Source organism: Pseudomonas sp. VI4.1 (assembly GCF_002029345.1).
GTDB lineage: Bacteria > Pseudomonadota > Gammaproteobacteria > Pseudomonadales > Pseudomonadaceae > Aquipseudomonas.
The window spans coordinates 1-56,910 of record NZ_MULM01000151.1; the positions used below are offsets into that span (position 1 = coordinate 1).

At 61.3% G+C, this 56,910-nt stretch carries 47 protein-coding genes, 2 tRNA genes and 15 pseudogenes (1 of these 64 only partly in view); 27 read left to right on the forward strand and 37 right to left on the reverse strand.

Annotation, left to right across the window (positions count from 1 at the left end):
• Positions 1-108: 108 nt before the first annotated feature.
• Positions 109-465 carry a hypothetical protein gene (locus BZ163_RS14700; protein ID WP_128871514.1) on the reverse strand — a complete coding sequence of 119 codons (357 nt, stop codon included), beginning with the start codon at positions 463-465 and terminating at the stop codon, positions 109-111.
• 211 nt (positions 466-676) lie between these two features.
• On the opposite strand from BZ163_RS14700, the gene BZ163_RS14705 reads away from it, so the two are divergent.
• From BZ163_RS14705 to BZ163_RS14775, 15 genes and pseudogenes are all read left to right on the forward strand, one after another.
• Positions 677-979, forward strand: a complete 303-nt coding sequence (locus BZ163_RS14705; protein WP_008065357.1) for a DUF1883 domain-containing protein — start codon at positions 677-679, stop codon at positions 977-979.
• Positions 980-1,008: 29 nt separating this feature from the next.
• Positions 1,009-1,185 carry a hypothetical protein gene (locus tag BZ163_RS34845; protein ID WP_168187367.1) on the forward strand — a complete coding sequence of 59 codons (177 nt, stop codon included), beginning with the start codon at positions 1,009-1,011 and terminating at the stop codon, positions 1,183-1,185.
• 155 nt (positions 1,186-1,340) lie between these two features.
• Complete coding sequence (locus BZ163_RS14710) at positions 1,341-2,045, forward strand: 2OG-Fe(II) oxygenase (protein WP_128871515.1); 705 nt, start codon at positions 1,341-1,343, stop codon at positions 2,043-2,045.
• Positions 2,035-2,715 carry a DNA oxidative demethylase AlkB gene (gene alkB / locus BZ163_RS14715; RefSeq protein WP_128871516.1) on the forward strand — a complete coding sequence of 227 codons (681 nt, stop codon included), beginning with the start codon at positions 2,035-2,037 and terminating at the stop codon, positions 2,713-2,715. The genes BZ163_RS14710 and alkB overlap by 11 nt, the downstream gene beginning before the upstream one ends.
• An 86-nt stretch (positions 2,716-2,801) precedes the next feature.
• Positions 2,802-3,865 (forward strand): annotated as a pseudogene (gene ada, locus BZ163_RS14720) (bifunctional DNA-binding transcriptional regulator/O6-methylguanine-DNA methyltransferase Ada).
• 139 nt (positions 3,866-4,004) lie between these two features.
• On the forward strand, positions 4,005-5,090 hold the full coding sequence (locus BZ163_RS14725) for a nitronate monooxygenase family protein (RefSeq protein WP_128871517.1): 1,086 nt from the start codon (positions 4,005-4,007) through the stop codon (positions 5,088-5,090).
• A gap of 255 nt (positions 5,091-5,345) precedes the next feature.
• Complete coding sequence (gene modA / locus BZ163_RS14735) at positions 5,346-6,113, forward strand: molybdate ABC transporter substrate-binding protein (RefSeq protein WP_128871518.1); 768 nt, start codon at positions 5,346-5,348, stop codon at positions 6,111-6,113.
• Positions 6,114-6,794, forward strand: a complete 681-nt coding sequence (gene modB, locus BZ163_RS14740; protein ID WP_128871519.1) for a molybdate ABC transporter permease subunit — start codon at positions 6,114-6,116, stop codon at positions 6,792-6,794.
• Positions 6,795-6,797: 3 nt separating this feature from the next.
• Positions 6,798-7,877 (forward strand): molybdenum ABC transporter ATP-binding protein, encoded by a 1,080-nt coding sequence (modC, locus tag BZ163_RS14745; RefSeq protein WP_128871520.1) that lies wholly within the window; start codon positions 6,798-6,800, stop codon positions 7,875-7,877.
• Positions 7,878-7,979: 102 nt separating this feature from the next.
• Complete coding sequence (locus tag BZ163_RS14750; RefSeq protein WP_128871521.1) at positions 7,980-9,017, forward strand: DNA topoisomerase IB; 1,038 nt, start codon at positions 7,980-7,982, stop codon at positions 9,015-9,017.
• Between the two features lie 253 nt (positions 9,018-9,270).
• Positions 9,271-9,501 (forward strand): hypothetical protein, encoded by a 231-nt coding sequence (locus BZ163_RS14755; protein ID WP_007946177.1) that lies wholly within the window; start codon positions 9,271-9,273, stop codon positions 9,499-9,501.
• 310 nt (positions 9,502-9,811) lie between these two features.
• Positions 9,812-10,096 carry a hypothetical protein gene (locus tag BZ163_RS14760; RefSeq protein ID WP_128871522.1) on the forward strand — a complete coding sequence of 95 codons (285 nt, stop codon included), beginning with the start codon at positions 9,812-9,814 and terminating at the stop codon, positions 10,094-10,096.
• A 154-nt stretch (positions 10,097-10,250) separates the two neighbouring features.
• The gene (locus BZ163_RS14765) at positions 10,251-10,676 is read left to right on the forward strand and encodes a hypothetical protein (RefSeq protein ID WP_128871523.1); all 426 of its coding nucleotides are present in this window, start codon (positions 10,251-10,253) and stop codon (positions 10,674-10,676) included.
• Positions 10,677-10,908: 232 nt separating this feature from the next.
• Positions 10,909-11,118, forward strand: coding sequence for a hypothetical protein (locus BZ163_RS14770; protein WP_128871524.1), 210 nt, complete (start codon positions 10,909-10,911; stop codon positions 11,116-11,118).
• Positions 11,119-11,233: 115 nt separating this feature from the next.
• Positions 11,234-11,674 (forward strand): hypothetical protein, encoded by a 441-nt coding sequence (locus BZ163_RS14775; RefSeq protein ID WP_371916805.1) that lies wholly within the window; start codon positions 11,234-11,236, stop codon positions 11,672-11,674.
• Positions 11,675-11,941: 267 nt separating this feature from the next.
• Here the strand turns inward: BZ163_RS14775 and BZ163_RS14780 are convergent.
• The 3 genes from BZ163_RS14780 to BZ163_RS14790 form a co-directional block, all read right to left on the reverse strand.
• Positions 11,942-12,028 (reverse strand) — tRNA-Leu (locus BZ163_RS14780).
• 196 nt (positions 12,029-12,224) lie between these two features.
• Positions 12,225-12,298 (reverse strand) — tRNA-Cys (locus tag BZ163_RS14785).
• Positions 12,299-12,502: 204 nt separating this feature from the next.
• Positions 12,503-12,724 carry a DUF3079 domain-containing protein gene (locus BZ163_RS14790; RefSeq protein WP_128871525.1) on the reverse strand — a complete coding sequence of 74 codons (222 nt, stop codon included), beginning with the start codon at positions 12,722-12,724 and terminating at the stop codon, positions 12,503-12,505.
• 162 nt (positions 12,725-12,886) lie between these two features.
• On the opposite strand from BZ163_RS14790, the gene BZ163_RS14795 reads away from it, so the two are divergent.
• Positions 12,887-13,234 carry a hypothetical protein gene (locus tag BZ163_RS14795; protein WP_128871526.1) on the forward strand — a complete coding sequence of 116 codons (348 nt, stop codon included), beginning with the start codon at positions 12,887-12,889 and terminating at the stop codon, positions 13,232-13,234.
• 31 nt (positions 13,235-13,265) lie between these two features.
• On the opposite strand, the pseudogene BZ163_RS14800 reads toward BZ163_RS14795, so the two are convergent.
• The 11 genes and pseudogenes from BZ163_RS14800 to BZ163_RS14850 all read right to left on the reverse strand — a co-directional run bounded on the left by BZ163_RS14800 (position 13,266) and on the right by BZ163_RS14850 (position 28,178).
• Positions 13,266-13,960, reverse strand: a pseudogene (locus BZ163_RS14800) (anaerobic ribonucleoside-triphosphate reductase activating protein).
• Entirely contained in the window at positions 13,957-14,124 is a 168-nt protein-coding gene (gene nrdD, locus BZ163_RS14805; protein ID WP_128871527.1) for an anaerobic ribonucleoside-triphosphate reductase, read from the reverse strand. The pseudogene BZ163_RS14800 and the gene nrdD overlap by 4 nt, the downstream one beginning before the upstream one ends.
• Before the next feature lie 283 nt (positions 14,125-14,407).
• Positions 14,408-16,423: a ribonucleoside triphosphate reductase gene (locus tag BZ163_RS14810; protein ID WP_128871528.1), complete on the reverse strand. Its 2,016-nt coding sequence runs from the start codon at positions 16,421-16,423 to the stop codon at positions 14,408-14,410.
• A gap of 271 nt (positions 16,424-16,694) precedes the next feature.
• Positions 16,695-17,689: pseudogene (moaA, locus tag BZ163_RS14815) on the reverse strand (GTP 3',8-cyclase MoaA).
• Between the two features lie 23 nt (positions 17,690-17,712).
• A pseudogene (locus BZ163_RS14820) lies at positions 17,713-18,673 on the reverse strand (peptidylprolyl isomerase).
• Positions 18,674-18,683: 10 nt separating this feature from the next.
• Positions 18,684-19,364: a respiratory nitrate reductase subunit gamma gene (gene narI, locus BZ163_RS14825; RefSeq protein WP_128871529.1), complete on the reverse strand. Its 681-nt coding sequence runs from the start codon at positions 19,362-19,364 to the stop codon at positions 18,684-18,686.
• The gene (gene narJ, locus BZ163_RS14830) at positions 19,357-20,112 is read right to left on the reverse strand and encodes a nitrate reductase molybdenum cofactor assembly chaperone (protein WP_128871530.1); all 756 of its coding nucleotides are present in this window, start codon (positions 20,110-20,112) and stop codon (positions 19,357-19,359) included. The genes narI and narJ overlap by 8 nt, the downstream gene beginning before the upstream one ends.
• Before the next feature lie 2 nt (positions 20,113-20,114).
• Positions 20,115-21,653 carry a nitrate reductase subunit beta gene (narH, locus tag BZ163_RS14835; RefSeq protein ID WP_123366640.1) on the reverse strand — a complete coding sequence of 513 codons (1,539 nt, stop codon included), beginning with the start codon at positions 21,651-21,653 and terminating at the stop codon, positions 20,115-20,117.
• A gap of 1 nt (position 21,654) precedes the next feature.
• Positions 21,655-25,428 carry a nitrate reductase subunit alpha gene (locus BZ163_RS14840; RefSeq protein ID WP_128871531.1) on the reverse strand — a complete coding sequence of 1,258 codons (3,774 nt, stop codon included), beginning with the start codon at positions 25,426-25,428 and terminating at the stop codon, positions 21,655-21,657.
• A gap of 69 nt (positions 25,429-25,497) precedes the next feature.
• The gene (locus tag BZ163_RS14845; protein WP_128871532.1) at positions 25,498-26,895 is read right to left on the reverse strand and encodes a NarK family nitrate/nitrite MFS transporter; all 1,398 of its coding nucleotides are present in this window, start codon (positions 26,893-26,895) and stop codon (positions 25,498-25,500) included.
• A pseudogene (locus BZ163_RS14850) lies at positions 26,873-28,178 on the reverse strand (nitrate/nitrite transporter). Before BZ163_RS14850 ends, BZ163_RS14845 begins: the two are co-directional and overlap by 23 nt.
• A gap of 303 nt (positions 28,179-28,481) precedes the next feature.
• On the opposite strand from BZ163_RS14850, the gene BZ163_RS14855 reads away from it, so the two are divergent.
• The 4 genes from BZ163_RS14855 (at position 28,482) to BZ163_RS14870 (ending at position 32,162) form a co-directional block, all read left to right on the forward strand.
• The gene (locus BZ163_RS14855) at positions 28,482-30,284 is read left to right on the forward strand and encodes a HAMP domain-containing protein (RefSeq protein ID WP_128871533.1); all 1,803 of its coding nucleotides are present in this window, start codon (positions 28,482-28,484) and stop codon (positions 30,282-30,284) included.
• Positions 30,281-30,928 carry a two-component system response regulator NarL gene (gene narL, locus BZ163_RS14860; protein ID WP_128871534.1) on the forward strand — a complete coding sequence of 216 codons (648 nt, stop codon included), beginning with the start codon at positions 30,281-30,283 and terminating at the stop codon, positions 30,926-30,928. Before BZ163_RS14855 ends, narL begins: the two co-directional genes overlap by 4 nt.
• Before the next feature lie 86 nt (positions 30,929-31,014).
• Complete coding sequence (locus BZ163_RS14865) at positions 31,015-31,689, forward strand: Crp/Fnr family transcriptional regulator (protein WP_128871535.1); 675 nt, start codon at positions 31,015-31,017, stop codon at positions 31,687-31,689.
• Between the two features lie 74 nt (positions 31,690-31,763).
• Positions 31,764-32,162, forward strand: a complete 399-nt coding sequence (locus tag BZ163_RS14870) for a putative zinc-binding protein (RefSeq protein ID WP_128871536.1) — start codon at positions 31,764-31,766, stop codon at positions 32,160-32,162.
• Between the two features lie 255 nt (positions 32,163-32,417).
• Here the strand turns inward: BZ163_RS14870 and BZ163_RS14875 are convergent, their stop codons facing one another.
• The 7 genes and pseudogenes from BZ163_RS14875 to norR form a co-directional block, all read right to left on the reverse strand.
• Complete coding sequence (locus BZ163_RS14875) at positions 32,418-32,888, reverse strand: SCP2 domain-containing protein (protein ID WP_128871537.1); 471 nt, start codon at positions 32,886-32,888, stop codon at positions 32,418-32,420.
• A complete protein-coding gene (locus BZ163_RS14880) occupies positions 32,882-33,772 on the reverse strand; it encodes a U32 family peptidase (RefSeq protein ID WP_128871538.1) in 891 nt (296 codons plus the stop codon). The genes BZ163_RS14875 and BZ163_RS14880 overlap by 7 nt, the downstream gene beginning before the upstream one ends.
• Before the next feature lie 10 nt (positions 33,773-33,782).
• Positions 33,783-34,781: pseudogene (locus BZ163_RS14885) on the reverse strand (peptidase U32 family protein).
• 122 nt (positions 34,782-34,903) lie between these two features.
• Positions 34,904-36,139 (reverse strand): gephyrin-like molybdotransferase Glp, encoded by a 1,236-nt coding sequence (glp, locus tag BZ163_RS14890; RefSeq protein WP_128871539.1) that lies wholly within the window; start codon positions 36,137-36,139, stop codon positions 34,904-34,906.
• Entirely contained in the window at positions 36,136-36,690 is a 555-nt protein-coding gene (gene moaB / locus BZ163_RS14895) for a molybdenum cofactor biosynthesis protein B (protein WP_128871540.1), read from the reverse strand. Before moaB ends, glp begins: the two co-directional genes overlap by 4 nt.
• A gap of 184 nt (positions 36,691-36,874) precedes the next feature.
• Positions 36,875-37,522, reverse strand: a complete 648-nt coding sequence (gene pdxH / locus BZ163_RS14900; protein WP_128871541.1) for a pyridoxamine 5'-phosphate oxidase — start codon at positions 37,520-37,522, stop codon at positions 36,875-36,877.
• A gap of 78 nt (positions 37,523-37,600) precedes the next feature.
• Positions 37,601-39,131: pseudogene (gene norR / locus BZ163_RS14905) on the reverse strand (nitric oxide reductase transcriptional regulator NorR).
• 154 nt (positions 39,132-39,285) lie between these two features.
• On the opposite strand from norR, the gene ytfE reads away from it, so the two are divergent.
• Complete coding sequence (gene ytfE / locus BZ163_RS14910) at positions 39,286-39,960, forward strand: iron-sulfur cluster repair protein YtfE (protein ID WP_128871542.1); 675 nt, start codon at positions 39,286-39,288, stop codon at positions 39,958-39,960.
• Between the two features lie 172 nt (positions 39,961-40,132).
• Here ytfE and BZ163_RS14915 read toward each other — a convergent pair whose 3' ends face one another.
• Complete coding sequence (locus BZ163_RS14915; RefSeq protein WP_128871543.1) at positions 40,133-40,570, reverse strand: CopD family copper resistance protein; 438 nt, start codon at positions 40,568-40,570, stop codon at positions 40,133-40,135.
• Positions 40,571-40,598: 28 nt separating this feature from the next.
• The gene (locus tag BZ163_RS14920; protein ID WP_128871544.1) at positions 40,599-41,789 is read right to left on the reverse strand and encodes an NnrS family protein; all 1,191 of its coding nucleotides are present in this window, start codon (positions 41,787-41,789) and stop codon (positions 40,599-40,601) included.
• A gap of 469 nt (positions 41,790-42,258) precedes the next feature.
• On the opposite strand from BZ163_RS14920, the pseudogene BZ163_RS14925 reads away from it, so the two are divergent.
• Both BZ163_RS14925 and BZ163_RS14930 read left to right on the forward strand, forming a co-directional pair.
• Positions 42,259-42,943: pseudogene (locus BZ163_RS14925) on the forward strand (Crp/Fnr family transcriptional regulator).
• Positions 42,940-43,140: a protein DnrP gene (locus tag BZ163_RS14930; protein WP_128871545.1), complete on the forward strand. Its 201-nt coding sequence runs from the start codon at positions 42,940-42,942 to the stop codon at positions 43,138-43,140. The pseudogene BZ163_RS14925 and the gene BZ163_RS14930 overlap by 4 nt, the downstream one beginning before the upstream one ends.
• Positions 43,141-43,163: 23 nt before the next feature.
• On the opposite strand, the pseudogene BZ163_RS14935 reads toward BZ163_RS14930, so the two are convergent.
• The 6 genes and pseudogenes from BZ163_RS14935 to BZ163_RS14960 all read right to left on the reverse strand — a co-directional run bounded on the left by BZ163_RS14935 (position 43,164) and on the right by BZ163_RS14960 (position 48,766).
• Positions 43,164-45,004, reverse strand: a pseudogene (locus BZ163_RS14935) (nitric oxide reductase activation protein NorD).
• 77 nt (positions 45,005-45,081) lie between these two features.
• Positions 45,082-46,512, reverse strand: a complete 1,431-nt coding sequence (locus tag BZ163_RS14940; RefSeq protein WP_128871546.1) for a cbb3-type cytochrome c oxidase subunit I — start codon at positions 46,510-46,512, stop codon at positions 45,082-45,084.
• A 3-nt stretch (positions 46,513-46,515) separates the two neighbouring features.
• Positions 46,516-46,956 carry a cytochrome c gene (locus BZ163_RS14945; RefSeq protein ID WP_128871547.1) on the reverse strand — a complete coding sequence of 147 codons (441 nt, stop codon included), beginning with the start codon at positions 46,954-46,956 and terminating at the stop codon, positions 46,516-46,518.
• 168 nt (positions 46,957-47,124) lie between these two features.
• Positions 47,125-47,382, reverse strand: coding sequence for a cytochrome C oxidase subunit IV family protein (locus BZ163_RS14950; protein WP_128871548.1), 258 nt, complete (start codon positions 47,380-47,382; stop codon positions 47,125-47,127).
• 10 nt (positions 47,383-47,392) lie between these two features.
• The gene (locus BZ163_RS14955) at positions 47,393-47,980 is read right to left on the reverse strand and encodes a cytochrome c oxidase subunit 3 (protein WP_128871549.1); all 588 of its coding nucleotides are present in this window, start codon (positions 47,978-47,980) and stop codon (positions 47,393-47,395) included.
• A pseudogene (locus BZ163_RS14960) lies at positions 47,964-48,766 on the reverse strand (CbbQ/NirQ/NorQ/GpvN family protein). The gene BZ163_RS14955 and the pseudogene BZ163_RS14960 overlap by 17 nt, the downstream one beginning before the upstream one ends.
• 273 nt (positions 48,767-49,039) lie before the next feature.
• Here BZ163_RS14960 and BZ163_RS36430 point away from each other — a divergent pair.
• From BZ163_RS36430 to BZ163_RS14975, 4 genes and pseudogenes are all read left to right on the forward strand, one after another.
• Positions 49,040-49,120 (forward strand): annotated as a pseudogene (locus BZ163_RS36430) (hypothetical protein); the annotation flags it as partial.
• 24 nt (positions 49,121-49,144) lie between these two features.
• Positions 49,145-49,462, forward strand: coding sequence for a c-type cytochrome (locus BZ163_RS14965; protein WP_128871550.1), 318 nt, complete (start codon positions 49,145-49,147; stop codon positions 49,460-49,462).
• Between the two features lie 16 nt (positions 49,463-49,478).
• Positions 49,479-49,682 (forward strand): annotated as a pseudogene (locus tag BZ163_RS35160) (cytochrome c); the annotation flags it as partial.
• A gap of 89 nt (positions 49,683-49,771) precedes the next feature.
• Positions 49,772-50,086: pseudogene (locus tag BZ163_RS14975) on the forward strand (cytochrome D1 domain-containing protein); the annotation flags it as partial.
• A 243-nt stretch (positions 50,087-50,329) separates the two neighbouring features.
• Here the strand turns inward: BZ163_RS14975 and BZ163_RS14980 are convergent.
• The 7 genes and pseudogenes from BZ163_RS14980 to nosR all read right to left on the reverse strand — a co-directional run.
• A complete protein-coding gene (locus tag BZ163_RS14980; protein WP_128871551.1) occupies positions 50,330-51,073 on the reverse strand; it encodes an SDR family NAD(P)-dependent oxidoreductase in 744 nt (247 codons plus the stop codon).
• Positions 51,074-51,201: 128 nt separating this feature from the next.
• Positions 51,202-51,729: a nitrous oxide reductase accessory protein NosL gene (locus BZ163_RS14985; protein ID WP_128871552.1), complete on the reverse strand. Its 528-nt coding sequence runs from the start codon at positions 51,727-51,729 to the stop codon at positions 51,202-51,204.
• 31 nt (positions 51,730-51,760) lie between these two features.
• A pseudogene (locus tag BZ163_RS14990) lies at positions 51,761-52,590 on the reverse strand (ABC transporter permease).
• A pseudogene (locus BZ163_RS14995) lies at positions 52,587-53,509 on the reverse strand (ABC transporter ATP-binding protein). Before BZ163_RS14995 ends, BZ163_RS14990 begins: the two co-directional pseudogenes overlap by 4 nt.
• Entirely contained in the window at positions 53,506-54,798 is a 1,293-nt protein-coding gene (locus BZ163_RS15000) for a nitrous oxide reductase family maturation protein NosD (RefSeq protein WP_371916806.1), read from the reverse strand. Before BZ163_RS15000 ends, BZ163_RS14995 begins: the two are co-directional and overlap by 4 nt.
• Positions 54,799-54,825: 27 nt before the next feature.
• Entirely contained in the window at positions 54,826-56,745 is a 1,920-nt protein-coding gene (gene nosZ, locus BZ163_RS15005; protein ID WP_128871553.1) for a TAT-dependent nitrous-oxide reductase, read from the reverse strand.
• On the reverse strand, positions 56,742-56,910 hold the end of the coding sequence (nosR, locus tag BZ163_RS15010) for a transcriptional regulator NosR (protein WP_256579033.1). Its footprint extends 2,069 nt past the window's final position; the window shows 169 of its 2,238 coding nt (coding positions 2,070-2,238); the start codon falls outside the window, past its right edge — the gene reads right to left on this strand; it ends in the stop codon at positions 56,742-56,744. Before nosR ends, nosZ begins: the two co-directional genes overlap by 4 nt.

Consider the following 56,910-nt stretch of genomic DNA (forward strand, 5'->3'; position numbering starts at 1 on the left):
CTCGCGATGGTCGTTAACGATAACGCGTGTTTACTGGTTAAACGGCCGCGCTCGTGAGCCCATCGCGAGCAAGCTCGCTCCTACATAAACGTGGCGTTCTTGAGTCCATCAGCCGGAAATGCACGCGGTGGCGGCATCGCGTACATCCTGGGGGCGCAATGGCACATTGGAAATGCGTTCGTGCAACTTGATGCTACTGCCGCTGGAGCGCTCTTCGATGTCGAATACCGCCGCAGGGCCCGAGGATAGCTTCTGCGGCACGATCACCCGCACACCATCCTTCTGCGGTTCGACCTGCAGGGCGCCACGGCTGTCGGCCAGTTTTTCGCTCAGGCACTGCGCATACTCATGGGGTTTCTTGCCTGAAATCACACTCATGGTAGGCAGCGTCTGACTGATATCCGAGACACTCGCACAACCACTCATCGCCACTACCAACGGCAGGATCCATATACCCCATTTCATGTTAAATCTCCGATAAAGAGCCTCCGACCGCATAAACGCGGTTTTTCTCCGAGGCTCGTTGCGTTTATCGCGCATGGAATCGCGAATAACTGTTTTTAATTGCCAAAGCACGCCTCGACGACCGGATAATAACCTGTTCGGGCTGATAAACTGCGCCAATCGCCCATGCTATCGTTTTGATTTTGTAGAAAAAGCCCTTCTGGAGGCGCCCATGAAATTTATCCACCAGCGCGAGCACCTCAACGAAGACGACATCGTCGTCATTCAGTGCTCGCAAACCTGCAACATCCGCTTGATGAACGACGCCAATTTCCGCAGCTTCAAGAATGGCGGTCGTCACACTTACCACGGCGGTGCGTTCGACACCTTCCCGGCGCGTATCACTGCACCGAGCACCGGCTTCTGGAACATCACCATCGACACGGTCAACCGCCGGCCGATCAGCGTGACCCGCAAACCGACCCTGACCCATTCGATCAAGATCATCCGCCGCTCCAGCTCGAAACTGAGCTGAGTGACGCGACCACCCACAGACCAGCAGGTATGACCGTGGCTCAAACGACCAAGTACGTCATCAAATACAAACTCAACGGCGAGCGCCGCTTCGAATTTGCCCAGCTTGAAAACGGCACCGAAGCAGAAGCCAAAGTCGCGCTGGACGCCATTCATGGCCAGGGTGACGATGTCATCAGTGAAATCAGCGTCAGCAAAGCGCTGTAACTCAATCCGCAGCGAGGAATTCGACCGCAAGCGCCGGAGTGTTCGCGCCGGCAGCGCTCCCTAGACTGGCGACCTCAACCCAGGTCAAGGCGTCAGAACATGTCCACTTCCTCGATTCGCCCTATCAGCGACATTGCCGATCGCGAGGCACGGCGATGAGCGAGCCACTTCTCGAAGGACTGGACTGGCCAGCCCTGGAGCAGCAACTGGATCAGGATGGCTGCGCGATCATCCGATCGCTCTTGAGTGGCCAGACGTGCGATGCAGTCCGCGCCCTGTACCCCCGGTCAGCACCGTTCCGCTCGCAAGTGATCATGGCTCGTCACGGTTTTGGCCGTGGCGAGTACAAATACTTCAGATATCCTTTGCCCGATGTCGTCGCTCGCTTGCGCAGTGCGCTCTACCCTCGCCTGGTGCCGATCGCCAATCGCTGGTACGAACGCATGGCCCTGCCGACCCGTTTCCCCGAGACGCACGAAGCTTTTCTCGAACGCTGCCATGCCGCCGGTCAGGAGCGCCCGACCCCGTTGTTGCTGCAATATGGGCCGCAGGATTACAACTGCTTGCATCAGGATTTGTACGGTGAACAGGTGTTCCCGCTGCAAGTGGCGATTCTGCTGTCAGCGCCGGACGAAGATTTCACCGGCGGCGAGTTCGTGCTGACCGAACAGCGGCCACGAATGCAGTCACGGCCACAGGTCATCGGCCTGAAGAAAGGCGACGGCGTGATCTTTGCGGTCAATCAACGACCGGTCAAAGGCATTCGCGGCGATTACCGCGTGACCCTGCGCCACGGCGTAAGTCGCCTGCACAGCGGAAAACGGCATACCCTTGGAATCATTTTTCACGATGCCTCATGAGCCCATGTCCCCGATCACTTTCGACCTGTTTACCGATGCCGAACCCGAGCAGCAGCCCCGGCGCGAACAGATTGGCGAACAGTCTTTCGTCCTGAGGGGCTTTGCCCTGCCCTGGCTGGACCGGTTGCTGCCCGCGCTGGACACAGTGCTGGCCGCGGCGCCGTTGCGCCAGATGGTCACGCCGGGCGGCTTCACCATGTCGGCGGCCATGAGCAGTTGCGGCACCTGGGGCTGGACCACCGACCGCAGCGGCTACCGCTACACCCGCCATGACCCGCAAACCGGACAACCCTGGCCAGCGATGCCCGCGGTGTTTTTCGAACTGGCCCAGGCGGCGGCGCGTGAAGCAGGGTTTGCCGGTTTCGTGCCCGATGCCTGCCTGGTCAACCGTTATGTCCCCGGCGCGAAGATGTCGTTGCACCAGGACAAGGACGAAGCCTGCCTCGCGGCGCCGATTGTCTCGGTGTCGCTGGGGTTGCCGGCGATGTTCCTGTTCGGCGGCTTCGAGCGCAGTGACAAAAGCCAGCGAATACCGTTGTTGCATGGCGATATCGTGGTCTGGGGCGGCGTCGATCGCCTGCGTTATCACGGGGTGTTGCCGATCAAGGCCGGCCAGCATTCGCGCCTGGGGGAGCAACGCATCAATTTCACCTTCCGCACCGCCGGATGACGCCCTCGAATTCGACCGCAAGACCCGGAGTGCAGCGCCCCGGCGCCTGGTTAATCTGGGTTGAACGGACCAACGGATATGACGCCATGACCAGTCACTCGCCAATTATCGCCACCGAGCTAGACCCGCGCTGGGCCGCTGTCGTCGCGCGTGATCCTCGCGCCGACGGGCAGTTTGTCTATGCCGTGAAAACCACCGGTATCTACTGTCGCCCCAGCAGCCTGGCGCGCTTGCCGAAACCGCAGAATGTCGAATTCTTCGACACCGCCGCCCAAGCCGAGGCGGCGGGTTATCGTCCGAGCAAACGGGCGGTCAAGGACCAGAGCGAGTCGCCGCACGACATGCCCTGACCGTGGCCGCCGCTTGCCGCCAGATCGAAACCGCCGAACACCTGCCCGCGCTGGGTGAACTGGCGCTGGCTGCGGGCCTGAGCAGTTTTCACTTCCATCGGGTGTTCAAGACCGTGACCGGGCTGACACCCAAGGGTTATGCCACGGCCCATCGTTCCCGCAAGGTCCGCGAGCGCTTGACCGATGGTGGTTCGGTGACCGACGCGCTGTATGACGCCGGCTTCAACTCCAACAGTCGATTTTACGAGGCGGCGGATCAGTTGCTGGGCATGAAACCCGGCGATTACCGCGCAGCCGGCCAGAACACCGACATTCGTTTTGCCGTCGGCCAGTGTTCCCTGGGCGCGATTCTGGTGGCGCAAAGTACCCGCGGGGTGTGCGCGATCCTGCTCGGCGATGATCCGCACCAACTGGTCTGTGACCTGCAGGACAAGTTTCGGCGGGCCAACCTGATCGGTGCCGATCACGAGTTCGAGCAGCTGATTGCCAAGGTCGTCGGTTTTATCGAAGCCCCGGCCATCGGCCTGGACTTGCCGCTGGATGTTCGCGGTACGGCGTTTCAGGAGCGGGTCTGGCAAGCGCTGCGGGAGATTCCGGTCGGCAGCACCGCCAGCTACGCCGAGATCGCCCAGCTCATCGGCGCACCGAAAGCCGTGCGCGCCGTAGCGCAGGCCTGTGGCGCGAACAGCCTGGCGGTGGCGATTCCGTGCCACCGCGTGGTGCGCAGCGATGGTAATTTGTCGGGGTATCGATGGGGGGTGGAGCGCAAGCGGCAGTTGCTGGAGCGGGAGGGGCTGTAGATCATAAGATCAAAGGTTCTAGAGCAAAGATCAAGATCAAAAGATCGCAGCCTCGCTTCGCTCGACAGCTTCTACACCCCCCTTTTACACACAGCGGTTTTGTCGTTCCTGTCCTGTATTCACGTTGGAGAATTGTGCAATGAGCCAATGGCCAGATACCCGCATTCTTGATCTGCTCGGAATCGAACTGCCGATCATCCAGGCGCCCATGGCCGGCGCCACGACCTCGGCCATGGTGATCGCGGCGAGCAACGCCGGCGGACTGGGCTCGATGCCCGCCGCCATGCTGAGCGTCGAGCAGTTGCGCGAAGAACTGCAGACGATTCGTCAGCACAGCCAGCGACCGATCAACGTCAATTTCTTCTGTCATCAATCTCCGGCGGTCGATGAGCAACGCGCCCGGGACTGGAAACATCTGCTAGCGCCTTATTACCGCGAACTGGGCGTCGACTTTGACGCGCCGACACCAGTGTCCAACCGCGCGCCGTTCGATAACGCGGCCTGCGAAGTGATCGAAGCGCTACGTCCCGAAGTCGTGAGTTTTCACTTCGGCCTGCCGGAAAAATCCTTGCTGGATCGGGTGAAAGCGACCGGGGCCAAAGTCCTGTCTTCGGCCACCACCGTCGAAGAAGCCATTTGGCTTGAGCAGCAGGGTTGTGATGCGATCATCGCCATGGGTTATGAAGCGGGTGGTCACCGCGGGATGTTCCTCAGCGACGATCTGAGCAGCCAGATCGGCCTCTTCGCCCTGGTGCCGCAGATCGTCGACGCCGTGAAAGTGCCGGTCATCGCCGCGGGTGGCATAACCGATGCGCGAGGCGTCGCGGCGGCATTTTTGCTCGGGGCATCGGCGGTGCAAGTGGGCACCGCGTATCTGTTCACGCCAGAGGCCAAGGTCAGCGCCTCTCACCACAAGGCCCTGCGCACGGCCAGGGCCAGCGAGACCGCCGTGACCAACATTTTTACCGGTCGCCCGGCACGGGGCATTCTCAACCGGGTCATGCGCGAACTCGGTCCGATGAGCGATAAAGCACCGGCCTTCCCGCTGGCTGGGGGGGCGCTGATGCCGTTGCGGGCCAAGGGGGAAGCGGACTTCAGCAACCTGTGGGCCGGGCAAGCGTTTACCCTGGGGGTTGAAATGAGCACGGCGCAGCTGACCCGCAAACTGGCGGATGAAGGGTTGGCTAGATTGATTAACCGGGTTCAAAACTTGCAGCGTTTATGAGGCCGCCTTCGCTGGCAAGCCAGCTCCTACGGGGATCACCGGTGTACGGTTGAATTGTGGAAAACGCCATACCCTGTAGGAGCCGGCTTGCTGGCGAAGGCGTTTTCATTGGCGCTGCAAGACTCAAGGTCGCCTTCGCTGGCAAGCCAGCTCCTACGCAGCCATATCTACAGCGTTCCGTTTGCAGGCGTTTCGCTATATATTCAGCTATATAGCGTTTCATCCCTCTGTACTTGCCTATAACGGAGCCGTTTCATGACCATTCGTGCCTCACGTTTTGCCCCCACCTGCCTTGCAAGCCTGATCGCTGTGTTTGCCTTGGGTTCTGCCCAGGCGGAGGAAGTCCAGGTCGCCGTCGCGGCCAACTTCACCGCGCCGATCCAGGCCATCGCGGCTGGTTTCGAGAAAGACACCGGGCACAAACTGGTCACCTCCTTTGGTGCAACCGGCCAGTTCTACACCCAGATCAAGAACGGCGCACCGTTCGAAGTGTTCCTCTCCGCCGACGACACCACCCCGCAAAAACTTGAAACCGAAGGCGACACCGTCAAGGGCTCGCGCTTCACCTACGCCATCGGCACCCTGGCGCTGTGGTCAGCCAAGGAAGGCTACGTCGACGCCAAAGGCAAAGTGCTCAGCGACACCCGGTATCAGCATCTGTCCATCGCCAACCCAAAAACCGCGCCTTATGGCCTGGCCGCGACCCAGGTGCTGGCCAAGCTGGGCCTGACCGACAAGGTCAAAGCCAAGATCGTCGAAGGCCAGAACATCACCCAGGCCTATCAGTTCGTCTCCACCGGCAACGCCGAACTGGGCTTCGTGGCCTTGTCGCAGATCTATAAAGACGGCAAAGTCACCGGCGGTTCGGCCTGGATCGTTCCGGGCGAGATGCACGACCCGATCAAACAGGATGCGGTGATCCTCAACAAAGGCAAGGACAACCCGGCCGCCAAGGCACTGGTTGACTACCTCAAGGGTCCGAAAGCCGCCGCCGTCATCAAGTCCTACGGTTACCAACTCTAAATGACCCTATCGAGTGCCGACTTTTCCGCCATCTGGCTGACCCTGAAACTGGCGTCGCTGACCACGGTCATCCTGCTGATCATCGGCACGCCGATTGCGTTATGGCTGTCGCGCACCCAATCCTGGCTGCGCGGTCCGGTCGGGGCGATCGTCGCCCTGCCCCTGGTGCTGCCGCCTACGGTCATTGGCTTTTATTTGTTGCTTGCCCTCGGCCCCCACGGGTTTGTCGGCCAGTTCACCCAATCCCTGGGGCTCGGCACCCTTACCTTCAGTTTTGCGGGGCTGGTGATCGGCTCGGTGCTGTACTCGATGCCATTCGTGGTCCAGCCGCTGCAAAACGCTTTTTCCGCCATCGGCACCCGCCCCCTGGAAGTGGCCGCGACCTTGCGCGCCAATCCCTGGGACACTTTTTTCAGCGTGATCCTGCCCCTGGCCCGGCCGGGTTTCATCACCGCGGCCATCCTCGGTTTCGCCCACACCGTCGGCGAGTTCGGCGTGGTGTTGATGATCGGCGGCAACATTCCCGACAAGACCCGGGTGGTCTCGGTACAGATCTACGACCACGTCGAGGCCATGGAATACGCCCAGGCCCATTGGCTGGCCGGGGCGATGCTGGTGTTCTCGTTTGCCGTGTTGCTGGCGCTCTACTCCAGCCGCAAAACCAAAGCGGGCTGGAGCTGATCGATGATTCATATGCGCTTGAAACTGAAATATTCGGGATTCGCCCTGAATGTGGACTTGCAATTGCCCGGTCGTGGCGTCACCGCGCTGTACGGTCACTCCGGCTCGGGCAAGACCACTTGCCTGCGCTGCATTGCCGGCCTGGAACGGGCCGAACAGGGCTTTGTCCAGGTCAACGATGAGGTCTGGCAGGACAGCGACCAGCAGATTTTCGTCCCGCCGCACAAACGCGCACTGGGTTATGTGTTTCAGGAGGCCAGCCTGTTTCCCCATCTGTCGGTGCTGGCCAACCTGGAATTCGGCTTGAAGCGCATCCCGAAACAGCAACGCCGGGTCGATATGACTCACGCCACCGAACTGCTCGGGATCGGCCATCTGCTGGACCGCCATCCGCAGCACCTTTCCGGCGGTGAACGGCAACGGGTCGGCATCGCCCGCGCCCTCCTCACCAGCCCGAAACTGCTGCTGATGGACGAACCGCTGGCGGCGCTGGACAGCCAACGCAAAAGCGAAATCCTGCCCTACCTGCAACGGCTGCACGATGAACTGGACATCCCGGTGCTGTACGTCAGTCACTCCCAGGACGAAGTCGCACGGCTGGCCGACCACATCGTCCTGCTCAGCGATGGCAAGGCGCTGGCCAGCGGGCCGATCGGCGAAACCCTGGCCCGGCTCGATCTGCCCCTGGCATTGGGCGATGACGCGGGCGTGGTGATCGAGGGGCATGTCAGTACCTATGACCCCGAGTATCAACTGCTGACTCTGCAGCTGCCAGGCACCGCCCTGAACATTCGCGTGGCGCACACGCCGATGGACGCGGGCCAGGCACTGCGCTGCAAGGTTCAGGCCCGGGATGTCAGCCTGAGCCTGCACAACGTCGAGCACAGCAGCATCCTCAATCGCCTGCCGGTCACCGTGATCAGTGAGATGGGCGCCGACAATGCCGCTCACGTGCTGATCCGCCTGGACGCCGCCGGCACGCCGCTGCTGGCGCGAATCACCCGCTACTCCCGGGACCAGTTGCGCGTGCAGCCCGGCCAGCAACTCTGGGCCCAGATCAAGGCGGTCGCCGTGCTGGCATAATCTGGCTGGCATGGCCTGGCTGGAATAACTTTGCCGGCACCACTGCAACGGCCTGCGGTCAATGGCAATAACGGCCCCTGATTCGTTGCAAGGACTACCGCCATGTCCGATACCGTACCGCCCGACTTGCTGCCGCCTGATTTGCATTACGTCGATGACACCCTGCCCGGCATCACCCGCAGGACACTGCGCGGCAAGTTCTGCTACTTCGATCCCGCGGGCCAGCGCATCACCGACCCGGACGAAATCAAGCGCATCAACGCCCTCGCCGTGCCCCCGGCCTACACCGCCGTGTGGATCTGCGCCGACCCGCGCGGCCACCTGCAAGCCACCGGACGCGATGCCCGGGGTCGCAAGCAATACCGTTATCACGCACGCTGGCGGGAAGTGCGCGATGCCGATAAGTACTCGCGCCTGCGGGACTTCGCACGCGCCTTGCCCAAACTGCGCCGACAGCTGGAAACGCTGTTGGCGGCACCGGGTTTCAGTCGGGACAAAGTCATGGCCACGGTCATCACCTTGCTCGATGCGACACTGATCCGGGTCGGCAATACGCAGTACGCGCGGGATAACCGCTCATACGGCCTGACCACCCTGCGCAGCCGTCACGTCGAGATCAATGGCAGTGCGATCCTGTTCCAGTTCCGCGGCAAAAGCGGCGTTGAACATCAGATCACCGTGAAAGACCGGCGCCTGGCGCGGATCATCAAGCGCTGCCAGGAAATCCCCGGGCAAAACCTGTTTCAGTATCTGGATGAAAACGGCGAGCGGCATAACATCAGCTCCTCCGACGTCAACGCCTACCTGCAAACCCTGACCGGCGCCGACTTCACCGCCAAGGATTACCGCACCTGGGCTGGCAGCGTCCTGGCGTTGTCGGTATTGCGTCAATTGCAATGGGAGCCGGAGTCGGACGCCAAGCGCCATGTGGTGGAGATGGTCAAGAACGTCGCCCGGCAACTGGGCAACACCCCGGCGGTCTGCCGCAAGTGCTACATCCACCCGGCAGTGCTCGACGGATTTCTCCTGGGGGCCCTGGCCGAGTTGCCGCGCCCCAGAACACGCAAAGGACTCAGGGCCGAGGAAGTCGGACTGGCGACTTTTCTCGAGAAGATGATCGCCGCCGCGGACAATCCCTGACTGGCGGCACACCGCCGATTCAACCGACGAACTGCCCGTTGATTTTTTGCATGATCGCAAATGGCTTCTATGCTTGTTCTGGACACTGCAATGACGCAGTTGGGCGCCAGGTCGCAGATGACCGCCCGACAAGGCTGTAGTCCGGGTCTATACTGAAAAATGCTGAAGGATCAGCGACCCCATCGGTCGAAAGCTCGCTCCCAGCGGGCTTTTTGCTACCACTGACAAGGTTTCTTCAACGGAGGTGTTTGCCATGTCCGAAAAAGAGTCCATCACCACCCTGCTCACCCTGCTTGACTCGCGCCAGGCTCGCTTGGCTGCGGCGTGCAAGGAAATCGCCGACTGGGTCGACCATCAAGGAGGGCACCCGACTGCACTCAGAATTCGTGATCGACTGAATGACATCGAGAAGGACACGCCACTGATCCGCAACACGCTGTCTTCGCTCAAACCTGTCGACCCGCCCCTGCCGCGGTTCAGATGATTGGATCTGGTCAACGGATTCGAGAGCACGGCCTGATTCAGGACGCATGAACGGCAACGATCAGTTACCGGGTGCGTCCTTGCCTGAGTGCTTGCCACTACACCCGTCAACCCGACCTGGCGTCGGGATTTTTTTACCTGAAGTTTCCTTTCACATTGCTTTCACAATTCACCCCCTACAGTGGCCTCACTCCTTTTGAAGCATCCCTTGGCCCGCCCGCATGCGAGCCTTTTTTTTGCCCGTGACCCGGCCGACGAACATTATCACCTGCGCAAGGTCAAACGATCACACGTCACCAAGGAGACGTCTGATGGTCACCCACTTCAAGATCGGCGGGCATCTGGCCTGCGGTCATAAAGGCTCCAATCTCACCTCGACCCGCGAACTGAACCGCGTGAAATGCAGAAGCTGTCGCAACACCGACGCCTTCAAGCAAGCCCGCAAAGACCAGCGCAACGCTGCACGCCGCGCCTCCCGTACAACCAGAGTCACCCGCACTGCCAACGACTGGCGCGCGGCCTGGACCGAGCGGCTCACCGCCATGGCCGGACGGCAACGCTTGCCTCGGGGTTTTACCGGCCAACCATTCGTTTAGCCAAGCCATCAGGCGGCCGGGTTGCGTTGATTCGGCCCGGCCGCCTCTTGCACAGCACTCAGTAGAAAATCGGATGGAACAAGGCTGTTCGTTATGTTTCCAAAGGTATATGCCCTGACCTTGCAGGCGGGGCGTTACTGGAGAGGAAATCCCGATGAACAGTAGACTTGTGCTTCTGCTTGCCTGCCTGAGCCCTACCCTGACGATGGCCCAGGGGTGCGATGTCCTGACCCGATCCCAGAGCCCTTCCGTGCCCGTCATCGAGACCCACACCTGCTATGAGTACAAAGGCATGCCGGTGGACGCCACCGACTGGTCCTGCAGCAACGAGAGCAAGGAGATGCTGACCAGCACCAAGAAAAAAGTCGAACAGTGCGACGACCTTTACCAGGCCACATGCCTGGGCACCGTGACGCCCGAATCCCTGGCCAACCCTCAGTCCGTCAGCAAGGACAAGAACAGCAAGGCACTGAACATCCCGAAAGATGCCCAAATCATTACCTATTACTACGGGGCTGAAAATCTCGGGCAATCGAAGGTCGATTGCGAAACCGGCGGTGGCACCTGGAAACAGAAATAGTGACTGACGCATACTGAACTTAACTGACCCGCCTGGTTGGGCACCACAGCGCTTAAGGTTAGAAAAATCAAAACTACGCACTATATTATTTGATTATTAGTGCTATAGCGTCGCTGCCAGCAAGGGGCGGCGTTGTCGTGTCAATTTGTTGGCAACAATGAATTTCCTCAACTAGGATTCCTAGCGCATCCAGCGTCGTTTTTTATAACTGCGTCCAATCAGGGAGAGATAGATGTCATCCATCCGTGCCGCCGAAAAAACCTATCGTGGCTGGTCCAGCCCGATCCTGCTCGAACTCAAGGAGCGAGAGCATCAACTGGATCCTGATGCCCGGCAGGCCTTGCAAAACGTGCTGGTGGAGAGAAGGCTGCTGGATGTCGGCAATCCTGCAGGGAGCGATCGCCGCAAGCCTGATCCGACGCCTGGCGGAGGTCGACCATAAATTTGTAAAACACCGGTATCGATACTCGTCCTGTCACAGACCAGAACCCAAGATCCTGTGTCGATTGGGTCTGGTGACGCTCCTGGCCTGGCGATCAAAAAAGAGGTTGCGCGTTGTGAAAGGCAAATTATTGGGCGCCGCCGCCACCTTGGCGATTATTGGTGCCGTGACTTATGGGTTGAGCACTTGGGAAGCCAGCGAGAATCCGCAACGGGATGAGCAGTGCAAGATTGCCCGACAGCGAGTGAAAGTGTTGGAAATCCAGGCACGCGCACTGGCCGCGGGGCTCTCGGTCGATGGCTACGCCGAGGCCGAGAAGGCCGAAGTCGGCAAGCTGGTTCTCGCGCTCGATACGGCCAGGAATGAACAAGAAGTCGAGGCGGTCATCGCGGCGCACGCTGCCACGGTTCAAGCGCAGGTTGCCGCGTCCGATGCCGAGGTAAACTCCCGGGGTCGATCAGCTGTTTCTCGAGCAACGGCTCAAAGAGCAGCGAATCCCCGCCGACGTCAAACAGCAACTCAAGCGCGCCGAAAAGGCCGTCGCCATCGCCTGTAAATGACCGTTGGCATTTCACTCCAGCTCGATCTGGCGGTATCCAAGCACACCCAGTAACGTGACCAGTTCCGTCCAAGTGAATCCTGCTTGCTTGTTCAGCAGCTTCTAGACCGAGTGGGGCATGATCGTCGTCATGTTTGACCAGGTACATCGGAAAGGAAGGGGAAAAGTCTTGTCAACGATGTGAATTGCGGAACACATCAAGAATTGCGCAACAAAAACACGAAGGGCCTGCATGAGAAACCTCACGCAAGCCCTTGATATGTATGGTGCCCGAAGCCGGAATCGAACCGGCACGCCCTTACGAGCGGGGGATTTTAAGTCCCATGCGTCTACCAGTTTCGCCATTCGGGCGGTAGCGCGGTGAAGCGGTCTGAACAGTGCCAATTAAACAAGCTGGCCATTCTGACGCTTGTGTAGCAGAGGTGGAAATATATACATCCCATCCCGGTGAAGCAAGTTCGCAAATGCCCATTTCAAGACTAAATCTTGCCGGACAATGCAAATAAAAAAGCTCCGTAAATCATAGATCTACGGAGCTTGTTTAAAGTGGAGGCCGAGGTCGGAATCGAACCGGCGTAGGTGGATTTGCAATCCACTGCATAACCATTTTGCTACTCGGCCTCAAACATCTGATGTCATGTAGCACAACACCAAACGCGTACAAACTTGGAGCAAGATCTCGATCTAACTCCTTGAAAACATTGAGCTTTTTTAGCGGTCAGTGCTTTCGATGGCGTGAATTATGTACTGATTTCCCGAGGCTGGCAACCCCTTGATTTCAAAAAAAATTCTGCCGGGTGGATTGGCTGTTTTTCGAGCGCCCGTTCAGCCCTGCGGTTCGGGATCTTCGGCTATTTGTACCACGGCAACCAACGGGTCTATACCCCAGTCCCCGTGCAGATACCAGTCGTCCCCGATCATTTCGGCAGGATGCATCGTCCGGTCGGAGCCATTGCCACAGGCTAAGGAACTGGCTGGGCAATACCGGTCGCAGCCCCAGCAAATGCGCTCGGGGTGCTTGGGGTTGATGGGAAAAGGCTTGGCCATGTCGATCCCTCGGTTTATATCCAGGGTGTACCGCCAACGTACATCGTTCGCGCAACGGTGACCTTGATAGGGATCAAGCGCCGACATTGAGCGCGCGTACCTGATGGCAGTCTTGAGGCTAGACTTTCGACAGCCACATGAATTGACCTGGAGATGCTGCTGATGCCTGATAAAACCCCTCCCTCGACCGAACAATCCCCGGTCCAATTGTCGACCTGGGAAGATATAGGCGCGGAACAATCACTCAAAGCAGAGGCCTTTACCACGCCACCGGATTTGACCAATGCCGAGCTGGTACATCTGCGTGTCCGGGTGATCGCCCTGGAAAACCTGGTCATTGCCTTGCTGACCCAGGGGTCGGCTCAGCAGTTGGCTATCGCCCGGGAAATGGCGGCCTACATTTCCCCCCGCCCCGGCTTCACCCAGCATCCGCTGACGATTCATGCGGCGGCGCAGATGAATGACAGCGTCGATCGTGCCGAGCGATTTCGCAAGCGTTATGCGCCTTGATCCGCGTGATGTACGGATGTTGCAACCTGGATCAACCTCGCAACACAAAGGCGGGAACAGCTCGCGCATCTCCGGCCCAAAGCTCAGGCAACAAGGCTTGCGCCGAAACGCTCGACAACAGCGGATCGAACATCCGCTCGGTACGCACCAGTTGCACGGCGAAGCGCTTGACCCCGAGCTGGCTCAAACGCTGCGCCAGGATCAATAGACGCGCCGGCTCGAACAAATGCCAGTGGACAGTGGTGCGACATTCATAAGCGACCCCACTGGCCAGCAGATGCTCGAGGCTGCGCCAGTTGGCGGTGCCGCTGCCCTCGACCCGGGTGATGGCCTGGCAGTCCTCGGGCAACGCCTTGACATCGAAACCGACCCAATCGGCCCTGGCCAGGCCCTTGAAAAGGCCGCGGGCTTGATCCCTGCGCTGTGCAAACCGATGCGAAAGCCCAGCGTCCGCACTTCATCCATGGCGTTGGGCAAGGCATCCTGCAGGGTCGGTTCTCCGCCGCTGAACACTACGGCATCGAGCAGGTCCTGGCGCCGTTGCAGAAACGCCAGCACCCGCCGCCAGTCCACCTCCTCGGTGCCACGGGGCGGGATCAACTGCGGGTTATGACAGTAGCGACAGCGCCAGGCGCACCCCTGGCAGAACAGCACGCACGCGAGCTGTCCCGGGTAGTCGATAGTGGTCAGGGGCACCATGCCCCCGACCCGCAGCATTCGACTCATTGGCGCCCGGCCAGTGCCGCGCTTTCAGTGAAGTGCACCCGCTCGCGGTGCTCTGACTGTTTGCCTGGATTGAACGCCGACACGGGACGGTGGTAGCCCATCACCCGGGTCCAGACTTCGCAGCGTTGACGTTGAGCCTGGGGCAGTGGTTGCGATGCAGTCATGGTGAAGCTCCTTGCGGTTGAGTGGATTGAAATGAACGAACGGTACGGAGGTCCCCTGTAGGAGCTGGCTTGCCAGCGAAAGCGGCCTCGAGTCTTGCAGCGCCCATGAAGACGCCTTCGCCGGCAAGCCGGCTCCTACAGAGGAGCGTGATCGGCTTCAATGAACGGTGCCGATACCAAACCCTGTAGGAGCTGGCTTGCCAGCGAAAGCGGCCTCGAGTCTTGCAGCGCTCATGAAGACGCCTTCGCCGGCAAGCCGGCTCCTACGGGGGGGTGCTTGGCATCAGTGAAGGGAGCCGGTCTGCTGTTCTTTGAGCAGCAGGACCTCGTCGCATTTGGGGCAGAACTCGTGTTCGCCATCCAGGTAGCCGTGCACCGGGCAGATGGAGAACGTCGGGGTCACGGTCAGGTACGGCAGGCGGAAGCGGCCAAGGGCCTTGCGCACCAGTTGCTTGCAGGCTTCGGTAGAGGAAATCCGCTCGGCCATGTACAGGTGCAGGACCGTGCCGCCGGTGTATTTGCATTGCAGTTCGTCCTGCAGCTCCAGGGCTTCGAAGGGGTCGTCGGTGTAGCCCACCGGCAGTTGCGACGAGTTGGTGTAGTACGGCGCCTGGGTGCTGCCGGCCTGGAGGATGTCGGGGTAGCGCTTGATGTCCTCCTTGGCGAAGCGATAGGTGGTGCCTTCCGCGGGAGTCGCTTCGAGGTTGTACATATGCCCGGTTTCCTCCTGGAAACGCAGCAAGGTGGCCCGCACATGGTCCAGCATGTTCAGGGCAAACTGGCGGCCGTACTCGGTGTGCATGCCCTCCTCGTCACCGGTGAAATTGCGCAGCATTTCATGCATTCCGTTGAGACCGATGGTGGAGAAATGGTTGCGCAGGGTCCCCAGGTAACGCTTGGTGTAGGGGTACAGACCGGCATCCATGTGGTGCTGGATCACTTTGCGCTTGACCTCCAGGCTCTCCATCGCCAGTTCCATCAGGGTGTCCAGGCGCTGCAACAAACCACTGACATTGCCCTTGAACACATGACCCAGGCGCGCACAGTTGATCGTTACCACACCGAGCGATCCGGTCTGTTCCGCCGAGCCGAACAGGCCGCCGCCCCGCTTGAGCAGCTCACGGACATCCAGCTGCAAGCGGCAGCACATCGAGCGCACCTGATTGGGCTGCAGGTCCGAATTGAGGAAGTTCTGGAAGTACGGCAGGCCGTAACGGGCGGTCATCTCGAACAGCCGGTCGGCGTTTTCACTGTCCCAGGGAAAGTCATGGGTGATGTTGTAGGTCGGGATCGGAAAGGTGAACACCCGCCCTTTTGCGTCGCCGGCCTGCATCACCTCGATGTAGGCGCGGTTGAGCAGGTCCATTTCCACTTGCAGCTCGCCATAGGCAAACGGCATTTCCTCGCCGCCGATGACGGGGATCTGCTCACGCAAATCCTGCGGACAGACCCAGTCAAAGGTCAGGTTGGTGAACGGCGTCTGGGTGCCCCAGCGCGAAGGCACGTTGAGGTTGTAGATGAACTCCTGGATCGCCTGGCGCACCTCCTCAAAACTCAACTGGTCCTTGCGTACATAGGGTGCCAGATAGGTATCGAACGAGCTGAACGCCTGGGCGCCGGCCCATTCGTTTTGCAGGGTGCCGAGGAAATTCACCATCTGCCCCAGGGCACTGCTCAAGTGCTTGGGCGGACCGGCTTCGACCCGCCCCGGCACGCCGTTGAGGCCCTCGTGCAGCAGCACGCGCAGCGACCAGCCAGCGCAGTAACCGGCGAGCATGTCGAGGTCGTGCACATGCAGGTCCGCCTCGCGGTGGGCCTGGCCGGTGGCCTCGCTGTACACCTCGTCCAGCCAGTAGTTGGCGGTGACCTTGCCCGATACGTTAAGTACCAGGCCGCCCAGGGAATAGCCTTGATTGGCGTTGGCCTGGACTCGCCAGTCGTCGCGGTCCAGGTATTCGTTCATCGAGGTCGCTACTTCGACCAGGGTCCGGCGGTCGCGGCGCAAGCGCCCGTGTTGTTCGCGGTAGACGATGTAGGCGCGCATGGCGAAGAAAAACCCGGCGTCCATCAAGACGCGCTCGACGCGATCCTGGACCTGCTCGACGTGCAGCCGGGATAACCCTTCCAGCCGGGCCAGTACCGCCTGCAGCAAGCCGTCGACTTCATCCTCGGTGTATTCCCCGGTCGCCTTGCCGGCGGCGATCAACGCCTGGCGGATCTTGTCCGCATCGAAGGCGACCAGACTGCCATCGCGTTTGTGCAAGCGGTTGAATCCTGTTGCGATCAGCGTGCTCTGCATTCGGGGCTCCAGACACTACATATAGATGTTTAAACTTAAATAAACACAACATGCAGTGGAGACTACGGACTAAGGGCTGATCTGCAATTGATCAACATCAAGAATATGGGAACAAAAAAAAACTGGGAAATGACCGAAATGCCAGCCACCCCTGTAGGAGCAAGCTTGCTCGCGATGGTCGTTAACGATTACGCGTGTTGACCTGACGAAACGCATCCAGATTCAAGTCCATCGCGAGCAAGCTTGCTCCTACACAAAACCGAGGTCGGGCTTACCCGCCACTCATATTCATGAACCGCACGATCTGCACCTCCCCCTCCGGGCTGAAATCATGGCGCAGGGGCTTGCCGCGCAAGGCTTTGTGGATTGCATCGATCACCGGCTGGTCATCCAGCGGATAACGCCGCAGCAATCCGCGTAAATCCAGGGCATCCTCCTGCCCCAGGCACAGCAACAACTTCCCCTCCACAGTCATCCGCACCCGATTGCAGCTGCCACAGAAGTTGTGGCTGTTGGGTGAAATGAAGCCGATGCGGGTCTCGGGGTGGCGCTCCAGGCGCACATAACGCGCCGGCCCACCGCTGTTTTCGGTGCTGTCGAGCAAGCGATGCCGCCCGGCGATCAGCGTGCGCACTTCATCGCTGGAACAAAACGACTCGCCCCGGGAGCGCCCGACGTCGCCCAGGGGCATTTCCTCGATAAAGCTGATGTCGATGCGCTGGTCGATGGCGTATTGCACCAACGCCGGGACCTCATCGAAATTGCGCCCCTTCATCACCACGCAGTTGAGTTTGACGCGCTCGAACCCCGCGCCGCGCGCCGCTTCGATGCCGCCCAGCACGCTGGTTCGAGATCGCCGTTGCGGGTGATCGCCCGAAACTTCTGCCCGTCCAGGCTATCGAGGCTGATGTTCATCCGTTTGACCCCGGCCTCCACCAATGGCCCGGCCAGCCGCCCCAGTTGCGAGCCGTTGCTGGTCATCACCAGTTCGCGCAAACCGGGCAAGGCGGCGATGTTGCGGCACAATCCGACAATGCCCGGGCGAATCAGCGGCTCACCGCCGGTGAGGCGGATCTTGCGAACGCCCAGGCCGACGAACAGCGTCGCCAGGCGCTGCAATTCCTCCAGGGTGAGCACCTGCTGACGCGGCAGGAAGGTCATGTTTTTCGCCATGCAATACACACAGCGAAAATCACACCGGTCCGTCACCGACATCCGCAGATAATCGATCTGGCGCCCAAAACCATCCTGCATCACAGCGTTCATCACATCTCCCGATTGGCCCGATTTCACTGCACCAGCGGTGAGTCGGCGCCCTGCAAGTGGATGCCACGAATGTCCGCCGCACCGATCAGGGTTTGCAGGTACTGCACCAGGGCTTTTTGCCAGACGCCTTGCTGCAGCTGCGTGCGAATCGCAGTCGACACCACTTCATAAGGCAACGGCTTGCCTTCGATGCGCTGATCGACACTGATCACATGCCAGCCATAGCGACTTTCCAGCGGTTTGCCGGCCAGACCCGGGGCCAGGGTAAACAGCTGGCGCTCCAGTTCGGGCACGGTCTGGCCCTTGCTGATCTGGCCCAGGGAACCGCCTTGGGCCTTCGACGGGCAGGCCGAATATTTCACGGCCAGCTCGGCAAAACTGCCGGGCAACTCTGCCAGGCGCTCCAGCAGGATTTGCGCCTGGACCTGCGCCAGGGAGCGCGCCTCGGCATCGTCCGGCGCGCACTCGAGCAGGATGTGCCGCAGTGCCAGCAACGGCGCGCTTGAGGAAGCGTCCGCGATTGTTTTCGTAGTAACGCAGACTCGACTCCTCGTCGCACTGCGGCACTTTCACCTCACGTTCGAGCAGCAAGCGCGTGGCCGCCTCTTCTTCGTTCTCACCGGCGCCGATCTCCAGCGACACGCCGAGCTCGGTGATGCGCTGCTGCAACAACTCGCGGATCACCAGCGCCCTGGCAGCCAGATAGACCGCCTCCTCGCGGCTTTCGGCCGGGTGATACTGCAGCTCCTGGGCCATCGCCTCGGGGGTGATCGACACCTCGTTGACGCTGATGATCGGCCACTCCTGTTCACTGCTGGCGATCAACTGCGCCGGGGCGTCATCGGCCCCTGCGGGTTCAACCGGCAGCGCTTCAAACTGTGCCTGCGCCACCGGCGCGATGTCGAGGACGTCCTCGGCTTTTTTGGAAGAACCGCAGCCACCGCTGCCCCCGTTACCGCCACCACATCCACATCCACCTGACATGATTCTCTCCTCAATACTTCTGACGAACGATTTGATAACGACGCCCCAGGTACCAGATCGGTGCGCTGATCATGTGTACGAGGCGGGTGAAGGGGAACAGCACGAACAGGGTCAAACCGAGAAACACATGCAACTTGTAGATCAGCCCGACCGGCGCAATGGCTGCCGCTGCTTCCACCGGACGCAACAGCACGGTGTTCTGCGCCCAATCGGCGAGCATCACCATCACCGAGCCGTCCATGTGCCCGGTAGATGCGACGATGGTCAGCAGACCGAGCAGCAACTGCGCCAGCAGCACCAGCAGAATCAGGATGTCCGAAGGGCTGGAGGTGGCACGGACCCGAGGGTCGCTGAGCCGCCGGTTGACCAGCATCAGCAGGCCGATCAGGCACAACAGCCCGAAAAAGCCGCCGGAGACCATCGCCAGCAACTGCTTGTTCTCAGTGCTGATCACATGGTGATAGATCGACGCCGGGGTCAGCAGGCCGACGAAATGCCCCGCCAGCACGAACAACACACCGATGTGGAAGAAGTTGCTCGCCACGCGCATGCCGCGTTGGTTGAGCATCTGGCTCGAGCCGGCCTTCCAGGTGTACTGCGACAGATCGAAGCGCGCCCAGCTGCCAATCAGGCAAATCGCCAGGGCGACATAGGGATAGACCCCGAACAACAACAGGTTCCATTTAGACATTGCCTACCTCCTTGGCTGGCGCGGCGGCCAGCCCTTCATGCTGAAAATCCACCCAGTGCAACGGCACCGCGCTTTCCTCACGGGCCTTGCCCGGAGCGCTCGGCAGTGAACTGCAACGGTCCTGCTGTTCGGCCTGGAGGAAGTCCACGGCCTCCTCTTCCCAGATCTTGTCGAGGGCTTCGAGGGAGTCGTCGCGCGGTTCCGCCGCGACCTGCGCCCGCAAGTCGGCGACCGCCTGATGCGGTTCGGCCCCGGCAATTTGCAGCAGCGCTCGGAAGCAACTGGCGTAGGCGCTTTCACGCTCTTCCAGACGTGCGGCGAGCAAGGCCAGCAAGTGCGAAACATCCGCCAGGCCCTCGCGGGCCTCGATGTCTTCGCGGGTGGAGAGGAATTCCAGGTACAGCGGGATGTAATCGGGCAGCTCCTTGACGCCGATGGCAAAACCGGCTTCTTCGTATTGCGCCATCATGTCGACCATCGCCTGGCCACGGTCGCGGGACTCACCGTGCACATGCTCGAACAACAGCAGCGACAACGAGCGCCCCCGACCGAACAGGGCACCGTAGTGCTCCTGTCCGTCCATCAGGTCATTGCCGCAGATCAGCTCGAGCAATTCGAACAAGGCGCCGCGCTGTTTCGGGCTGATTTCCCTGGACTGGATGATGGCCTGCTCCAGTTCGTCGCGACCGCCAATCAGCGTCTCGGTCGGGTAATCGAGCAGCAGCGAAATCACTTTGAGAATTTGCATGCTCATTCCTCCCACAACTGCACGGTTTTCAGGATGTCGCGGCGGTTCGCCTTCTTAGCGCCGAACATGTTGGTGTCGGAGCTACCACTACAGCCGCTACCGAAGCTGAAGCCGCAACCGGAACGCTCGGCGAAGGCATCGCTCATGGCGTCTTCACGGTGGGCACTCGGTACAACAAAGCGGTCTTCGTAGTTGGCGATTGCCAGGTAGCGATACATCTCCTCGACCTGGGCCACGCTCAGGCCGACATCCGCCAGCACCTGCAGGTCCTGCACGCCGTCGACTTGCTCGGAACGTTTGTAGGCGCGCATCGCCAGCAAGCGTTTCAGTGCACGCTTGACCGGTTTTTCATCGCCAGCGGTCAGCAGGTTGGCCAGGTACTTCAAGGGAATGCGCAGGCTGTCGACGTCCGGGATCACCCCGTTCATACCGACGGTGCCGGCAGTGGCAGCGTTCTGGATCGGCGACAGCGGCGGTACGTACCAGACCATCGGCAAAGTGCGGTATTCCGGGTGCAGCGGCAGTGCGAGCTTCCAGTCCACGGCCATTTTGTAGACCGGCGAACGCTGCGCGGAATCGATCACTGATTGTGGCACGCCGTCTTCCAGAGCCTGACGAATCACCGCCGGGTCATTCGGATCGAGGAAGATCTCCAGTTGTTTCTCGTACAGGTCCTGCTCATTGGCGGTGCTCGCCACTTCGCTGATGCGGTCGGCGTCATACAGCAGCACACCGAGGTAGCGGATACGCCCGACACAGGTTTCCGCGCAAACGGTCGGCATCCCGGCTTCGATACGCGGGTAGCAGAAGATGCATTTCTCGGACTTGCCGCTCTTCCAGTTGAAATAGATCTTCTTGTACGGGCAGCCGCTGATGCACATCCGCCAGCCACGGCATTTTTCCTGGTCGATCAGGACGATGCCGTCTTCTTCACGCTTGTAGATCGCCCCGCTCGGGCAGGCCGCGGCGCACGTCGGGTTGAGGCAGTGCTCGCACAGGCGCGGCAAATACATCATGAAGGTGTTTTCGTACTCGCCGTAAATGTCCGCCTGGATCTTGTCGAAGTTCTTGTCCTTGCGACGCTTGGCGAATTCGGTGCCGAGGATTTCCTCCCAGTTCGGGCCCCACTCGATTTTTTCCATGCGCTTGCCGGAGATCAGCGAACGCGGACGCGCGGTAGGTTGATGCTCGCCCAGTGGTGCGGTGTGCAGGTGCTGGTAATCGAAGTCGAACGGTTCGTAGTAATCGTCGAGGCTCGGCAGGTCCGGGTTGGCGAAAATGTTCGCCAACACGCGGAATTTACCGCCGATGCGCGGGTTGATCGTGCCGTTGGCATTGCGGATCCAGCCGCCCTTCCACTTGTCCTGGTTTTCCCATTCTTTCGGGTAGCCGATCCCGGGTTTCGATTCGACGTTGTTGAACCAGGCGTATTCCATGCCTTCGCGGCTGGTCCAGACGTTTTTGCAGGTGATGGAACAGGTGTGGCAACCGATGCACTTGTCCAGGTTCAGAACCATGCCGATTTGTGAGCGAATCTTCATCTCAGTTCTCCTCGATATCGGTCGGCAGTGGACGCGGCAGGTCATCGCCACTTGAACCATCGAGCCAGTCGACTTTGGACATTTTGCGCACCACGACGAACTCATCGCGGTTGCAACCGACCGTGCCGTAATAGTTGAAACCGTAGGCTTGCTGCGCATAGCCGCCGATCATGTGGGTCGGTTTGAGCACAACGCGGGTGACCGAGTTGTGGTGGCCGCCACGGGTCTTGGTGGTTTCCGAACCGGGCACGTTCACGATCCGTTCCTGGGCGTGGTACATCATCACCATGCCGTCCTTGACCCGCTGGCTGACCACCGCTCGCGCTGTCAGTGCGCCGTTGATGTTGAAGCACTCGATCCAGTCGTTGTCCTCGATGCCGGCGCTTTTCGCGTCGTTCTCCGAGAGCCAGACAATCGGCCCGCCGCGGCTGAGGGTCAGCATCAGCAAGTTGTCGCTGTAGGTGCTGTGGATGCCCCACTTCTGGTGCGGGGTGATCCAGTTCAGGACGATTTCCTTGTGGCCGTTGCTGCGCTTGCCTTTCACCCCTTCGATGGTGCGGGTGTTGACCGGCGGCCGATAACTCATCAGTTGCTCGCCGAACGCCTGCATCCACGGGTGATCCTGGTAGAACTGCTGGCGACCGGTGATGGTGCGCCATGGGATCCCTTCGTGAACGTTGGTGTAGCCGGCGTTGTAGCTGACGTGATCGTCTTCGAGGCCCGACCAGGTCGGGCTGGAAATGATCTTGCGCGGCTGTGCCTGAATGTCGCGGAAACGGATGGCCTCATGGGCCTTGGACAGCGCCAGGTGGCTGTGGTCGATGCCGGTGAATTCCGACAGCGCGGCCCAGGCCTTGACCGCGACCTGGCCGTTGGTTTCCGGCGCCAGGGACAGGATTACTTCGGCAGCATCAATGGCGGTGTCGATTTTCGGCCGACCCTGGCTGATACCGGCATCGCCTTCCTTGTGATTGAGTTCACCGAGGAATTTCACTTCGTCTTCGGTGTTCCAGTTGATGCCTTTGCCGCCGTTGCCGTGTTTCTCCAGCAATGGCCCGAGGGACGAGAACTGCTTGTAGATGTTCGGGTAGTCACGCTCCACCACGTGCAGGTTCGGTGCGTTCTTGCCCGGCACCGGTGCCACGCCGGCGCTTTTCCAGTCGGTACCGCCAAAGGGTTGGGCCAGTTCGCCGACGCTGTCGTGCATCAGCGGGATGGTCACCAGGTCCTTTTCAACGCCCAGGTGCCCTTCGGACATGCTGGAAAACGCCTTGGCGATGCCTTTGTAGATTTCCCAGTCGGAACGCGATTCCCACGCCGGGTCGATGGCGGCCGACAACGGGTGAATGAACGGGTGCATGTCCGAGGTGTTCATGTCGTCTTTTTCGTACCAGGTTGCGGTCGGCAACACGATGTCGGAATAGACGCAGGTCGAGGACATGCGGAAGTCCAGCGTAGTGACCAGGTCGAGCTTGCCGATCGCGCCCTCGTCCACCCATTCGGCTTCTTCGGGTTTGCAGTCGCCGACCTGGCCGATGTCTTCGTTCATCACCCCGTTCTTGGTGCCCAGCAGGTACTTGAGCATGTACTCGTGGCCCTTGCCCGAGGAGCCCAGCAGGTTGGAACGCCAGATGAACATGTTGCGCGGGAAGTTGACCGGGCTGTCCGGCTGTTCGCAGGAGAAACGCAGCGAACCGTCCTGCAACGACTTGACCACGTAGTCTTTCGGGTCCATGCCGGCCGCAGCGGCGTCGCGGCAGATGTGCAAAGGGTTAGTGTTGAGTTGCGGTGCGCTGGGCAACCAGCCAGCACGTTCGGCGCGGATGTTGTAGTCCAGCGCATGCTCGGGAAATTGTGATTTGTCGGCCAATGGCGAGAGCACGTCGTGCATGCTCATTTTCTCGTGGCGCCACTGCGAACTGTGGGCGTAGAAGAAGCTGGTGCCGTTCATTTGGCGAGGCGGACGGTTCCAGTCCAGGCCGAACGCCAGGGGCAGCCAGCCGCATTGCGGACGGAGTTTTTCCTGGCCGACATAGTGCGCCCAACCGCCACCGGTCTGGCCGACACAGCCGCAGAGCATGAGCATGTTGATCAGCCCGCGGTAGTTCATGTCCATGTGGTACCAGTGGTTCATCGCCGCGCCGACGATGATCATCGAGCGGCCCTTGGTCTTGTCGGCGTTGTCGGCGAACTCACGGGCAATCTGGATAGCTTTTTCGCGGCTGACGCCGGTGATCTGTTCCTGCCACGCCGGGGTGCCGGGCACCGAGGCGTCGTCGTAATCCTTGGCGACGTTTTCGCCGCCGAGGCCGCGATCGATCGCCAGGTTGGCGGCCGACAGGTCGAACACGGTGGCGACTTTGGCCACGCTGCCGTCCGCCAGCACCACGTTATGCACCGGCACGCGGCGGTATTGCACGGCATCGCCGGCCACGTGCTGGAAGTGCTCGTGGGACTCGCCGGCAAAATACGGGAACGCCACTTCGGCGACGTCATCGCCGATCAGGCTCAGCTTCAGATCGATCTCACGGCCTTCGCCGCCTTCACGGGGCAGGATGTTCCACTTGCCCTTCTCGCCCCAGCGATAACCGATGGAACCCTGAGGGGACACCAGTTCGCCGCTGACGTCGAGGGCGATGGTTTTCCATTCCGGGTTGTTTTCCTGGCCGAGGTTGTCGGTCAGGTCACTGGCGCGCAGGAAACGGTCCGGCTGGTAACCGGCACCCGGTGCCTTGTCGACCATTTGCTTGAGCAGCACCAGCACCGGCAAATCGGTGAAACGCTTGGCGTAGTCGGTGAAATAGGCGCTCGGCTTGTCCAGGTGGAATTCTTTGAAGATCACATGGTTGAAGGCCTGGGCCAGCGCCGCGTCGGTACCTTGCTTAGGGTTCAGCCACAGGTCGGTGAGCTTGGCGACTTCCGAGTAGTCCGGAGTGATCGCCACCGTCTTGGTGCCCTTGTAACGGACTTCGGTAAAGAAGTGCGCGTCGGGGGTACGGGTCTGCGGGACGTTGGAGCCCCAGGCAATGATGTAGTTGGAGTTGTACCAGTCGGCCGATTCCGGCACGTCGGTCTGCTCGCCCCACACCATGGGCGAGGCCGGTGGCAAGTCGCAGTACCAGTCATAGAAACTCAGGCAGGCGCCGCCGATCAGCGACAGGTAACGCGAGCCTGCGGCATAGCTGACCATCGACATGGCTGGAATCGGCGAGAACCCGACGATCCGGTCCGGGCCGTATTGCTTGATCGTATAGACGTTGGCGGCAGCGATGATCTCGTTGACTTCCTCCCAGTTGGAGCGAATGAAGCCACCCATGCCGCGTTTGCTTTTATAGGAGTCGGCCTTGGCCTTGTCCTCGACGATGCTGGCCCAGGCTTCGACCGGAGCCATGGTCTGCCGCGCATCGCGCCAGAGCTTGAGCAACGGCTTGCGGATTTTCGGGTACTTGAGCCGGTTGGCGCTGTAGATGTACCAGCTGTAGCTGGCACCACGCGGACAGCCACGGGGCTCATGGTTCGGCAGGTCGTTACGGGTACGCGGGTAGTCGGTCTGCTGGGTTTCCCAGGTGATCAGGCCGTTCTTGACGTAGATTTTCCACGAGCAGGAGCCGGTGCAGTTCACCCCGTGGGTGGAACGTACGATCTTGTCGTACTGCCAGCGCGAACGGTAGACGTTCTCCCAGTCGCGAGACTCTTTGCGGGTCTCGCCATGACCGTCGGAAAACTCGTTTTGCTTGCGATTGAAAAACCGCAATTGATCCAGTAAATGACTCACGGTGTAGTCCTCTCAGGCTTTGTCGCGGAGTCTGTGCCCCGCCCACGCAATGGTTGGATTCGGGTCGTCTTAGCAGGGAGTCGCTGCGCCTTTGCGCGCGTACCACCACCAGGTCACCACGATGCAGCTCAGGTAAAAGCCGACGAACATGTAGAAGGCCATCTCCGGGCCGCCGGTCTGGGCCATCGAAGTGCCGAAGGATTTGGGAATGAAGAACGCGCCGAAGGCGCCCATGGCCGAACTGAAGCCCAGGACCGCGGCTGACTCTTTGCCGGCATTTTTCAGCGCCTGTTCGCGCACTGCCGGTGGTTTGCCGGTCGAAGCTTTTTCATGCTGGGTGCGGAAGATCACCGGGATCATGCGGAAGGTGGAGCCGTTGCCGATGCCAGTGGTAATGAACAGCAGCATGAACATGCCGAGATAACCGTAGAAGTTGCCGGGCTCACCGTTCTGCGGCAGGAAGTGCATGACGCCGAAGACCATCACGATCATCGCCACGAAGTTCCACAAGGTCACTTTCGCGCCACCGAGCTTGTCCGCCAGCCAGCCGCCCAATGGACGCACCAGGGCGCCAACCAACGGGCCGAGAAAGGCGAATTTCAATGCGATGACATCAGGGAATGAGGTTTTGATCAGCAGCGGAAACGCGGCGGAGAAGCCGATGAACGAACCGAAGGTCGCCAGGTACAACCAGCACATCAGCCAGTTGTGTTTGCGTTTGAAGATCACCGCCTGCTCGCTGAACGAGGCCCGGGCACTGGACAGATCATTCATGCCAAACCAGGCCAGCACCGTCACCAGGACAATGAACGGCACCCAGATGAAGCCGGCGTTCTGCAACCACAACTGGCCGCCATCCGGCAACGCTTGCGGCGAGCCGCCCATGAAGCCGAACACACCGAAGGTAATCACCAGCGGCACGCAGAACTGCATCACCGAGACGCCCAGGTTACCCAGCCCGGCATTCAGGCCAAGCGCCGTGCCCTGCTGCGACTTGGGATAGAAGAAGCTGATGTTGGACATGCTCGAGGCGAAGTTGCCGCCACCGAAACCGCAGAGCAAGGCAATCAACACGAACACGCTGTAGGAGGTGCTCGGGTCCTGCACGGCGAAGCCCATCCAGATCGAGGGCAGCAACAGCGACGCGGTGCTCAGGGCGGTCCAGCGCCGGCCACCGAAGATCGGCACCATAAAGGAATAGAAGACGCGCAAGGTCGCCCCGGACAGCCCCGGCAACGCGGCCAGCCAGAACAGCTGGTCGGTGGTGAAGCTGAAGCCGATGGCGTTCAACCGCACGATCACCGTGCTCCAGACCATCCAGACCGCAAAGGCCAGCAGCAGCGCAGGAATGGAAATCCACAGGTTGCGCGTGGCGGTCTGTTTGCCGCTACTTCCCCAGAACGCGGGGTCCTCGGGGCGCCAGTCATGAATGACCGGGCCTTTGTCAGGCTTTTGCAGAACGGACATGTTCTTCTCCTAGGGCAATGCTGGAAAACGGGGACTGGGTCAGCGGCGGCGCTTTACCCAGCACCGGGCTTTTGCGGATTTCGCTGAAGTACATCCAGGTGAGGGAGACCCAGACCACGCCGTACATCAACATGAAGCAGGAAGAGCGCACGCCGGTGAGGTCCACCAGGGCGCCGAACAGGATGGGCAACACGAACCCGCCCAGGCCACCGGCGAGGCCGACGATGCCGGACACCGCACCCATGTTTTTCGGGTAGTCGTTGGCGATGTATTTGAAGACCGAGGCCTTGCCGAACGCGAAGGCAATGCCCATGACGAACAGCAGCACGGTGAACAGCGCGGGGTTGAGGCCGATGTGGAAATCCACCGGGCCGTTGATCGTTTGCACTTGCAGCTGGGTCTGGGGATACGAGAGCAGAAACAGGCAAATCCAGCTGACCCACAACACCCACCAGGTCACGCTTTGCGCACCCCAGCGATCCGACATCCAGCCGCCGACCGCACGCAGCACGCCACCGGGCAGAGAAAAACAGGCCGCAAGCAACGCCGCGCTTTGCAGGCTGAAACCGTATTCCTGCACGTAGTACTTGGTCATCCACAGCGCGAGGGCGACATACCCCCCAAAGACGATCGAGTAGTACTGGCAGTAGCGCCACACCGCCGGATCCTTCAGCGAGCTCAATTGCTCCCGCAAAGTCGCGCCAGTGGCACTGCGGTGCTCCTTGTTTTCGGCGCTGAAGAACCAGAACAACAGCGCAGTAATAAACAGGATTGCGCTGAAGACTTTCGGCACCAGCTGCCAACTGCCGGCAGCGATCAGCGCCGGGGCGAGAAACTTGGTCACCGCGGCCCCGGCGTTACCGGCACCGAAGATGCCCATCGCGAAGCCCTGGTTCTCCTTGTCGAACCATTTGGCGACGTAGGCAATCCCCACCGAGAACGAGCCACCGGCCAGGCCGACGAACAAGCCCAGCACCAGGAACTGCCAGTAGGCGGTGGCGTGACTGATCAGGTACAGCGGCGCAGACGCAGGCCAGCATCAGCAGGAAGAACACGCTGCGCCCGCCAAAGCGGTCGGTCAGCAGGCCCAGGGGCAACCGCACCAGCGAGCCGGTCAGTACCGGGGTCGCGGCCAGCAGGCCGAACTGGGTTTCGTTGAGCTGGAGAAGGTCCTTGATCGGCACCCCGAGCACGGCAAACATCATCCAGACCATGAAACAGACAGTGAAGGCCAATGTGCTCATGCCCAGCACCAGGCCTTGTCGTACACGGGGTTGGGTCACGATGCTCTCCAGTCAGTTAGCCACGGCTGCAGACTAGAGAGGCCGACCCCGCAAAAACTTGATCCATATCAACGTAGCCCATGGGGGCACAGGCCTATGCTTGCGCGGCCTACCTCCAAGGAGGTAGTCCTGCAAAGGCTTAAAACCCTAGGTTTATCAGGGGCTTGGGCTTTTCTTCCAAGGTTTTTGCTGACAGGGATCAGTCGACAACTCTTTAGAGGTAGCGCGCCCGGGATCGGCGGCAAAACCTGCTCTGGTGCACTCTATGCTCTGTTTTCCTGATTTTTTCCCGAGTCGGCGTTGATGATTCGCTGGTTGCGCAGCTCCCTGCCCGCTCGCGCCGGGCTGGCGGTGATCCTGATCGCCGTGCTCGCCCTCGCCAGCTCATTGAGCGCCGGGCTGATCGCCTGGTTCAGCCAGGGCGATGCCGCCGCGATCAATACCGCGGGCTCGGTGCGCATGGAGACCTACCACCTGAGCTGGAAACTGGCGGCGGGCGCCTCCAGCGAAGACATCGCCAACGTCGCCGACAGCCTGCAGAATCGCCTCGACAGCCAGTCACTCAAGGCGGTGCTGGAGGATGGCCCGACCACCGCGCTGCAAATCAGCTACGGGCAAATCCAGCACTACTGGAACGAGGAGTTGCGCCCGGCGCTGGAACGCGGCGATGGGGCCGCTTTTCAAGCCAAAGCCCTGCCCTTCGTTGAACAACTGAACCAGTTCGTCCATCTGCTACAGCGCCAAAGCGAACAAAAGCAAGGCTGGCAACAGGTGATCCAGGGCATGGCCTTGTTCACCACCCTGTTCGTCCTGCTGATCGGGTTATACGAATTGCAGTATGGGGTCGTCATGCCCCTGAAAGAGTTGGTGGACGCCACCCAGCGCTTTCGTCGCGGTGACTTCAAGGTGCGGGTCAATCATCAGTCCCAGGATGAACTGGGCCAGTTGGCCATGAGTTTCAACGCCATGGCCGAGACGATCGAAGAATCGCACCGTACCCTGGAGACTCAGGTCCGGCAAAAAACCCTGAACCTGCAACAAGCCAACGCGGCTCTCGAGTTGCTGTACCAAAGCAGCCGCAGCCTGGCCACACGCCTGGCCAATGCCGAAGGCCTGGATGAGTTGATCCGGCGCTTTCAGCAACGCCTGCCCGGTTTGCGCCTGTCGCTGTGCCTGCAAGGACAATTGCAGGCACCGGCCCAGCAGTTGCTCGCCCTGCACGGCGCAAACATCCGCGAAGTCTGCGCCAGCAGCGATTGCGCCACGTGTCAGAAGCACCATGAAACCAGTCCGCAAACCTTCAGCATCAGCAACCAGGGCAGTGAACTGGGCGAACTCAAGGCGCATTTTGTCGACGGCCATCCCACGCAAGCCTGGGAAACCCAACTGATCCAGGCCCTGGCCAACCTGATTGGCACCTCGCTGTCGCTCAAGCGTCAACGGGAACAGGATCATCGCCTGCTGCTGCTGGACGAACGCACGATCATTGCCCGCGAGCTGCACGATTCACTGGCCCAGGCCCTGTCCTACATGAAACTGCAAGTCAGCCGCCTGCAGACCCTGATGCGCCGTGGCGAACCGGTGGAAACCCTGGAAAACGTCACAGCGGAACTGCGCGAAGGGCTGAACAATGCCTACCGTCAGCTACGCGAGTTGCTGACCACCTTTCGCTTGCAGATTCACGATGCGGGGCTGGTGCAGGAACTCAAGGACACCGCCGAGGAGTTCTCCCGCCGCGGCGAATTCCAGGTGCACCTGCACGTCGACGCATTGGCTTTTCAGCTATCGGCCAGCGAGCAAATCCACATCCTGCAGATCACCCGCGAGGCGCTCTCCAATTGCCTGCGCCACGCCCATGCGCAAAACGCCTGGCTGCAACTGCGTCAGGAAGGCGAAACCGTGAGGCTCAGCGTCGAAGACGACGGACGCGGGTTCAGCGGCAAAGTCGATCCGCGCGAACACCACGGCCTGAACATCATGGATGAGCGGGCCCGCAGCTTGCGCGGCCAGTTGCAGATTTTTTCCAGGGCGCCCCAGGGCACCCGCGTCCAGCTGGAATTCCGCCCGGAGTTTCTTGGACAGCAAACAGAAGGTAGCGTCACATGACCCCGTCCCCGCGACACCGAATCTTGCTGGTCGACGACCATCCGATGATGCGGCACGGCATCCGCCAGATGCTCGAGCTTGAAGATGATTTCGAGATCGTCGGCGAAGCCAGCCATGGCGAAGAAGCCCTCCCCTTGATCGAGCCGTTGCGACCGGACCTGGTGCTGCTCGACAACAACATGCCGCAGATGAACGGCATTGAAACCCTGCGTCAATTACGCGCGATGCACTACAGCGGCAAGGTGCTGCTGTTCACGGTCTCGGACGCCGAAGACGATATTCGCGACGCACTGCGCCTGGATGCCGACGGCTACCTGCTCAAGGACATGGAACCCGAACTCCTGATTCAGTACATCCGCGATGCCTTGAACGGTGTATTGGTGATCAGCCCGGGCCTGACCCAGGTCATGGCCCAGGCACTGCGCTCACCGCAACGCCAAACCGTGGTGGAACTGACCGAACGTGAACGCCAGGTACTGAAAACCATCGCCAGCGGCTTCAGCAACAAGGTCATCGGGCACAAGCTGGGCATTACCGAAGGTACGGTCAAGGTTCACGTCAAGAACCTGCTGCATAAACTCGGCTTGCGTTCGCGGGTCGAGGCGGCGGTGTGGGCCATGGAGCACTTGCGCAGTGCGGGCTGAAGGGCATGCCTCTTTCGAGGTAGACCTGCAGAGGCATGGGGCAATTGCCTCGTGTTCTTTACTATGATCGTCAGCGGAGGTACGCCATGCTGACCCACCCTTCCATCGTTTTAACGTTGCGCCGACACCATTTGTTCAGCCAACTGCCGGAGAAAGTCTTCGAGGAAGTCTGCGGGCTGGCGATGCTCAAGCGTCTGAGTTGCCACAGCACGCTCATGCACCAAGGGGATCCGGCCAAGCGCTTTTTCCTGTTGGTCAGCGGGCAGATCAAGCTGTACCGGCTCACCGGTGAAGGCCAGGAAAACCTGGTGGAAATCATTCAGCCCGGCCAGACGTTTGCCGAAGCCTTGCTGTTCAGCCAGGCCCGGCTGTACCCGGTGAGCGCCACGGCGCTCAAGGACAGCGTGCTGGTGAGCATCGAGGGCAGCCATTATCGCAACGCTCTGGAGGACCAGCCGAAAGTTTGCCTGGCGATCCTGGCGAGCATGAGCGTGCACCTGCACCTGCGTTTGCGCGATATCGATACCTTGACCATGGCCAGCGCGAGCCGGCGGGTGATCCATTTCCTGTTCCAGGAGCGCAACCCGCTCACCAACCGGATTGTCTTGCAGGTCTCCAAACGCCTGGTGGCCTCGAAGCTGGGTATTCAACCGGAAACCTTTTCGCGAATTTTGCACCGCCTGGTGGACAGTGGCCTGATCGCCATGGAACGGCGCAATATCAGCATCCTCGCCGAAGAGGATCTCGCGGCCTTCCAATAGACGGAATTGACCGCAGTCAATGCGCAATACCACCGGCCTTGCACACTGAACAGGTCCATCCATGGAGAGCGCTTATGCCCCGTTCAACCTTGCCTCTGGTTTACGCCTGCTCAGGCTGTTCCAATGTTGCCCAGCTGGCCAATACCCTGGCCGTGCGTCTGGATCGCAGCGGCCTGGCGGAAATGTCCTGCATCGTCGGGGTTGGCGGGCATGTGGCGGCGCTGGTCAACAAGGCGAGCTCGGGGCGGCGGATTTTCGCGCTGGACGGTTGTGCGCTGGAATGTGTCGAGAACTGCCTGAAACAGCATGGACTGCACGCGGATGTGCACCTGATCCTCAACCAACACGGCCTGCGCAAACGCAATGGCGAAGACTGCACGCAGGCGCAGGGGGATGAGTTGTTTGAAGCGATCAGGCAGTTGATTGCCACTGATGCCCTTCAGGAAGAAAACCGCCAGGAAACGATGGCCTAAGGGACAACGTAAATCTAAATGTAGGAGCCGGCTTGCCGGCGAAGGCGTCTTCATGGGCGCTGCAAGGCTCAAGGCCGCTTTCGCTGGCAAGCCAGCTCCTACAGGATCGGCTGCGAACCGCTGAATGGTGGACACGTTAAAACCTGTAGGAGCCGGCTTGCCGGCGAAGGCGTCTTCATGGGCGCTGTAAGGCTTGAGCCGCCTTCGATGCCGGTGCGGCGATCCGACAAGCCAGCTCCTACATGATCTGTGTTGTTATCCTGCCGCCAAGCCCTTCCCCGCCCGTTCCAGATTGCGCCACAACCACACAGGCAATACGTCAGGATCCAGGCTGTCGATCAGGTTCTTCAGCGCCAGTCCCAGTTCGGTATCGCCCTCGATCACCAGGCGCCGGCGAAAGAACAGCGTGTCCGGGTCTTCCTGGCGGCTGGCCAGCAGCAGAAACTCACGCCAGTTACCGCTGATGGTCACGTGTGCCGTGGCGCGCTCGGCAATCTGCAAACCCTGACGGCCGAGGGTCAAGTTCCAGGACAAACCCAGGTCCGGGATCCGCAGGCATAGCCAACGCCCGCGTAACACTTCAAATTCGCCATCGCGTAACGGCTCGGCGAGGCAGCGATTGAGCGCCTGCTGCAACGCCAGGCGCTGCACCGCAAAGGGCACTCGACGCACCAGCGGCAACAAGCGGTCGGCACCCTTCAACAGCCATTTTTTTCGATTCAACACAGGCCAACCTCCTCGACGCGCAACATGCCGGCCTGGCCATGCCAGTAGCCGTTGCAACCGTCGACGTACAGCGGTGGAGTCTCACCGAGGCGAACCCGTTGGTAGGCGGCAACCACCTCGGCCATGCCTTCAGCCCGGGGGCTCAGGCGCAACAGATCGGCACCGCAGGCCACCAGCCCGGCGTAATCCGCCAGCAGATTGGTCACCTCGGCCGACATCGTTTGAATGCCGTTGATGGTGAACAACGCCTGCCCTTCCTGACTGGTCAACGCCAGGCCATCGGGGTAGTTGATGCAGCAAAACTGGCAGTCGTCCTTGGGCTTGTTTTCCGCCCGAGCCGTGAAGCAGCGTGCGGAATAGGCCAAGGGCAAATGTCCATAGGCGAAGATCTCGACTTCCGGCACCTCACGCCCCAGTTCCCGCACCTGGCCAAGCACATCGCCAATCAGCGCCGCCGAGCATTCCACCGGCGGTACCCAACGGATCATGCCGCTGTCCAACAGTTGCGCCAACGCATGACCGTTGTACAAATTCAGCGCCGGACCGCCCACGAACGGCAACTTGCGCTCGGCGAGGAGCTGCACCGCGCCCATGTCGTTGGCCTCCACCAGCAATTGACCGTTGTCGCAGAGCCGGCGCAGGCTGGACAGTTCGGAGGCCGCTTCGATCAGTGTCAGGCTGGAGATCACCAACTGTGCCTGGCTGCATTCCTGTAACTCGCGTCCCAGCCCCAGCCATTGATCCAGAGAAAAGGACCGGCGTTTGGAGCACACGGTTTCCCCCAGGTAAATCACATCCAGGGGCAAGGCCGACATCTCGGCGTAAAAGTTGCTGAGTTGCTCTTTGTCCCAATAAAACAGGACCGGTCCAAGGCTGAGCTTCATCTCGCCTCCCTCATTGCCATGATCGATGGTAAGCACCCAGGGTGGTCTGGCTGCCTTCGGACAAACCGGCCAGCACCCGACGCCATTCCTCCTTGACCCGAAAACTGCCCGGCGAGCCACGATGGGCATCCAGTGCTGCGCGCCAGACGCGGGTGACTTGCTCGACATAGGCCGGACTGCGTTGCCGGCCCTCGATTTTGACCGCCTCGACGCCGATGGCCGTCAACTCCGGCAGCAAGTCCAGGGTGTCGAGGCTGGTGGGCTCCTCCAGCGCATGAAAGCGTTTACCGCCAACCAGAAAACGGCCCTTGCACAAGGTCGGGTAACCGGCCGGTTCATCGGGGGTGTAGCGATCGATCAGCACTTCACTGAGTCGCGCCGCTCAAGCCCTTCGGCGTCGTCGCTCCAGCGCACCGCCTTGGCTGGCGAACAGACGCCGCACAGGTTCGGCGACTCGCCGGTAATGTAGGAAGACAGATGGCAACGGCCTTCAGCCATAATGCACAGGCTGCCGAAGCCAAAGACTTCGATGGGCACCGGGCTGCTGGCGGCGACCTGGCGCACCTGCGCCCAGGGATAACACCCGTGGCAGCACCGCGCGCCGGATGCCGTAGCGTTGCGCATAGAACTGCAGCGCCGCGGCATGGGTCGCCGAGCCCTGGACCGACAGGTGCAACGCCAGTTGCGGATGGCGCTGGCTGGCATAGTTGAGCACCCCGGGGTCGGCGGCAATCAACGCGTCGACGCCGAAATCCGCGGCCCGATCCACTGCCCGTTGCCAGCGCTCCCAGCCCTTGGGCTGCGGGTAGGTGTTCACCGCGACGTAGAGCTTGCGCTGATGCTGGCGGATGTGGGCGACCGCAGCGTCGAACTGCTTGTCGTCCATGTTCAGCCCGGCGAAATGCCGGGCATTGGTGTCATCGCGAAAGCCGACATAGACGGCATCGGCGCCTTGGCGCACCGCCGCTTTCAGCGCAGGCAGGTTGCCTGCCGGGCAGACCAGTTGCATGGGTAATCCTCATGGGAAATCGCGTCTCGCCCGTCCATCGACGCCTGTGGCGCACCGGGCGAAAAAGGCGCTGCCAGTCTAGCGAGACCGGCAGGCATGGCCTTGACGGCAATCAATTGCCCTCAATGCAACAGGTCGGCGAAGGACAGGAACATCACGTTGTCGTGCTTTAGCACTTGCTGTTCGCACTCGATCACCGCCAACCCATCGGCCCAACAGGCGGCCGTCAACATCGCCGAGCTTTGCTGCGGGTGCAGCGCCAGGCTCAACTGGCCATCAGCGCCTGGGGTCAGCCGAGCCCGCAGATACTGCCGACGCTTGTTGCGCTGCAACCAGTCGAACCCGGCGGGCACGGCCAATGGCACCGGCAACACGTCTTTCACGCCCTGGGCCCTGAGCAGGAACGGACGCACCACCACCAACGCGGTAATCAGCGCCGCCGACGGATTGCCCGGCATGCCGATCCAGGGTTTGCCGGCCAACTCGCCAAAGGCCAGTGGCTTACCCGGTTGAATGGCCAGCCGCCAGAAATCCAGGCTGCCGAGTTCCTCGATGGCCTGCTTGAGATGGTCTTCCTCACCGACCGAGACGCCACCGGAACTCAACAGCAGGTCGCACTCCGAGGACGCCAGGCTCAAGGCATGCCGACTGGCCGCCAACTCATCGGCCATGACGCCATAGTCGTGCACCTCGACGCCCCAGCCGCGCAATAACGCGGCCAGGCAATGGCGATTGCTGTTGTAGATCTGCCCCGGCGCCAAGGACTCGCCGGGCTCACGCAGTTCATTGCCGCTGCTGAGCAGGCACACCTGCAGCGGCCGATAGACTTCGACCCGTGCGACACCGGCACCGGCGAGCAAGCCCACTTCCTGGGCACGCAGGCGCTTGCCGGCCTGGAGCAACAGATCACCGCGGCGGACTTCCTCTCCTTCCTTGCGCACGTGATCGCCAGCGCTTACGGGCGGAAACCAGACGCGTTCGCCATCGATCCGGCAGCGCTCCTGCGGCACCACGGTGTCGGCACCCGGAGGCAATGGCGCACCGGTAAAGATCTGCACCGCCTGCTGCGCGAGCAAGGGCGAGCACGCCGGATCACCCGCCGCGATTCGTCCGCCAATCGACAAATAGCCACCGTCCGGTGGCAGGTCAGCGGCCCTCAGGGCGTACCCGTCCATGGCGCTGTTGTCCCAAGCCGGCAGGTTGACAGGGGAATGAATGTCCGCCGCCAGCACCCGCCCCAACGCTTGATCCAGGCCGATCTTTTGCGCCAGGGGCGGCGGTGGTGCCTGATCCAGCAGACGGCTGATGGCCTCATCCACCGGCATCAGATTGCCGAGGTCGCACACCCGGCCGGTCATGAGCGTGTCTCGCAGGCATCGATGGCCCGCTGAGCTTGCGCTTTCAAATGCGGAGCGAAATTGCACGGGCCGGTGCGGCTGTCCAGCTGTTCGAGCAGGATCTGGTTCCAGGCGGTTCGACACGCGCCCGGCGAACCCGGCACGCAGCACACCAGCACGCCATTGCTCATCCCGGCCAATGCCCGGGACTGCAGGCTGGACATGCCGATCTCCGCCAGGGACACCTGGCGGAACAGTTCACCGAAGCCTTCCACATGCTTGTCCAGCAACGGCAGCACCGCTTGTGGCGTGTTGTCGCGGGTGGTGAAGCCGGTGCCACCGGTCATCAGGATCACTTGCACCCGAGGGTCGGCGATCCACTGGGAGACCTTGGCGCGGATCTGATAAATGTCGTCCTTGACCAGGTCGCGGTCGATCAACACGTGCCCGGCGGTTTGCAGCAAATCGGTCAGGGTCTGTCCCGAGGTGTCGGTCTCGACGGTGCGCGTATCGCTGATGGTCAGCACGGCGATGTTCAGGGGGGCGAAAGTGCGTTGCGCCAGGTGGGCCATGTCCAGGTCTTCCCGTAGATGAGGGTATGGCCCGAAGCCTGAACCGGAATGGCGAGCGGGCCTATTCCTCGTTGGAGGTACCTCCACAGGGCAATACGGATAATGCGTCAGGCACAACACCTGTGGGAACGGGCTTGCTCGCTCCCACAGGTCCCTCATTGCTACACGTTTTGCGCGAAGGAGCTCAAGGCGCCAAACGGGTCCGTTGCCACACGCCATCACGCGACCGGTAATCAAGCCGGTCATGCAACCGATCGGCGCGGCCCTGCCAGAACTCCAGCCGGTCCGGCTGCAGGCAGTAGCCGCCCCAATGCTCAGGACGCCGGATGCTGTGGCCGACGAAGCGTTTGATGGTGTGCGCGAGCATGGATTCAAGGGCTGCGCGACTCGCCAGCGGCCGGCTTTGCGGTGAAGCCCAGGCGCCGAGGCGGCTGGCCACCGGGCGGGAATCGAAGTACGTGTCAGAGAGCTGCGGGTCGAGCCTGGACACCTGGCCTTCGATGCGCACCTGCCGTTCCAGTCCCGGCCAGAAAAACGTCATCGCGGCATGGGGGTTGGCCGCCAGTTGTTGCCCTTTGTCGCTCTGGTAATTGCCGAAAAAAGTGAAGCCTTCATCGCTCAGCCCCTTGAGCAGCAGCACCCGGCAGTGCGGCCGGCCGTCGCTGTCGACCGTCGCCAGCACCATGCTGTTGGCCTCGACCGGCGCGCTCTCGGTGTCGCGGGCCTGTTGCAGCCATTGTCGGAACATCGCCAGCGGATCCTCCAGCGCCGCTTCGTCTTGCAGGCCATGAAGGGTGTAGTTACGGCGCAGTTGAGCCAGGGACAGGGGCATGGCGTTGATCTCCGGTGGGTTCTGCGCAGTGTGCGAGGCACCGCGTCAAACCTCCTTGACCGCCATCAACACTGTCGATTACTTGAGCCGCAGGCGCCGCGCCAGTTTGTGCAGATTGCTCGGATCGACTTCCAGGATCCGCGCGGCACTGGCCCAGTTTTCCCCGGACAGGGCCAGGGCCTGGAGGATTTTCTTGCGTTGGTAATCGTCGACGGCTTCCCCCAGGGGCTGGAACGGCGCATCCGCCATCACTTGCTCATTTGGCTCGACCACTACCCCCGGCGCACCCATTGCACTGTCGAGATCGAGAAGTTCCGGCTCCAGCGTCATGATCAAGGTGCGACTGCTGCCGCGACTCAGTTGCTTCAACGCGGCGCGACTGATCACGTGCTCCAGTTCCCGCACGTTGCCTGGCCAGGTGTACGCCAGCAGCGCGCGCTCGGCCGGCGGCGACAGGCGCAAGCCGCGCAGGCCGAGCCGCGCCCGGTTTAGCTCGAGGAAATGCCCGGCCAGCATCAACACATCGTTGCCCCGCTCGCGCAGGGGCGGAATCGGCACCGGGTACACCGAGAGCCGGTGATACAGGTCGGCCCGGAACAGACCTTCGCGAATGCTGTCCGGCAGGTGCCGGTTGGTGGCGGCGATGATGCGCACATCGACGTGCAACGGCTTGTCGGCGCCCAGGCGCTGGATCTCGCCATTTTGCAACGTACGCAACAACTTCGCCTGCACCGCCAAGGGCAATTCACCGACTTCGTCGAGAAACAGCGTGCCGCCGTTGGCCGCATCGAAGCGTCCGGCGCGGTCACTGGTGGCGCCGGAAAAGGCGCCTTTGACATGGCCGAACAATTCACTCTCCGCCAGCGACTCCGGCAAGGCGGCGCAATTGACCTGGATCAGCGGCTTGTGGCTGCGCCGTGAAAGCCGGTGCAAGCGGCGGGCGAACAGCTCTTTGCCGACACCCGTCTCGCCCAACAGCAACACCGGCAGTTCGGAATCAGCCAGCACATCCAGCTCATTGAGCAGCTGATGCAAGACCTCGCTCTGACCGAGGATCTCGCCCTCCTCGACGGGCATGCGAAAGTCCTGGGTATCGCTGCGGGACAAACGCAAGCTGCGGTTTTCCTGCTCGAGTCGGGTCACCCGTACGGCGGCCTCGATCTGCAGGGTGCAGCGCTTGAGTTCCTCCCGGGCCTGACTGTCGAAGGTTCCGGCGTTGCAGCGCATCGAGGGTGATCGCCCCCCAGATCCGCCCTTCCACGTACAGGCTTACGCCCATGCAGTCATGCACCGGCAACGGTTCGCCGACGTGGCCGTCGAGCAAGCCGTCGTAAGGATCCGGCAGGCGGCTGTCGGGCTCGAACCAGACCGGCTCGCGGGACGCCATGATCGCCGCCAGCCGGGGATGCTGGGCAATGACGAAGCGCCGCCCCAGGGCTTCATGCACCAGCCCCACGGTCGCCACCGGCCGGAGGCTGTCGTCATCCAGGCGCAGCATTCCCACCGCGCCACTGTTGAAGTATTCGCGCAGGGTCTGGACCAGTCGTTGCAACCGCACGGCATTGGGCAACTCGACAATCAGGTCGGCCGCCAGGCTTTCACGCAACATGGTAGTAAGTACCCTCTTTGGTTGGATTCACCCTAAAGCGTCAGGGTAACTATCACCACAACTAAAAAAACATCGATGTTTTTCAATCAGTTAACTATGGCATGCGGGGTGCAATGAGCCTGGGGAACCGTTGAAATCCACACAAGGAACCCTGATGAGCCAGACCCTATTGGAACAAAGCCTCGGCCAACTGGCCTGCGACATTCCCGGCGCCACCCGGATCTTTCACAACTTCAAACTGGACTTCTGTTGCGGCGGGCATAAAAGCCTGCGCGAAGCGGCCCTCGGCAAGGACCTCGATCCGCTGCTGATCGCCGATGCCCTGCACGACCTGCAAGACGCCGGCGACACCCAGCACGACTGGCGCAACGAACCGTCGGAGACGTTGATCGCCCACCTCCTGGCGCGCTATCACGCCCGCCATCGCGAGCAACTGCCGGAACTGATCCGCCTCGCCCGTCGGGTCGAGCAGGTCCACGGTGCCCGCAGCAGCTGCCCCAATGGCCTGGCCGATCTGCTGACCGACATGCAACAGGAACTCGAAGGGCACATGCTCAAGGAAGAGCAGGTGCTGTTCCCGATGCTGCAACAGGGCATCGGCCCGCAGGCCGCGCCACCGATCCAGGTGCTGCGCTTCGAACATGATCAACATGGCCAGGCGCTGGACCAGCTGCTACTCCTGACCAACCACATCATCCCGCCGGTCGATGCCTGTAACACCTGGCGCGCGCTCTATCGCGGGTTGCTGGAGTTCAAGGACGACCTGATGCAACACATCCATCTGGAAAACAACGTGCTGTTCATCAACGCCCTCAAACCCCGTCATTGATCGACAATCAATGACGCCGCATTCGCCGGCTTGCCGTAATTGTAGGAGCGAGCTTGCTCGCGATGGACTCAAGAGCGCCGCGTTTAACCAGTAAACACGCGTTATCGTTAACGACCATCGCGAGCAAGCTCGCTCCTACAGTATGAACTGACCCACACGTTTTCCAGCGTGATCAACCCTGCCAATAGAACATCGCCTTGGCCAGGATCACGATCATCACCATGTGCCCAAGGATGCTACGGCGAATCCAGCTCGCACGGCTAACCGTCAGCCGCGCGCTTTTCAGCCAGTACGCCAGCAACAGGTAATGGCCGATGATGCTCAGGGCCAACACGATCTTCAGGCTCAGCAACGTGCCAAAGCTGCTGGCCAGCGGCTGACTCAAGACCCCACGATGCTGCCATGCCAGGCTGATGCCGGCGCCATACAACAGCACCACCACGCCATGCAGCACCTTGCGTGAACGCACTGCAATCGCTTGGTCTGCGCTCGTTTGCGCGGTATCCGCCAACTGCTGGCGGGCGCGGTGCCAGATCACCACTTCGAAAAACAGCGTGCCGATGAAGGCAATCGCCGCCAGCAAGTGGGTGACCAGTAAAAAGGGATACATCACCGGCAGCCTCCATCAGTTCGTTTGCTTATCCCGGATGACCGTCGACCCGGGCCCGCAGCAGCATCGGCCCATAACGCCAGGCGTATAGCGCAAACGCCAACGCCCAACACACGCCGGCCAGCCACAACGCAGGCAGGGGAAAGAACAGGACCAACACGACCCGGCTCAGACAGGCCAGGTTGAGCAGAATGAACGCCAGGGTCATGCCCTGTGGCGGCTCCAGCGCGCGGCCGGTATGCCCCAGGCTGACCCGCGCGATCATCGCCAGTACCAGGCCGCCCATGGCGCCGATGGTCAGGCAATGCACCGCCAGGCTCGAATTGACCGGTACGCCAAAATGCCACAGCGCCATGCCCAGACAGGCCACCGCCAACCAGCCATACGCCAGGTACAACGACCACAGCAACGGCACGTGCCAGAGGGCGCGATCATGCCAGCGCACCAGCCGCACCAGATGCCCTGCTGCCAACACGGCGAACAACAGGCCCACCCACAGATTGGGCTCAAGAGAGAATCCCGCGGCATAGGACAACGCCACCAGGGGCGAACCGATCAGCAGCAGCCAATCCAGCCACGGCCAGGGGGTAACGCCTTCAACCTTGCCGAGGCCGCGCTGAATGAAGAACGGAATCACGCGCCCGCCGATCAAGCCCATCATCGCCGCCACCAGCCAAAGGCCGGTCAGCACGCCTTGACGCTGCCAGCCTTCATGACCTTCTAGCAGGCCGTACAGGGACAAGCCGTCGGCCGCCGCCAATAACAGCAGTACCACGGCAATCGGGTAGTTACGTTTCTGCCGCACCTGCCACAGGGTGAATCCCATGAGCGCGGCCACCGCCAGCGGGAATGCCAATTCCAGCAACGCCAGTACCGGCCAGGGTGCGTTGACCAGCCACGCCACTCGCGCCAATAACCACAGCAGTGCCAGCGCCGCCAGCGGTGCGCCGCTGATGCCGGGGCGGCCGGTCCAGGTCTGTACGGCCGTCAGCAGGAAGCCGGCGATAATCGCCAGGCCGAAACCGAACAGCAATTCATGTCGATGCCAGCCCAGCCAACCTCCGGCGGGTTGCCAGTCGGCCACCGAACCACTGAAGGCTGCCAGCCACAGCGGAATGGCCAGCACGGCCAACAGGCAGCCGGCGAGGAAAAATGGCCGAAAGGCCAGTCGTAACAGCGGCGCAGTAGCCATCGCTTTGCGGCGGTCAATTACTTGCATAAAGCCACTCCTTTACCTTGCTGCTGACCTGACGCCAACCTGCACTCGTCGAGGTAAGTCCGGGGGCAATCATCGGGTATTGGCGATCAATTACCGTTGTCGCAGATCAAGTGTGCAAGGGGCGTGCCCCAGGTGCAGATCGACAGCCAGGCGCAGTTCCCTCGCCACAGGGTGATCCGACTCAGGGTATAAATGACCATTACAGGGTTTTAAGTACCCTGATGCCCATGGTCTTTTTCACCCTAATCCTTGACTACCCTAATAAACAAGGGCTTGCGCCTATGGCCCGGGTCTTGCTCAAACGTTTGCACATCAAAGAAACCTCCCCTTGGAGTCGTCATGAAAAAAGTCATCCAGCCCTTGGCCTGGTTTGTGGTGTTGACCTCGGTCCTGGCGCTGGCCAGCGGCGTTTCCCTGGGCCTCGTCTGACTTGATTGCCCTCCTCCTTCATTTCTCAGGATGAATTCCCATGGTGCTTCACCGCGTCCATCACCAGATTCTGCGCAGTCATCATTTGTTCGAGCCGTTGAACGAAGAACAGCTGGATGAATTGATGAGTACCAGCCACTTGCTGAGCATCGACAAGGGCGAACCGCTGTTCCGCCAGGGTGAGCCGGCAGATTCGTTCTACTTCGTGATCGCCGGCGCGGTGAAGATCTACCGCCTGACGCCCGACGGGCAGGAGAAGGTGTTCGAGGTCATCGGCGATCGGCAAACCTTCGCCGAGGCGATGATGCTGATGGACACCCCCAATTATGTCGCCTCGGCCGAAGCGATCTGCCCCACCCAGTTGTACCGGTTATCCAACAACACCTACATGCGCCTGCTGCAAAGCAACAGCCGACTGACCTTTGCGCTGCTGGGCAAGCTGTGTGTACGCCTGCATCAGCGGGTCAACGAAATCGAAACCCTGTCCCTGAAAAACGCACCCACCGGGTCGGTGCGCTATCTGCTGACGCAGCTGGTGCGTCAGCAGACCGTTAACAGCCAGTTCGAACTGCCGATGGCCAAGCAGCTGATTGCCGGGCATCTGTCGATCCAGCCGGAAACCTTTTCGCGGATCATCCGCCGCCTGATCGATGAAAACATCATCACCCAGGACGGCCGACAGATCGCCATTCTCGATCCTTCTGCGCCTGGAACAGTTCGAGTGAGTGACCTGCCCGTCTGCCTGTATTGCCAACACGCCAACCCCTCTGGAGAAACCGAATGCCGCCGATGCGGCATGCCCCTGCCAGCCTTGGCCGGCCACGCCGCAGAACGCCGGCAGCGCCGGTTCATGTGGTTTTGCGTGGGCCTGACGCTCTTCTGCGTGGCGATGTTTTTCTGGTTGCCGCGCAGCACCGGCTGATGCTGCGTTGCTCAAGCCGGGGCTCAAGGTTGAGTCAGCTGGCGGTACAACTGCGGCAACCGCAGGGGTAGCTGTTCCGGCTGGCGGATCAAGGTATAGCCATTGGCGCCGAACATGTACGGCAGGTAATCCCCGGCTTCGCGATCAATCGTGATACAGAACGGTGTCAACCCCTGGCGCCGCGCTTCCAGCACCGCCTCACGGGTGTCCTCGACACCGTAGCGCCCCTCGTATAAATCCAGATCGTTCGGTTTGCCATCGGTCAGCAGCAGCAACAGTTTGCTGCGGCGCTTGCTCTTGCCCAGCAGTTGCGCGGCCTGGCGTATGGCCGCGCCCATGCGCGTGTAGTAACCCGGCTTGAGCCCCTGGATGCGACCGCGGGTGTTGTCGTCGTAACGCTGGGTGAAGGACTTGAGTTCCTGCATCCGTACCTGGTGGCGACGCAGCGAGGAAAACCCGTACAGGGCGAAATCATCACCCAGCACCGACAGGGTTTCGCCGAACAGCAGCAGCGTGTCACGGATCACATCGATCACCCGATGTTCATCGTTCAGGTGCGCGTCGGTCGACATCGAGACGTCGGCCAGCAACAGGCACGCCAGGTCGCGGCGGGTCTGGCGCTGCTCCATGAACAGACCGCGTTCGGCACACTGGCCATGCTCGCGCTCGACGTGGTAATCCAGCCAGGCCTGCAGGTCCAGTTCCGAGCCCTGGGGTTGCTGGCGTAACCACTGGCGGTCATTGCGCAGATGCTCGAACTGGCGCCGCAAACGATGCGCCGAGGCCTTGAGCCGTGGCGGCAGCGGCTGTGCCTCACAGTCCCGGGGCACCATCATTTGCAGGTTGACGAAGGCGTCCTGCAACTGCTGTTTGCGATAGTCCCATTCCGGCAACTTGATGCCCTCGCCCAGGGGAATGTCGTCGACATCCGCCGGCGGCAAATCCAGGTGCAGCTTGAGGCCGCCGCCCTTGCGCAGACGGGTGCGCGACAGGCTCAATTCGTCCAGGTCTTCGGCGACCCTGGCCGCGTCCGGGTTGTCGCTGTCGTCCGACCAGCGATCCAGGTCCACATGTTCGGTCCAGCTGAACAGGTTCTCCAGGCGCACGATCAACAACCCGCCGTCGCGAGTGCCTTCATCGATGCGCTTGGCGCGTTTGCTTGCGCCTTTGTGCTCACCGGGCGGAGTCGTCAGCGATTCTTCCGACTCGTCACCTAGGTCGGCAGCCTGGGGGCTGGCGAGGTTTTGCGGCGGGTACGCCCACACGGCAGCGGCCAGGCCGCCCGTTCGCTGCGGGGAAAGTGCTCGACGCTGCCGGGCTCGCGCAACGCCTGGCATAACGCCCGTTCCAGCGCGGCTTCGCCGGGGTTCAGCGTCGCCGGATCCGGGCGCAGTGGCAGATGGGCATCGACCAGGCGCTTGTAACGCGCTCGCAACGCGGGATAACGCCGCAACAGCTGTTGCGTCCAGCGTTGATTGTCTTGCCCCCAGTGGCGCATGGGGCCGGACTGCGCCGCCAGCAAGGCGAGCCAGCGATAGAGTTCCTCGTTCAGTGCCGCTTCGGGAAACACCGCAAGACTCGACGGCAGCCGCAGGTTGGCCGCGTCGCACCACGCCAGTGGCACCTGCTTGCAGGTACCGGCGATCTGCTGCAATACGTTGCGCCGCAGCAGCAGCTCGCGGTCGCTGGCGGCTTCGACACCGATGCCATTGGCACCGCCCATGGCGCGAAACAACACTGCCAGTGGACGTTGCCGGCTGGCCAGTTCGACCCGCGCTTCGGGGAAGTCCGGGCTGGCGCGCCGGGTGATGAAGCGATGCCAGACACTGCCGACCCACTCTTCCAGTTCGACGGTAAAGGCCATGGTTTTTTTCCTCTGCAAACCCATGTAAAACGGCCCGCTGTACCAGCCGGGCCGCCCTCCTTCAGGTTGTTATCGACTCACGGACGAACAGCGGATGCGGCAGCCGCGGTGATCCCGACCGGCACCCGCCGCTTGAAGCTGAACAGGTAGCAGATCAGCCCTGCGAAGAAACCGAGACCGGCGCCCAGACGGGCCCAGAACAGCACTTGCAGATGATCGACAGTGGCCATAAACGGCAACGCGACCCCATCCACCGGCCAGCGTTGCAGGTAGATCTGCACGGCTCCGGCGGCGGTGAGCAACAGCGTGATCATCACCATCGACAGGGTCATCAGCCAGAAGCCCCAGATCTCCAGTTGCTGCGAACGCTCGTCCGCCGCCTCGCCCAGCCCGCGCAGCTTCGGCATGGCGTAGCTGATCAAAGTCATCACGATCATCGCGTAGGCACCGTAGAAGGCCAGATGACCGTGAGCGGCCGTCAACTGCGAACCATGGGTGTAGAAGTTGACCGGTGCCAGGGTATGCAGGAAACCCCAGACGCCAGCGCCGAAGAACGCGGTGACCGTGGTGCCCTTGGCCCACAGCGTGGCCGCACGGTTCGGGTGGTCCCGGCGCCGGTTCTTGACCATGCTGAAGGCGAATATCACCATCGCCAGGAACGGCAGCGGTTCGAGTGCCGAGAAGATCGAGCCGACCCACAACCAGACCTCTGGCGCACCGATCCAGAAGAAGTGGTGACCCGTGCCGATGATCCCTGTTATCAACGCCATGGCGATGATCACATACAGCCATTTCTCCACGACCTCGCGGTCCACGCCGGTGATCTTGATCAACACGAAGGCCAGCATCGACCCCATGATCAGTTCCCACACGCCTTCTACCCAAAGATGCACCACCCACCACCAGTAGAACTTGTCGCGGGCCAGGTTGCCGGGGTTGTAGAAGGAGAACAGGAAGAACACCGCGAGCCCGATCAGCCCGGTCATCATCACCATGCTGACGGTAGTCTTGCGGCCTTTGAGCAGGGTCATGCCGATGTTGTAGAGGAAGCCCAGGCACACCACCACGATCCCCATCTTGCTGATGGTCGGCTGCTCCAGGAACTCCCGGCCCATGGTTGGCAGCAGTTCATTGTGGGTCAGCTTGGCCAGGCCGGCATAGGGCACCAGCAGGTAGCCGAGGATCGTCAGCACGCCCGCGGCGGCGAATACCCAGAACAGGATGATCGCCAGTTTCGGACTGTGCAGTTCGCGGTCGGCCTCTTCCGGAATCAGGTAGTAGGCCGCTCCCATGAAGCCGAACAGTATCCAGACGATCAGCAGGTTGGTGTGGACCATCCGCGCCACGTTGAACGGGATGATCGGAAAGAGAAAGTCCCCTACCACGTATTGCAGGCCCATGATCAAACCGAACAGGATCTGACCGAGAAACAGGATCAGGGCAAACACGAAGTACGGTTTGGCCACGGCTTGCGAGGCGAATTTCAGATGCGGATTAGCAATGCTCATCGCTTAGCCCTCCTTGTTTGGCGGCCAGCCATTGGTGTTGATGTTCGAGGTCCATTTGAGGAACTCGGCGATGTCATCCACCTCCTGGTCACTCAACTTGAACTGCGGCATCGCGCGCCGGCCCGATACGCCCAGTGGCTGCATTTTCATCCAGGCATGCAGGAAGGGTTTGAAGCCTGCCTCGCCGCCGCGCCGCTTGTACACGTTGCCCAGTTCCGGCGCGAAGTAGGCGCCCTCGCCCAGCAGCGTGTGGCAGCCGATGCAATTGTTTTGCTCCCAGACCAACTTGCCGCGCTCGACTGATTCGGTTAATAGCGCCTCATTGCTGCGCTCTGGAAAGGTCTGTTCCGTGTGATAGGTCAAGGCCAGGAATATCAGGAAGAAGAACACGCTCCCCCCAAAATAGATGTTCCTGGCCATGCCTTTGGTGAAGGTCTCTGACATGGTCGCTTCCTCTTTGCTTGGCGTGTCCATGATAGGAAGCGAGGGGTTGAAAACTGCTTGATGGCGATCAAGAAAGGCAGATGGTTTTGGTCGGGTATAGATCGTATGGCTGACGAAGATCCAAAGTGGGAGCGAGCAAGCCCGCTCCCACATTGGAATTGTATTTCTTCAGCGGAACTCCACCAGCGTCAGCCCTACGACGGTCGCCAGGGCCACCGCCCAGCTCAGCATCAACCGGCGCCACAGCCGCGGGGCGTGACGCATCTCCATGAAGCCGTCGGCGATCAGCCAGGCCTTGCCGACGGCCACCAGCAGGATGGCGATCGTCAACAGCCGGGTGCCCTCGGCACGCCCCAGCAGCACGGTGCATAGGCTTAACGCGGCCAACGCCGCCCAGCAGACGAGCAAAACCCTGGATACAGACATGATCACCTCGTCAACTCAACACGTAGACCAGCGGAAACAGCACGACCCAGATCAGATCGACCATGTGCCAATACAACACCCCGGATTCAAAGCCGCTGCGGTTGTCGGCGTGGTACAAACCACGGCGGCAGCGCTCGGCCAGCCAGCCGAGGATGACCATGCCGAGCACTACGTGGAGAAAGTGGAACCCGGTGAGGATCCAGTAGAGGGTGAAAAAGGTGTTGTGCTCCATGCCCAGCCCCGAGCCCAGCAAGTGGTGGTACTCGGTGAGCTTCAACAGCACATAGACACTGGCCGCGAGCAGCGCCGCCAGAAGGTAGACCGCGCCATGACGGGATCGTGAGCGCCTGACCTGTTCCTGGGCCAGCGCGGCGAACAGTCCGCCGGTCAGCAGGCTCAGGGTCATCGCCAGGCCGGTAGAAGTGTCGAGCAACAGCCGGCTGTCACTGAACATCTGCGGCTTGAGGGCCTGGGTCACGGCGAACGCCAGGATCAGGATGGCGAACACCGACAACTCGGCCAGGATGAAGAACCACATCGCCAGATCGCCCGGCAAATGGCCCCGCTTAACCCCTGTGAGCTCAGCCGAAGTGGACATCGACCACGCCCATCAGCGCTGCCACGGTCAGCGGATCATCGCTCAGCGGCTCGGCCAGGCAGGCCATGCACGCTTCCCGCGGGCTCATGCCGGAGCGGATCATGCGCGCGGTAAAAATCAGCAGGCGGGTCGAGGCGACTTCCTCCAGATCGTGCTGGTCGAGCCGACGCAGCGCCTGGCCCAGCCTGACCACTTGCGCCGCCAGCGCGTTGTCCACCTGGGCCTCCCTGGCGACGATGCGCTCTTCATCGGCCACCGGCGGGTAGCCGAAGCGCATCGCCACGAAGCGTTGCCGGGTGCTGGGTTTCATGCCTTTGAGCAGGTTCTGGTACCCGGGGTTGTACGACACCACCAGCATGAAAGAAGGCGGAGCCTTGAGCACTTCGCCGGTGCGTTCCAGAAACAGCTCGCGCCGATCGTCGGCCAGGGGATGCAGGACGACCACGGTGTCCTGGCGCGCCTCGACCACTTCGTCCAGGTAGCAAATACCGCCTTCACGCACGCGCGGGTCAACGGTCCGTCCTGCCACCAGGTGCCCTGGGCGCCGATCAGATGGCGGCCGATCAGGTCGGCGGCGCTCAGGTCGTCGTGGCAGGCCACGGTATACAGCGGCAGTTGCAGCCGATGGGCCATGTGCTGGACGAAGCGGGTCTTGCCGCACCCCGTCGGCCCTTTGATCAGCACCGGCATGCCGTGGCGCCAGGCTTGTTCGAACAGCGCCTCCTCATTATTCAGCGGTTGATAGAAGGGTTCGATCGGATGTGCGCTAGACGGGATTCGGTCCATGGGCTGCCTGCTCCAAAAGCGGATTCAAGCCACACGCTACGGGCCCCTGCGACAACCTGGCAAGGGGTGTGGCCGGCAAACTTGATCGCCGTCAAGCGAGCATTGGCCCCTTGGGCATAGCCTTGCAATGCACTAAGAACCTGCGTTCTGCGCTGCCGTTTCAGCACATCGCAAAGGGCTTGCCTGAGGAGAAATGGAATGCTGATCAGCAACAGAAGAACGTTTGCCCTGACCCTCGCCACAGTGTGTTCGTCACTGGTCCTGGCGGTGAGTAAAGCAGTCATCAAGGACAAACGACTGATCACGCCCACCGGGAAGTTCAACGTCTACAACACCCAACACGACATCTATTGAGCTCCATCAATGCAAGGAACCATCATGAAAAATACACTGTTTTCACTGTTCGCCCTGACCGCTGCGCTGAGCGTGCAGCCGGCCATGGCTGCCGAGGACGGGCCGACGCTGTTCAAGAGCAAACCCTGCGCCGCCTGCCATACCGTCGACACCAAGCTGGTGGGCCCCGCGCTCAAGGATGTCGCGGCCAAGAATGCGGGCGTGGCCGGAGCCGCGGACACCCTGGCAGGCCACATCAAGAACGGCACCTCCGGCAACTGGGGGCCGATGCCAATGCCCGCCAACCCCGTGACGGATGAAGAAGCGAAAATTCTCGCGACCTGGGTACTGACGCTCAAATAACCACCTGGAGGGCGTCATGAAGGTCTATCGACACGCTGTGATTGTGGCGGCCCTCCTCCTCATTTGCACCACCGCGGTTGCGACACCGGACGCCACGTGTCAGGCGCAACTCAAACACCTGCCGAGCCTGGACTGTGGCGCCTGCCATGGGCTGCACATGACCGGCGGACTGGGCCCCGAACTGACTCCCACGGCACTGGCACTGCAGTCATCCCGGTCGCCGGCCAACCGGTGTTCGTCACGTCGCGGCGCGGTGGTCGCTATGTCCCCTCGCCAACAGGAGCATCCCTGCATGTCAGTGTGGTCTAGCGCGGCCACGTCAATTCACGGTATGCCTGGACCGATGTGTTCTTCGGCCCCGACAACGATGCGATCCACCTGATTGACAAACAGACCCTGGAAATCGCCCGCGCCCTGGGTCCGATGCCCGGCAAAACCGCCGCCCTTGTCGAGTTCACCCGCGATGGTCGCTACCTGCTGCTGAGCATCTGGGCCACCGACGGCGCGCTGATCGTGTACGACAGCAATACCCTCAAGGAGATCAAACGCATTCCGATGAACAAGCCGTCGGGCAAGTACAACGTGGGCAACAAGATTGAGTTTGTCGAGGGGATGTCGCATTAAGCCTTGGCACACTATTCGTGTACACCCCGATTACCTGTAGGAGCCCGGCTTGCCGGCGAAGACGGTCTGATATACGGCATTGATGTTGGCTGACACGCCGCCTTCGCTGGCAAGCCAGCTCCTGCAGGGTTGCAGGTCGAGCACACTATTCGTGTACGCCCCGATTAACTGTAGGAGCCGGCTTGCCGGCGAAAGCGGTCTGATAGTCGACATTGATGTTGGCTGACACGCCGCCTGCGATGCTCAGCCCAAGGTGTAGCCATTGTCGACCTTCCAGTCCTGGCCATAGACCCCCCGGGCGCCTTGCGACAGCTGGAAGACAATCACATTGGCCACCGCCGATGCATCGAGAAAATGCCCGGGCAGCAGACGTTTGCCGAGAGTGTCGGCGACGTCGTCGAGCTCCCTTTCACTCAACCCCAGGTGGTCCCACATCGAGGTGGCGGTGGGTCCAGGGGAGACCAGATTGATGCGCACGTAATACCGCGCGAACTCCACCGCCAGGGTGCGCGCCTGCGCCGCCAGGGCGGCCTTGCCGGCAATGTAGGCCGCCAGGCCGGGAAAGCTCGAACCCGTGAGGAAACTACTGACAAACACCACCGAAGCCGGGCTCGCCAGTTCACCGCGTAACGCCGCCAGGGTGTTCAACGCCCCGGCACCGTTGACCGCCCACTGGCGCTGAAAGGACGACATGTCCAGGCTGTCGGCCATTTCCGCAATGCCCGCGCAGGGCACCAGCCAGGCCACCGGGCCCAGTACCGCGGCTCGCCGCGCCAACTGCTGCAGGTCGTCCTGGAAGGTGACGTCCCCGGCGCACCATTGCAGTCGATCACCGTGTATCTCTTTCAAGGCCGGCAATTCACCGGCGGTACGCGACATTGCCAACACCTTGGCGCCACGGGCCAACAGCGCGGCGCACAACGCCAGGCCAATCCCGGAACTGGCGCCGGTGATCACCGCCAGACGATCCTGAAACTCGGTTTGCATCATGTTCTCCTGGGCATCGCTGATGCCAAGCACTGGGGACGTAGCCAGCCTCTATCTTTGAACAAGTGCAGCAATATCGACTTGACGGCGATCAGATTTTCACCAGGGAAACCGGGCGATGCAGCGGGTCAATGGCTCGAGTGCGCCGGTGCGGACTGTTGCTGCAGCAGCGCCTGATCGATCTCGCTGAAGCGCAGCACACGCCCGCCCTGTTCCGCCACCAGCTTGTCGGCAGCCTGGCGGCTGGAGAAGGACGCCAACACCACGCCCATCGCGCCCTTGAGCGAGATGCCGACCACGTAAAAGGCGTCTTTGGCATCGATCAGATGGGCGTCATCCGGCGCGTCCCACGGACTGCGGCCCATGTCATGGACATACAACCGGGCAGCGCGATGCTGGTTTTCCGGTTGCAACCACCAGCCGATCATTTCCGCCGTGGAGCAGAATTTCCTGACACCGCTGCGTTCGACCACTTCACCCTTGGGCCCGGGGAAGCCATTGATGATCATCCCGCAGACATGGCATTCATCGCTGGGGTGAAAGGCTACCGCGGCCTCACTCAAGGACGCTTGTGCGGGCTTGTCACAGGCCGCCAACAGCAGGCAGACCATCAGGCCCGCCATGGCACGTACCGTCGTCAGATAAAACGCACTCATCGTCAATTACTCCAGAATTTCAAAGTGAAAATCAACTCGCCCGACGGCGGAACAGCAGCCAGGCCGCGGCCAGCGGCGCCGCCACCCACAGCGACAGACACAGCCACAGCATCGCGCCCGGCATCGGCAAATCGCTGCCCAGGGTCAGCACCCCGGCGGTATTGGCGCCGGGTTCAAATCCAGAGAGGTTGATCAGGCGATAGATGTCCGCAGGATTGAGCAGCAACAACCAGGGCAGGATCTTCGGATTGAACTGCCCTTCGCTGAGCACCAGCAGCGCCAGCAGGGCCAGGTCGAACACCAGCACGAAGAAAAACCACACCCCCAGGGCGAGCCCGGCGGCGGTGGACTTCTCCGCAGACACACTGCTCAACCCGTAGGCCAGGCCGAGAAAGCCCCAGCCCAGCAACGTCGACGACAGCATGAAACGACCAAAGGCCCAGAGCAGCAGGCTCAGTTCCACCTCATCCACCAGCAGCGCAATCGCCAGCATCGCGCAGCCGAAGCCGATCAACGTCGCCAGTGCCAGGATCAACCCGTGGCCGACGAACTTGCCGAGCAGGATATGCCCGCGCCCCAGCGGATACGTCAGTAACAGCAGCAAGGTGCCGCTCTCGTCCTCGCCGACGATGGCGTCATAGGCCAGCAGCAAGGCAATCAACGGCATCAGGAAGGTCGCCAGGCTGGCCAGGCTGGCGATGTCGCGGGCACCGAGGTAAAGCCCACTTGCCCGGACGCCGCGGCGCCCAACCAGGCAATACCGGTCGCCAGCACCGCGAACAACAAGCTGATCGCCAACAGCCAGCGATTGCGCAGACCGTCGTTGAACTCCTTGCGTGCCATGTTCCAGATCGGGTTCATACCACCTCCCCGGTCGCTGTTGCAGCCGCGCGGCCCATGTAGAAGCGGTAGATATCTTCCAGCGACGGTGGGTCGATCTCCACGTCAGCCGGTTCATCGTGCTTGAGCAATTGGCGCAACAGGCCGAGCTTGCTGCCATTGAGCGCAGCCACTTCAAGACCTTCCGTGCCCCAGCGTTGAGTGACATGCCCGGCATTGTTCCAGCGTTGCTGCAAGGGCCCGGCGTGCTTGAGCCCGTGGGCGCGAATCAACGTCGGCAGCCCGGCTTCCTCCCGCAGGCTGTGCAGACTGCCCAGGGCCAGCAGACGGCCCTGGGTCAGAATCGCCGCGCGGTTGATATGCGCCTCGACCCCGGGCAACACGTGGGAACACAAAATCACGCTGGTGCCCTGCTGAGCAGGCGATCGAGCAATCGGTACAGGTCCCGGGTGGCGATCGGATCGAGGCCGACGGTTGGCTCGTCGAGCAAAAGCAAGCGCGGCGCCCCGAGCAAGGCTTGCGCCAGTCCCAGGCGTTGACGCATGCCCTTGGAATAGGTCTTGACCCGCCGATGCGCCACGCCCGCCAGTCCGACTTCCTCGAGCAGCCCGTCCACCTGGGTGAACGCTGCGCCCTTGAGTCGGGCGAAATGCCGCAAGGTTTCCAGGCCACTGAGCTGCGGATAAAAGGTCACGTTCTCCGGCAAGTAACCCAGCAGGCGTCGAACGTGGGGATCACTGGGCAATCGGCCGAACACCCTGACCTGCCCTGCGCTGGCCTGGAGCAACCCCAGCACCAGCTTCATGCAGGTGGTCTTGCCCGCGCCGTTGTGGCCGAACAAGCCCAGCACTTCCCCTTCGGCCAGGCTCAGGTTCAGCTGATGCAGCACGGTGCTGTGCCCGTAGCGCTGGCTGACACCTTCGATGTCGATGACGTTCATGCGGCAGGCTCCTGGGCCAGGGGTTGAATGGGTGACTTCATCAGCGGATTACTGTCCTGCACACCCGGCGACTTCATCACCGGAAAGGCCCGTTGGACCCAGCGCAACAACTCGATACCCGGGCTGTTCATCAGCAGGCGCACTTGCGGGTACAGCCACAGCAGGCGGTCGACGTTGTCGTTGGGTTCGTAGGCGATGTCGCCCAGGCCATCGTTGTTGCGGTCCCAGCCCAGGTAATCGCTCCAGAAGTTGCCCCGGCCATCCGCCGACCATTCCTGCAAGCGGGTGGCCACGTACTTGACCTGGCGCTGGTTGCCGACAAAGGCGTTGTCGGCGATGCGGTTGTCTTCGGAGCCGGCGGTGAGGTGGATGCCCACGGCGCTGTGTTCGAAGCGATTGTGTTCGATGCTGTTGAACAGCGAGTTGTAGATGAACAACGCCTTGCCCTCGGCGCCGCTGATCATGCTGTCGCCGGTCGAACCGTCGCGCACGTCGCTGACGACGTTGTCGCGCAAGGTTGAATAGGTGATGTAGTTCATCAGGATGCCGTAGTTCTGATCCTGCTCGGAGCGATTGCCGATCACCGTGAGCTTGCGGCTTTGCATCAAGGCGTAGCCGGTACGGGTGCGGCGGGTGGTATTGCCGATCAGTTGATTATCGTTGGCGAACATGTAATGCACGCCATAGCGCAGGTCTTCCAGGGTATTGCCCTGCAGCAGGTTGCCGTTGGAGGTATCGATATAGATGCCGTCGCGGGTGTCCCGGACCTGGTTGCCAATGACCCTGGCCCCGTGCACCGCATACAAATGGATACCGTTGCCGCGATCCTGGGAGCGCACCGTCGGATCACCCTGGATGCGGTTGTCGACCAGGCTCACATCGCCGTTGCCATCGACCCAGATACCGAAACCCCGGCCTTGCAGGCGATTGTTTTTGATCACGGCGCCACGGGCCTTGGGCTGGATGAACAGCCCTGCGTTCATGGCCGTGAGGTCGTGCCCCCAGTCGAGAAAGGTGCAGCCCTCGATGCCGACATCCGGGGCGCTGATGATCAGGCCGTTGCCCTGCCCCTCGCCCTGGAACACCGCGCCCGGCTCACAGACAATCTGCATCGTTTGATCGACGCTGAACGAGCCGCGGTACTCCCCCGCCGGCAGGTGCCAGCGTTGCCCGGCGTCCTGCTTCAACGGCAAGCTGGTGACGGGTTGCACCGCCGCCAGCGCGCTGCCGCCCAGGGACAGGAGCGCCAGCGCAATGACCTTCATCGACCTTTGCTTGAAATAGGTCATTGGCCCGCTCCTGTCGATGGGCAACCGTCAGGCCTTCTCGACCAGCATGCGGCCGACCATTTCCATGTGCAGCGCATGGCAGAACCAGCTGCAGTAGAACCAGTGCAACCCCGGTTTGTCGGCGACAAAGGTGATCGAGGACGTCTGCTGCGGGCTGATCTCCATGCTCACCCCGTGATTGGTCATGACAAAACCGTGGGTCACGTCTTCGATCTGGTCGATGTTGGTGATGGTCACGGTGACTTCGTCACCCTGCTTGACGGTGAACTCCGGCAAGCCGTAGGCCGGGGCCATCGAGGTCATGTAGACCCGGACCTTCTTGCCGTCGCGGATGACCTTGTTGTCGGTCTCCAGCTTGATCCCGTCCTTGGCGGCGATGGCCACGGTTTCGGCAAAAAACGGGTCGTTGCGGTCCCAGATTTTCTTGGTCTTGATCTGGTCGCGGCGGGCCATGATGCAATCGTGGGGTTCGGCGAAGGCCGGGCCGTCGTGCACCAGCTTCATCTCGTCGCCGGAGATATCGATCAACTGATCGTTTTCCGGGTGCAGCGGGCCGGTCGGCAGGAAGCGGTCCTTGGAGAATTTGCTCAGGACCATCAGCCATTTGCCGTCGGCCTCGCTGGTTTCGGTCAGCGATGCATGGTTGTGCCCCGGCTGGTACTGCACATCGAGCTTCTGCTTGATGTAGTTGACCTTCTCGCCGGTGTAGGCGCGAACGGCTTCTTCCACGTTCCACTTCACCACCTGGCTGTCGATAAACAGCGTGGTGTAGGCGTTGCCGCGACCGTCGTAGGTGGTGTGCAGCGGGCCCAGGCCCAGTTCCGGCTCGCCGACCACCACCTCGCGCGGGTCCTTGAACTTGTCGTTGAACAGATCGTCGAGCTTGGCGGTGGCAATGATGGTGCAGGTCGGCGAAAGCTTGCCGGCAGCAATGAAATACTTGCCATCGGGCGTCATATTGATCCCGTGAGGGTTCTTCGGCACCGGGATGTAGCGGGTGAATTCGCTGTCCTTGCCTGCGGTTTTTCGACCGTCGACCACCGGCACTTTCGCGTCGCCCAGGGTGATGAACTTGCCGGCCTTGATCGCCGCTTCGATGCGCGGGATGTTGAACACCACCACCCAGTCGCGCTCGTTGCGCATCATGCCGCCGAGGTCGTAGGCCTTCTCCGAGTTGTAGCAGGTCGAGGCCGCGTACTTGCCGGTGTAGTCGGCATCGGTGTTGTCCAGGTTGCCGTCAACGATGACCTGAAAGGCCATCTCCATCTTCTCGGCATCGATGGCGTTGAACATCGTGTAGCTGTTTTTGTCCTGCAGGTCGAAGGTGCTGCCGTCATTAGGATGCGGAATCACGAACTCGGCGTTGGCGAACACGTACTTTGTGTGGGGCATTTTCTGCAGGCGCAGACCGTGCACGGCCTGCACATTCGGCACGGTGAGCATCTTGTCGCACTTCATCACATCCAGACGGATGCGCGCGACCCGGCTGTTGGCCTTGTCATTGATGAACAGGTACTTGCCATCGTACTTGCCATCGGTCATGGACAAATGCGGGTGGTGGCAGTCGCCGTTCTGGAAGTGGGCGCTGTCGCCCATGATCCGCTTGCTTTCGTTGGTCAGGCCCCAGCCGGTAGCGGAATCGACGTTGAACACCGGGATGCGCAACAGTTCACGCATCGACGGAATGCCCATGATCCGCACCTCGCCCTGGTGACCGCCACTCCAGAAACCATAGTAGTCGTCCAGATCCCCCGGTCCCACGTGGATCTTCGACTTCGACTCCTTGGCTGCCGCCGCCCAGGATTCACGAGTGAAGACTGCGCCGCCGATGGCCGTGGCACCGGCCAGCACCGCACCGGTCACTGCACTGGTGCCGAGGAAACCACGCCGGCTCAGGCCGGTCGGTTCCGTTGCCTCGGCTGGTAATGTGGATTCTGTGTCGTTCATGAGGTGCTCCTTGGAGGAATAAAATCAGTCACAGGGGACGTGAATTCGCGGGGTTCAGCCGTCACTTCCACGACAGGTATGAGTTGCGCGCTGACCGGTGCGGCCTTGCCGCGTTGTTTCTTGCGTTTGTTGATCAGCGGCGGGCATTTGTGATCGTTGTTCCAG

Excerpts from the sequence above, each read along its gene's own strand:
- BZ163_RS14700 (WP_128871514.1), bottom strand. The coding sequence starts at position 465 with ATGAAATGGGGTATATGGATCCTGCCGTTGGTAGTGGCGATGAGTGGT.
- BZ163_RS14705 (WP_008065357.1), top strand. The coding sequence starts at position 677 with ATGAAATTTATCCACCAGCGCGAGCACCTCAACGAAGACGACATCGTC.
- BZ163_RS34845 (WP_168187367.1), top strand. The coding sequence starts at position 1,009 with ATGACCGTGGCTCAAACGACCAAGTACGTCATCAAATACAAACTCAAC.
- BZ163_RS14710 (WP_128871515.1), top strand. The coding sequence starts at position 1,341 with ATGAGCGAGCCACTTCTCGAAGGACTGGACTGGCCAGCCCTGGAGCAG.
- alkB (WP_128871516.1), top strand. The coding sequence starts at position 2,035 with ATGCCTCATGAGCCCATGTCCCCGATCACTTTCGACCTGTTTACCGAT.
- BZ163_RS14725 (WP_128871517.1), top strand. The coding sequence starts at position 4,005 with ATGAGCCAATGGCCAGATACCCGCATTCTTGATCTGCTCGGAATCGAA.
- modA (WP_128871518.1), top strand. The coding sequence starts at position 5,346 with ATGACCATTCGTGCCTCACGTTTTGCCCCCACCTGCCTTGCAAGCCTG.
- modB (WP_128871519.1), top strand. The coding sequence starts at position 6,114 with ATGACCCTATCGAGTGCCGACTTTTCCGCCATCTGGCTGACCCTGAAA.
- modC (WP_128871520.1), top strand. The coding sequence starts at position 6,798 with ATGATTCATATGCGCTTGAAACTGAAATATTCGGGATTCGCCCTGAAT.
- BZ163_RS14750 (WP_128871521.1), top strand. The coding sequence starts at position 7,980 with ATGTCCGATACCGTACCGCCCGACTTGCTGCCGCCTGATTTGCATTAC.
- BZ163_RS14755 (WP_007946177.1), top strand. The coding sequence starts at position 9,271 with ATGTCCGAAAAAGAGTCCATCACCACCCTGCTCACCCTGCTTGACTCG.
- BZ163_RS14760 (WP_128871522.1), top strand. The coding sequence starts at position 9,812 with ATGGTCACCCACTTCAAGATCGGCGGGCATCTGGCCTGCGGTCATAAA.
- BZ163_RS14765 (WP_128871523.1), top strand. The coding sequence starts at position 10,251 with ATGAACAGTAGACTTGTGCTTCTGCTTGCCTGCCTGAGCCCTACCCTG.
- BZ163_RS14770 (WP_128871524.1), top strand. The coding sequence starts at position 10,909 with ATGTCATCCATCCGTGCCGCCGAAAAAACCTATCGTGGCTGGTCCAGC.
- BZ163_RS14790 (WP_128871525.1), bottom strand. The coding sequence starts at position 12,724 with ATGGCCAAGCCTTTTCCCATCAACCCCAAGCACCCCGAGCGCATTTGC.
- BZ163_RS14795 (WP_128871526.1), top strand. The coding sequence starts at position 12,887 with ATGCCTGATAAAACCCCTCCCTCGACCGAACAATCCCCGGTCCAATTG.
- nrdD (WP_128871527.1), bottom strand. The coding sequence starts at position 14,124 with ATGACTGCATCGCAACCACTGCCCCAGGCTCAACGTCAACGCTGCGAA.
- BZ163_RS14810 (WP_128871528.1), bottom strand. The coding sequence starts at position 16,423 with ATGCAGAGCACGCTGATCGCAACAGGATTCAACCGCTTGCACAAACGC.
- narI (WP_128871529.1), bottom strand. The coding sequence starts at position 19,364 with ATGTCTAAATGGAACCTGTTGTTGTTCGGGGTCTATCCCTATGTCGCC.
- narJ (WP_128871530.1), bottom strand. The coding sequence starts at position 20,112 with ATGCAAATTCTCAAAGTGATTTCGCTGCTGCTCGATTACCCGACCGAG.
- narH (WP_123366640.1), bottom strand. The coding sequence starts at position 21,653 with ATGAAGATTCGCTCACAAATCGGCATGGTTCTGAACCTGGACAAGTGC.
- BZ163_RS14845 (WP_128871532.1), bottom strand. The coding sequence starts at position 26,895 with ATGTCCGTTCTGCAAAAGCCTGACAAAGGCCCGGTCATTCATGACTGG.
- BZ163_RS14855 (WP_128871533.1), top strand. The coding sequence starts at position 28,482 with ATGATTCGCTGGTTGCGCAGCTCCCTGCCCGCTCGCGCCGGGCTGGCG.
- narL (WP_128871534.1), top strand. The coding sequence starts at position 30,281 with ATGACCCCGTCCCCGCGACACCGAATCTTGCTGGTCGACGACCATCCG.
- BZ163_RS14865 (WP_128871535.1), top strand. The coding sequence starts at position 31,015 with ATGCTGACCCACCCTTCCATCGTTTTAACGTTGCGCCGACACCATTTG.
- BZ163_RS14870 (WP_128871536.1), top strand. The coding sequence starts at position 31,764 with ATGCCCCGTTCAACCTTGCCTCTGGTTTACGCCTGCTCAGGCTGTTCC.
- BZ163_RS14880 (WP_128871538.1), bottom strand. The coding sequence starts at position 33,772 with ATGAAGCTCAGCCTTGGACCGGTCCTGTTTTATTGGGACAAAGAGCAA.
- glp (WP_128871539.1), bottom strand. The coding sequence starts at position 36,139 with ATGACCGGCCGGGTGTGCGACCTCGGCAATCTGATGCCGGTGGATGAG.
- moaB (WP_128871540.1), bottom strand. The coding sequence starts at position 36,690 with ATGGCCCACCTGGCGCAACGCACTTTCGCCCCCCTGAACATCGCCGTG.
- pdxH (WP_128871541.1), bottom strand. The coding sequence starts at position 37,522 with ATGCCCCTGTCCCTGGCTCAACTGCGCCGTAACTACACCCTTCATGGC.
- ytfE (WP_128871542.1), top strand. The coding sequence starts at position 39,286 with ATGAGCCAGACCCTATTGGAACAAAGCCTCGGCCAACTGGCCTGCGAC.
- BZ163_RS14915 (WP_128871543.1), bottom strand. The coding sequence starts at position 40,570 with ATGTATCCCTTTTTACTGGTCACCCACTTGCTGGCGGCGATTGCCTTC.
- BZ163_RS14920 (WP_128871544.1), bottom strand. The coding sequence starts at position 41,789 with ATGCAAGTAATTGACCGCCGCAAAGCGATGGCTACTGCGCCGCTGTTA.
- BZ163_RS14940 (WP_128871546.1), bottom strand. The coding sequence starts at position 46,512 with ATGAGCATTGCTAATCCGCATCTGAAATTCGCCTCGCAAGCCGTGGCC.
- BZ163_RS14945 (WP_128871547.1), bottom strand. The coding sequence starts at position 46,956 with ATGTCAGAGACCTTCACCAAAGGCATGGCCAGGAACATCTATTTTGGG.
- BZ163_RS14950 (WP_128871548.1), bottom strand. The coding sequence starts at position 47,382 with ATGTCTGTATCCAGGGTTTTGCTCGTCTGCTGGGCGGCGTTGGCCGCG.
- BZ163_RS14955 (WP_128871549.1), bottom strand. The coding sequence starts at position 47,980 with ATGTCCACTTCGGCTGAGCTCACAGGGGTTAAGCGGGGCCATTTGCCG.
- BZ163_RS14965 (WP_128871550.1), top strand. The coding sequence starts at position 49,145 with ATGAAAAATACACTGTTTTCACTGTTCGCCCTGACCGCTGCGCTGAGC.
- BZ163_RS14980 (WP_128871551.1), bottom strand. The coding sequence starts at position 51,073 with ATGCAAACCGAGTTTCAGGATCGTCTGGCGGTGATCACCGGCGCCAGT.
- BZ163_RS14985 (WP_128871552.1), bottom strand. The coding sequence starts at position 51,729 with ATGAGTGCGTTTTATCTGACGACGGTACGTGCCATGGCGGGCCTGATG.
- BZ163_RS15000 (WP_371916806.1), bottom strand. The coding sequence starts at position 54,798 with ATGACCTATTTCAAGCAAAGGTCGATGAAGGTCATTGCGCTGGCGCTC.
- nosZ (WP_128871553.1), bottom strand. The coding sequence starts at position 56,745 with ATGAACGACACAGAATCCACATTACCAGCCGAGGCAACGGAACCGACC.